Genomic DNA, 57671 nt, shown 5'->3' on the forward strand with positions numbered 1-57671 from the left:
TCGCAGTCAGGCATGGAAGCACAGCGCCCTGGATCTATCGATTATTTAACACTACAGGGTGGCGCAGGCCCCGGCGGGAGTGTCACTGTCAATCTTCACAACGGAAACGTATATGTGGGAGGGTCCGTTTCAGCGTCCCGAGAGAAAGGCGCTGGAGTCATTTTGGGTATTATTCCAAGCAATATCGGGCAAACTAACTCTGAGCAAGCAGATAACACAGATAGTCTTCTTAAGGGGCAATCGTTGGGCGGGAATGTTTGCGCGTATGGCGTGTGCGGAGGGTTAAACCATTCTATCGGTGGGCCTACTGCTCTCGAGGTGGGGGTGGGTATTGGCGGTGTGACGAGGGAGCCTAACCCGGGAGGTAATGCAAGCTGGGGTTATAGCGCTCCGGTTTTCTCTATTCCTGGGGTAGGTCATGCGAATTGATAAGAAACCGAACTGGAAATCCGTTCTAATCGGAATTTGGGTGTTGGCTTGTATCGCAGTGCTATTGGTTTTTGGGGAAGGAAACCCGTCAAAAAAGGAATCAAATGAGCATTTGAATGTTATGGTCGAAGATATGCGTACGATGCTTGCGAATGGGGGGCAGGTCTACTCAAGACTCGCTAATGCAAAGTACGGCGGTGCCTTGTTGTACGTAAATTTGGCAACGATCGGATGGAGTTCTGATTTGATCGATAAGTATCGAATCACGCTGTTGAATCGTGGCTGGAAGCAGCAATCGACTGAGAAAGAAAGACTTTTTCTGTGCAAGGATGGCATGCTTGCCAGAATTGACCTCGTCCCGGAAATCGATAGTTCTCGTGGTCAGTCCGTGGAGGTTTATGGGATTTCGATGAAATATGGCGGTGATACCATTAAATTGTGTGAGGGAAAATCATAAAAGATCAGGTTGGATATATCACTGATCAAATCAGAACCATGTTCGGAAAGTAATGCGATATCACTTCCTGGCAGTCGAACCTTACCCAGCTCGAGCAGACCGGCAAGTCAAATCAGGCGTTGGTCAAGGCAACCGTGAGCATCGGAGGCGGTTCGAGCCATAGCGAATCGCAAAGCAGCTCGGTGGCGAACGACGGCAGCACGCTGAAGGCGGGCGGCACGGTGTCGCTGGTGGCGACCGGCAGCGGCGCCACAGACGCGAACGGCGTGGCGACCGATGGCGACATCAACGCGGTGGGTACGCGGATCAGCGGAACCAATGTCGTGCTGAACGCCGCGCGCGACATCAATCTGCAGAGTGCGAAGGACACGACGCAGCAGACGAGCAGCAACAGCAGCAGCAACGCGAGCATCGGCGTGGGCTTTGCGGCCGGCGGGCAACAGAACGGCTTCACGATCGAGTTGGCGGCAAGCGGCGCGAAGGGCAACGCGAACGGCAACAGCGTGACGAATCGCGACACGACGATCGCGGCGAGCAATACGCTGTCGATCACGAGCGGACGCGACACGAACCTGCGCGGCGCGGAGGTGTCGGGCGGCACGGTGGATGCGAACGTCGGGCGCGACTTGAACATCCAGAGCCCGCAGGACACGAACACCTACAACAGCAAGCAATCGAGCGCGGGGTTCCAGGCGAGCCTCTGCATCCCGCCGATCTGCTACGGCACGACGGTGAGCGGCAGCGCGAGCGTGAGCCAGCAGTCGATCAAGGACAACTACCAGTCGGTCAATCAGCAAAGCGGCATTTATGCGGGCAACGGCGGATTCAACATCAACGTCGGCAACCATACGCAGCTCGATGGAGGCGTGATCGCGAGCACGGCGAGCGCGGACAAGAACTCGCTGTCGACGCAGACGTTCGGCTTTACGAACTTGCAAAACACGGCGAGCTACTCGGGTTCGACGCTCGGCTTCAGCGTGAGTGGAGCGGCTGGGCAGAGCACGCCGAGCGGCGTGAGCTGGACGCCGGCTCAGCAGGCGGGTGCCAGCGGACCTGGGCCGACGAACTCGCAGGGGCTGGGGCCGAGCGGGTTTGGCGCGGCGGGGATGAGCAACAGCGCGTCGGGGACGACGTATGCGGCGGTGAGCGCGGGCACGATCACGGTGCGGGGTGACGCGGGCACGGGGCATGACAGTACCGCGGGGTTGAGCCGCGATACCGCGAACGCGAATGGCTCGGTGCAGAACACGTTCAACGCGCAGAACGTGCAGGACGGCATGGCGATTCAGCAGACGACGGGTCAGGTCGGGATGCAGGTGGCGGGGGATGTGGCGACGTATTTGCAGAATCATGCCGATCAAGCAGCTGAAAAGGCCGACAAGGCGCTTGATGCGGCGAAAAAGACCGGGAATGCTGACGAGATTGCGCAAGCAAACGCGGATGATGTCGCGGCACACGAGGAGGCGGATCTGTGGAGCAACAGCGGCGCTGGGCGCATTGGCTTGCACACGGTAGTGGCTGGGCTGGGCGCGGCGATGGGCGGGGGCAGTGTCGCGGGCGCGGTGGGCGGCACCATCGCGGGTGATGTCGCGGGCAGTTATACCGACAAGGCGCTCGGCAATACACTCGGCGGGACGTTGCTTTCGAACATTGTCTCGGGCGCGGCGGGAGCTTTGGCAGGCGGCGCGCTCGGCGGCTCGGCCGGTGCGCTGAGTGGGGCGAATGGGGCGTTGAGTGCGGATCTCTACAATCGGCAGTTGCATCAAGCGGAAATCGATGCGATTCGCGCGAAGGCGAAGCAACTTGCAGATGCCGGGGTAACGAGTTACGACGATGCGCTGGAACGGTTGTCGTCGCAGGCGCTACGGGATGTGGATTCGCAGTACGCGGGGGCGCATCCGGGCGTGGATCTGCAGGCGCAGGCGTGGCTAGATCAGGTGCAAGCGGCGAACCCGGCCGGCTATGACCACATGCCGCTGTTCCAAGCGACGACCTCGGACCGCAGCAACCCGAACATCGAAGCCGGCACGAAGCTGACGAACCCGGATATCTATGCAGCGGCGAACCGGCCGCCGATTCCTGGCACGATTAGCCCGAGGAGTCCGGATCTAACCGCGCTAGGTTCGGGCAACTTGAAGTCGCTCGAAAATGCGGGGATCAGTGCGTACAACAAGGCAGTCGGTCTTGCGTTGGGATCGGCGGGAGATAGTTTGACGTTGCCGCTGATTCCGATGACGCCGGAAGAAACAGCGGCTGCTCAGGCAACGGGTATTGTAACGTTGCCATTCGGACTGCTTGGAAAAGGGAGCGCTGCCGCTGATGCCGCTACAGTGCAGTCTGCTGCGAGAGCTGCTGAGATCGCAGACGACCTTTTACCAGATGCAGACTTTGCCGGTCGCGGCAACGTTCGCCCAGACTTAACCGATCATCTGACAAATGCGGGTCTTTCTGGAAAGCAAATTTCGGGAGGGCATGACATGAACAACTTTGTGTCGGCGCTCAACGATGCTGGTGGGACAATTTTGTCTCAAACTGAGAATGCACCGGGAATTTATGAGGTTCAGTACCAGCTGCCAAATGCGACCAAGCCGGCAACGAAAACTATTTTCGATCCTTCGGTCTACCCCAACATGGCAGACATGGCTAGTACGGCTGCCGGAAAAGCATTAATGCAGTATCAAATGACGGGAAGTACGGTCCAGACTGTTGTTGTGGACGGTGTGCAATTTTCGGTGCCAATTAAAATGCAGAATGGAGTCCCGTATGTGCCGACTGCCTTTCCAATAGGAGTTTCGAAATGAAGTGGGGTTGTATTCAAGATGTTGCTAGCGGCGATAAGCTGCTTTACTGGGTTTTGATATTCGTGCTCCAACCGTACTTCGATAGTGCCATCGATCATTGGTTGAAGGACATTTGCAAAGACGGAGGGGGGATGAGTGGCGATCCAGGCTGGAGCATTGATCATATTTCGGTTACCGGCAGCCAAGCCTGCTTTCGTGTTTGGGCGGATCCTGAAATGAGTGGAATAGAGCCATCAGAGGCGACATATAGTGATGAAGACATGCGCCGAGCCATACGAGACACATTGAATGCGCTTGCCGTTGAGTATCCCAAAAAATCTAGGGAAGTTGAGTTAATGGTTGAACGCTACTGCGCATGAAATAAGGACACGCTGCTACATTTCCTACACGGCACTGAAATTCGGTTGTTTGAAAAGTAACCAGCACCGAAATGAAGCAATCACGAATTGACAGACTCTTGCAGAGCAAGAGCTGGAAAGGAGCTTGTGCTCGAGTAACTCTGGTAGTCCTCGTCTATCTCGGACTTGTGCACCTTCCGGATGCTATCGCTTGGGGCTCGAAACATTGGGGCTTAACGCCCATGTCTGCACGCCAAGAAGCAAACCACGGCACGATCGTGTCGATTTACAGGGTTGCATTCATCATTGCGCCGTCAATCGAAGCCGTCGGATGGGGCGTGGTGGCCCTGAGGACGTATCGCCAAGGACGAAATCAAACTAAGAGGCACGTGTAGATTGATGGATCTGATAGCTTAGTGAAAAAGTGGCAAGAGCGACCCAGGTTGGGTGCCGGATAGTCGAATCAACTGGAAGTGAGTTGCAGTGAACATTGATCATCAAAGACGTTACGAATCTCCGGACGACTTCTTTGTCTTGGGCGGAAGCGTCGTGATGAAGGTTTCTGCCGATCCGGCGATCGCCATTTGCGTTGCTGCGGCCGAGCACGGGTTGGTTGTTGCTCGGATTGAAGGGGGTATCTGGCACAACTCCGGCTTCGAGGCCAGGCTCGATTGCATTTGGGACGGGGTTGATCCTCCAGTGGATCGAAGAACGACAGAACAAAACAACTGCGCTGCTGCCGATTTTGTGCGCTCGGAGCGAAAGTTGCACGACGCATTTGTGATTACAGCGCCGCCCATGGCGGGTTGGTGCTCTAGCTACAAGCCCAGAAAGCAATGATGGTCCGAGGGTGGAGTCGAACCAAGGCTGGACTCCTTGCTTGCGGTTGGTTCAAGCGTGCGTGGTGACAAGCCTGCCGCGTTCGACCTCAATCCTGACGCACTGCTGAGGCATGGAAGCATGAGAGTTTGAGCCATCGGATGGGGAGCTTCATCCTCGGATAGAACGGCGAGACCTGCGCCTTTGTGGCGAATATAGGGGGTGGCGGCTTGGTCACCGAATGGTCCGCGTTTGGCCGGGGCGATGGCGTTGTGATTTGATGTTGGTGTTTATTTTAAAAAACGATTTTCCATATGACATTAATTAAGATGCCTTACCTTCGTGCACTTGTAGGAACGAGTTTGCTCACCATACTTGCAGCCTGTCAGTTGCCGCCAACCGTTGCATCTAACGAGGCATCACCTGAGCAGCGCCAGGCGGTGATTGATGCGCTTGTGAAATTTGGTCTCGAAGGCGACGTGAGTGATGCTACGGCAACAGCCAAATTTTTTAACGCGGCATTTTATTTAAGCGATAAGTATTGGGGCGTGTTGAGTCAGGAGAGGACAGAATGGTACAGAGTTCATCAAAATGGGCCGTCTGTCTTTACGGGAAAATCTCAATACACGTGGCGCTGGGTTCACGGTGTTCAATTCCAGAGCGCTGACCTGACGCTTTACCCTGACCGAGCGTTTTGCCTGTCACCGTCTGAGATAAGCGCTGCAATTCCTGAGCGCTACCGAGGTGGTGAGAAATTGAAAAAGCTAGTCGGAATTTATCCACCGGCGGGCGAATCCTTAAAGAATTCCTCGATGTTCATCTTCACGGACGACAACGCGTGCCTTAAGAGCGTTTCTTTTTTTAGCAAGGCACCGGACAGCGTTGCCAAGCCGCACTCCCCGAGCTGAGAGCCTTCCCGGTTACGGTTAGCACCGTGCCTGTCCGTGGCCGCGTGAAGCTCGCGCGGCGTCTCAACAATCGCACGCTGAAACTCACCTGAGAAGTTTGGCCGCTTCGGGGCCGCTTTCGCGACGCCGTCGGCAATGAGACCGCACCAGACCGCGTTAGCGTGTATCAAGTTCCGATAAGCGAGATCTACTGCGGCATCACCCGCGCATAGTGCCCCGCCCCCACCGGCGACGCCCGATCAAAAGCATCAATCGCACGCACCGTCGCCGCCCTCCGCCCGACCACATCGGCTTTCGCGACAGCCTCCGGAAACGCCACCACCTCATCCGCCTTCCGAGCGAAATACTCAACGAGGTGATCAATGAAAGTCCGCACCTTCACCGGCAAATGCCGCCGGCTCGGATACGCGACATTGATCTCCACCTGCGGCAACCGATACTCCGCGAGCAGCCTCACCAACCGCCCCTGCGCCACATCCCGGCTGATCAAATAGCTCGGCAGAATCGCCACCCCCATGCCAAGCAGCGCGAACTGCCGCAGCATTTCCGTATTGTTCGCGGCGATCACATTCGCCGGCCGCACGCGCACTTCGTCATACGCGCCGCTGAATACATGCTCGTCGCCCCAGTATTCCGACGGCGGGCTCAGGCAAGCATGATCCATCAGCTGCTCGGGCCGTGTCGGCGTGCCGTGTTCGGCGAGATAGTCGGGCGTTGCGCAAACCATCATGCAATCGGTCGTCAGCCGCCGCGTGACGATGCTTCCGGCCCGCATCTGCCGCGCGATCAGAATGCCGACGTCATACCCTTCTTCCACCAGATCGACGTTGCGATCGACGAGCGTCACGTCCGGCACGACCTTCGGATAACTTTGCGAATAGCTCTGCAGCACGGGCGCGAGCATATGCAGCCCGAACACGACAGGCGCCACGATGCGCAGCGTACCGACGGGTTCGTGATTGCGCGCGGTCACCATCTGCTCGACGTCTTCGAGGTCGTCGAGAATTTGCCGTGCGCGTTCGAGGTAGACCTGGCCGGATTCGGTCAGCGAGAGGCTGCGTGTCGTGCGATGGAGGAGCCGGGTGCCGAGCCGGCCTTCGAGGTCGGCGACGTGGCGCGTCACGACGGCGTTGGAGACATCGAGCGCGTTCGCCGCGCCGACAAAACTGCCGATATCCGCCACCTTGACGAATATCCGCACCGACTGCAAATGATCCATGGCGATACTCCCTTCGGCCCTCTCATGCGGCGTCAACCATTACGATCGATTGTAAAGAGCGGACCATGTCCCAATCCTGACCCGAAGATGACAATGTTGTCAGGTTGCCGAACCCCGAGTGCTATTCCATCGGGTCCCAGGGAGGCTCGTCGCCCCACTCCACGTCCATCCGGTCTTCCCAAAAGTCAAAATGGCGCCGAAACCCCGGTCTGTTTGCCCGATCGAACGGCATCGCCCGCCGCTAACCTTCCACCATCGCCAAGACCGCGCGCGTTGCGCCGGCCAACTCGCCCCCCTGGGCGCGAACGCCGCCAAGCGCCGCCTGCTCCCACGGAAGGACCGCTTCAATGCCCACTGTCAGCATTCTGATCCCCGCCTACAAGGCCGATTACCTCGGCCGGGCGATCCTCAGCGCGCAGCGCCAGACTTTCGAGGACATCGAAATCCTCGTCGGCGACGACACGCCCGATGCCGCGCTCCAGGAAGTCGTCAGTAGGTTCGAGGATCCCCGCATCCGCTACTTCCACCACGGTTTTCAAAACGGCACGCGCAATTCGCAAGCATTGTGGGAGCACGCGCGCGGCCAGTACGTGAAGTTCCTGTCCGGCGACGACATGCTGATGCCGGCCTCGGTTCAGACGCTCGTCGACGAGCTGCGCGCCAACCCTGAGGTGGTCCTCGCGTTCCACGAGCGCGTGATCGTCGACGAGACGGACAACGTCGTCGCCACGCCGGGCCCGCTGCTCGCGCCGGGCAATACCGCGTTCATCGATCGTCCGTTCCTGATCGAGCACATGGTCGCCGGGCTGAACAACTTCATCGGCGAACCGAGCAACATCATGCTCGTGCGTGACCGCGTCGACATTTCGGCCGTCTGGGACTACCGCTCGTGGGTGCTCGACTTCACCGGCGACGTGGCGGCCTATCTGAACTGTGCCGAAAAGGCGCCGCTGCTCGCGGTGGGCGGCTATCTGAGCGCGTCCCGCCGTCATTCGGCCCAGGCGCCGGAAACCGGCAGCGCGAACTTCAGTGCGGGGCTCTACGAGTGGGAACTGATGGTGCGCGGCGAAGCGGCGGCCGGCAATCTCACGGGAGACGCCCTCCGGAATGCGCAGCGCACGCTGCGCCGGCTCTACGCCAACTGGTCCGCGACGCTGCCCGAAATCGCCCCCCTGCTTGCCAACCTCGACGAATTCAAGCGCCGGCCCGCACATGAGCTCTACGCGTCCGAGCGTTTCCAAGCAGATCTCACGAATGCCCGCGCGGCCGTTGCCGCGCGCGTCGGTGTGAGCAGTAAAGGGCCGCAGGCGCCGCAGCAAAAGTTCTGCGTCGTCTGCGAGCAGCCAGTACCCGGCTGGCTGCCGCACCCTGAGAACGGCAACTCCGGCAAGACCTTCATGCGGCAAATCGAAACGGTGGGTTCGACGCTCCAGAACCACTCGTGCCCGAAGTGCGGCTGCAACGACCGCGAGCGCCATCTGTGGCTCTATCTTGCCTTTTCGCGGATTCTCGAAGACGCGGGCGCGAAGCGCATTCTCCACGTCGCGCCGGAAGCCGGGCTCGAGCCGCGCATCCGCAGGCTCCAGCCGCGCGAATACGTCGTTGGCGATCTCTCGCCGCGCCTCGCGCATCACCGCGAAATCAACGTCGAAAAGCTCGACTTCCCCGACGGCTACTTCGACGTGATCATCTGCAACCACGTGCTGGAGCACGTGGACAACCCGGCTGCGGCGCTCGCCGAGTTCAACCGGTGCCTTGCGCCCGGCGGCCACTTGGTCGCGCAGACGCCCTACTCGCCGGTGCTGCGCAATACGTTCGAATTGACCAAGCCCGTCGACGAAGCCTTCGCGACGAACTACTTCGGGCAAAACGACCATGTCCGCATGTTCGGCGCCGACCTGGTCGACCACTTCCGCAACGCAGGGTTCAAGGGCGACCTGTATCCGCATACGACGGTTCTCGGCGAGGTCGATCCGGACACCTACGGCTGCAACGGACGAGAGCCTTTCTTCTTTTTCGCGAAAGGGGACGCGCCGGTGTTCCCGGCTCATGCGTCTTCGCAGCCAATCCAGTGACCATCGGCTCGAGACAACCATGAACGCTGCCGCCCCCGTTCGCGTGATATCTCCGGAACCAGACGATCGCATCTTCGTCACGCAGCCGCATATGGCGCCGCTGGACGAATTTATCCCCTATTTGGAAAAGATATGGGAGAGCAAGGTACTGACGAACCGCGGCCCGTTCCATCGGCAGCTCGAAGACGCGCTGTGCGAATATCTCGGCGTTGAACACTTGGCGCTCTTTGCCAACGGGACACTGGCGCTTGTCACCGCGCTGCAAGCGCTGCGCATCACCGGCGAGGTCATCACCACGCCGTATTCGTTCGTCGCCACCGCGCATTCGTTGTTGTGGAACGGCATCAAACCCGTATTCGTCGACATCGATCCCGATACGCTCAATCTCGATCCGCACAAAATCGAGGCAGCCATTACGCCGCAAACGACTGCCATCATGCCCGTTCACTGCTATGGGCATCCGTGCGACGTCGAGGCGATTCGCCGGATCGCCGACAATTACAACCTGAAGGTCATTTACGACGCCGCACACGCGTTCGGTGTACAAACCGACAGCGGCAGCGTCCTGCAGCACGGCGATCTATCGGCGCTGAGCTTTCATGCGACAAAGGTCTTCAACACATTCGAAGGCGGCGCGATCATCTGTCCGGATGCGAAGACCAAGCAGCGCATCGACCACCTCAAGAACTTCGGCTACGTCGATGAAGTCACCGTGGTGGCGCCCGGCATCAATGCGAAGATGAGCGAGATCAACGCGGCGTTCGGCCTGCTGCAGTTGAAGCACGTCGACGAGGCGATCGCCAAGCGCAAGCGAATCGATGCGATGTACCGCGGGCAATTGCGCGACGTGAAGGGTATTCGCTGTCTGGAAGATGCGGGCGAGACGGTGGCGAACTGCGCCTACTTCCCGATTCTCGTCGAGAGCGACTACCCGATGAGCCGCGATGCGCTGTTCGAGTTGCTGCGCTCGCACGACATCGTCGCGCGACGCTACTTCTATCCGCTCATTTCCGATTTCCCGATGTACCGCGGGCTGCCTTCGGCAAGCCGCGACAATCTGCCCGTGGCGACCGACGCCGCTCTGAAGGTGCTCTGCCTGCCGATTTACCCGGCACTGTCCGACGAGCAAGTTGAACGGATCGCGGGCATCGTCGCGCGAGGCCGCTCGTGACGTTCGCGCCGGCGGCAGGGGATGCGGTCGAACGTCTATCGACGCGACGCGATGCGATCGGCGGCTACTTCGAACTGGAGTTGCCGCCCGCTCACGGCGAGCTCTATCCCAATGCGCTGCGCTTTCAATCCGCACGCGCGGCGTTCCTCGCGCTGCTCACGGCTGGCCGGCCAAAGCGCGTCTGGATGCCCTGGTACATCTGCGAATCGATGCTCGAAGCGCACGCGATGACGGGGGTGCAAGTCCAGCGCTACCAGATCGACGAGCACTTCGAGATCGCGAGCGACATCGCACTGGGCGAAAACGACTGGCTGCTGTACGTCAACTATTTCGGGGTTTGTGACGCGCGGGTGGAGCGGCTCTTCGCCCGCTTTCCGCGTCAACAGATCGTGATCGACAATTCGCAAGCGCTGTTCTCTCCGCCTGTGGATTGCCTCGCAACCATTTATTCTCCGCGTAAATTCTTCGGCATTCCGGACGGCGGTTATCTGGTCACGGAACGTGACATGCCGCTGCCCGATGAGCAGGACGCGGGTTCGATCGAGCGTTTCGAGCCGCTTCTCATGCGCCTCGATCACGGGGCGGAAGCCGGATACCAGAGCATGGTCGCGGCGCGCACGACGTTGCGCGGTCAGTCGCCGAAGCGCATGTCGGAACTGACTCGGCGTTTGCTCGCGCACATCGACTATCCGGCGGCGATCGCGCGCCGCAATCGCAATTACGCGCGCTATCAGCGCCTGCTCGGCGCCGACAATGCGCTGCCGTTGCCGGAAGCCCCGCAGTACGCGCCGCTTTGCTATCCCTTCTGGAATCATCGCGCGGACCTTCACGCGCGGCTTGCCGCCCAACGTGTCTACGTCGCCAAGTATTGGCCGCACGTACGAGGCGAGACCGGGACTCCGGCCGACCTCGAATACCGCCTCGCCACTGAGTGCCTCGCGCTTCCGTGTGATCAACGCTATGGCGACGAAGAAATCGACTTCGTCGTGGCCATGTTGCGCGAAGCGATCAAGAGCCGTTAAGCGAAGGCGTCAGTCAGGCGACGCACCTCGTATGGCTGCGCAACGCTTGCGCTACGGTCTCCGGCGCGTTCCAAAGCAGCACGTCGATGATCGATAGATGCGGTTCGTAACGGTAGGGCGCTGGATCGTAGCTGAACTCGTCGAACTCCGCGAACTTGAGTGTGACGCCGGCGCGCGTGAACGTCGCTGGGTCGAACAGCGCCCGCCCGCCCGCAGGATTGACGTACTCCGTGGCGCCGAGTTGCTGGCAGACAAGCGGCGCCCAGTCGCCAGCACCCATCTGCGACGGAAAATCGAGGCTCAATTCCGAGCAGACGCGGTACGAAAAGGGCACGCCCAGGTACTCGCAAACGGCCTTTAGCGTATTGACGTTCAGTTCGCACAGCGAGTCGCTCGACGTGCGATCGAATGCAGCGCACACGAGATCGTCCACCTGCGCGAAGAACGGTGCCTGGCGGCGGAACGCGGACAGTTTGCCGCGCAGGCTCGTCTTCGTATCGGCGACGTTCAGCACGCGCGCTTCGCGGGTCTTGATCGTGATCGACGAATTCGACAGTGGGACTGTCACGTACTGCCAGCCTTCCTTGGGATGCAAAATGCGGTTGCGATTCATCCAGGTTTTCGGCGTGTATTGTGTGACGTCGAAAACGATCCATTCGTCGACGGCGGCGATTAACGCGAAGTGCCCGAGATAGGGAAAGAAGTAAGGCTGCATGATACCGAGCCTCATGCCGCGGTTTCCTCCTGATGGGCCCGCGCGATGATCTCGCACACGGTTTCTACCATCGCTTCGCGGACATGTGCGCCGACGGGCAACTCGAGCCAGGACGAGCAGAGGCGTGCGGTCACGGGCAGCGCAGCGGTTTGCCGCGCAACGACGCTCGCACGCGAGACGGCGCGCGCTTCCACGTTATCGAAGGCAAGCCGTTCGACCAGCGCGTCGCGCGACCTGCCGAAGACGCGCTCGTCCAACTCGACTAGAAGCGCCTGATGATTCGAAGCGTCCACGCCGCCGGGTTCGACGACGCGCAGTCCGGCAATGGACGAAAGGCGCGCCCGGTACAGGTCGGTCAAAGACTGGTTGTGCGCTTGGTTGGCCGCGTAGTCGTCGAGACTCAGGAGACCGATCGCAGCCTGCGCTTCGGACATTCGCCCATTCGACGTTTTCACTACGGGCACAGGGCGACCTGCGCCATAGCTACTGCGAATGTTGCGCAGCCGCGCCGCGAGTTCGTCGTCATCCGTGGCGACGCATGCCCCGCCCGCAGCGTTCAGGACATTGGATTCGCTGAACGAGAAGACTTCGAGCGCGCCGAAGCGGCCTGCGCGACCGCCTCGCACCGTGCAGCCGAATGCATGCGTCGAATCGAACAACACCGGCAGGCCGCGATCCCGCGCGAGGCTGGCAAGCGCCTCGGCGTCGCATGCGCCCCCCCACAGATTCGCGCCGATGATCGCATTGACGGCCGCGTCAACGGAGGCCCCGTCGATTGTCGTGACCGCGCTGTCAAGGCAGATCTGGCCGGTGGCGGGGTCGACGTCGCAAGCCACCGCTTCGACGCCGCACCATGCGAGTGCGTGCTCGACGGCGCGATCGCAAACCCCCGGCACCAGCGCCTGTCCGGAGATGGCGAGCGCTTCGCTCGCCATCATCAAGCCGATGGTCGCGTTGGTGACGCAGACAGCATGTTTGACGCCGAGGAAGTCCTGCAAGCGTTGTTCGAGCTCCCGTGCGAGCGGGCCTTGGTTCGTGTAGTAACGCCGCTCGAAGATGCCGCGCATCGCGGCCTCATAGCGCTCCCATCCGGGCGCATTGCGTTGGCCGACGGCGAGCAACTGGGCGAAAGCGGGGGAGCCGCGATCGCGCATGGCCGATGGGGCGTCGATGGGCATAGTGATTGTCACCGGGCGACCTCGCGGGTTTCGGCGCGCGCGTGGATTTCGCCGGCATGCGCCTCCACGAACGAAAGCAGCATGATCACTTCGTCAATGTCATCCATCGTCACGAACTCGCCGCACGGCAGCAGCGCGAAGCGCTGCGCGAGGCGATCGGTCTGCGGCAATTCGGCAGGAACGTGCGGATAGGCCATCGGTTTGGCGTGCAGCGGCGGAGAGTAGTAAGCGCGAGCGAGCACGTTTTCGGCATTCAGAATCTCGATCGTCAGTGATCGGGGCAGCGGCCAATCGTCGAGCAATTCGACCACGATGTTCTTGTAGCTCGTGCGGTGCGATTCATCGAACTCGATGAGGCGCACGCCCGGTACGCTCGGTAACGTCGTGCGATATCGCTCGTAACGTTCACGATTGCGCAGGGCTTGCACATCGAGTTCGTCGAGGTTCGCAAGCGCCATCGCCGCATGAACGTCGGCAAGCCGTGCGTCGAGGGAGCCAGGTTGCACTGTACTGCCGTCGCGCAACGTCGCAAGTTCGGCGGCGAGCGCTGCGTCGTTCGTCGTGACGTAGCCGCCCTCGAAGCCGTTAAGGAGTTTGCTCGCGTGCAGCGAAAAGCATTCGGCGTTTCCGAAGCGGCCCACACGGCCGGCTGCACATTCCTCGTAGACGGATTCGACGGAATCGAACATCAACGGGATGCGGTGCCGCGTGGCGAGCTCGACTAGCCCTTCTACGTCGCAACAATTGACGATCGGGTGAACGCCAAGCAAAAGTGCCGTGTCGTCACCGATACATGCGCTCGCGGTAGCCGCGCTAATCGCGAGCGTTTTCGGGTCGACTTCGCAAAAGCGCGGCAACAGACCCGTCCAGGCGACCACGTCGGCCATGCGTCGATAGGTGAGCGACGGCATGACGACTTCACGCCTGCCTGGCCGGGCGAGCGCGGTCATGGTTGTCGCCAGTGCCCAGAAGCCACTGCAAAAGCTCACACAATGTGCCGTTTGGTGAAACTTTGCGAGGCGCGCTTCAAGCTGCATCGTCACCGCACCCGGCGCCGTGCCCGCTTGACCATAAGCGTCGCGCGAATACTCGAGGAAGCGATCGAAATCCGGCCGTACGAGGTTCGAGGTCGACTTCGGGACAGAAAACAGGGGCTTGGCGCCGAACAACGCCAGGTCGGCGGCGCTCGACTTCTGAATCATTGCACGGGTCCTGGGTTGGCTTGCTCGCGCGATGCGTTGGGCGCCGACCGGCGGTGAAGCACGACGTCGTAACGGTAATACCCGGAGAAGTAACCCTCCGGCATGGTTCCGAATTCGGTATCCCAGCCGGCGCCGGCAGCCAGCGCAGCAAATTCGGCTCGCGTGCGCCAGATGCCGATCCGCGCGCGAGGGTCGGTGAGCTCACCCGGCTCAGGGATGCGTGGTGCGTAAAATGCCGCGGCGCGTTCGCCGTCGGGCACATTACCGATGAAGACGCGGTCGACGTTGACGAATCGGCTGTGCAGCGTTTGCAATGTCGTTTGCGCCTCTTGCTCGGAAAGGTACGAGAAGCTCGCGTAACACATGACTTTAGTGAAGCGCTCGGGCATGGTTTCGGCGCAAACATACTCGGCAGCACCGCTGGCCGCGAAGGTGAATTGCGGCGGCGCGGCGAAATGCTGATTCGCGATGTCGATCATGTACGACGAGATGTCCACGCCGACGAGCGACGAGCAGGCACGGAAGAGTCGCGCCGACAGCGCCCCGTTACCGCACGCGAGGTCGAGCACGATATCTTTGGGCTCGATCGCGAGATGCCGGCGGATCGCTTGCATGATCATGTCGACGTGTTCCTCGGACACGACCTTGCCGCCCACGGTGCGTTTGACTTGTGCCCAAAAGTCGCCGGGGGCGCAAGTTCTCGCATGCTCGTCGTAATCGACGGTCGGATAGTTGCGCGTCGCACTCGGATTGGGATGGTTCATGGTTTTGCGAAGTCAGTCGAGCGGCTATTGGGCGGACGGTTGTACGGACGCGAGTCGGGCGCGTGCAGCCGCTTCCTTTCGCTGAGCGACACGTTGAGCCACGTTGGCGCGTGCATAGGCGAAGTCGGCCTGGAAGCGTTCCGACGAGAGAAGCTCCGCCGGTGGCCTTGCCGTCAGTTCTTCAAGATTGGCGGCAAGGCGCGCGATCTCCGGCAGCACGCCCGCGAAGTTGGCGTACAGGGCTTGCAAACGGTGCTTCGCACTTTCGAGCACCGCCCCATGAAGGTTGCCGGCGGCGGCCTCGCTGCGCACCAGCAGCTCCCATTCATAGAGACCCGCGCTGAAATTCCAGCTCATAACGGCCGACAACTGGCCCGCATGTCGCCGAAAGGCGCTCAGGTAGCCGCCTACTGCGACGAGCGGCGCCTGCTCGGCTATGTTGAGGAACATGGCGACGTCGCTGCCGAGAAAGTCGAGTTTCAAGCCTCGATAGTCGACGATGCGTTCGACGTCGATCCGCTCGCGATCAACCATCACGTTACTCGGCTCGCCGATGAAGTTATTGAGTCCGGCGACCATTTGTTGTACGAGATAGGCGCGGTCGACGAGTGCCGTTTGTCCCACCTGCAGCAGCGGCTGCGGGGTGCCGAGCACCTTGCCGTCACCGTCGATCACCACCCGGTCGTGAAATGCAAGGGCCGAATTGGGGTTTGCGGTGAGCGCCGCCGACAGCACCTCGATCGAAGCCGGCATCAAAACGTCGTCGTCGCACAGCCATTTGACGTACTTGCCGCTCGCTCGCTTCCAGAGGGCCTGGAAGTTGAGCGTGCCTCTCTGGAAACCATGATGGAAGTAGCGGATTCGCGGATCGTCGAAGCTTTTGACGAGGGCTTCCAGATGAGCCTCCGGCGTGTCATCGCCGATGAGGATCTCGAAGTCCTGCAGTGTCTGGCGCAGGGCACTGACGATTGCCTCGCGCAGGTGCCCGGCCTTATAGGCGGGAATCAAAATGCTGACCAAAGCCATGTGAGAACCCTTTTTTCATCGTTCGACCCGCACTTTAGCTTCGCTAGTGACGATTCAATGGCGCAAAAAGAGCCCCAATTCCGCGGCAATTCCGAAGCTTCGCGGCCGCTCAGGCTTGCGGCGCCGCCGCGTTGCGCGCTCTTCGCGCGGTCTGAATGAGCGTCTCGCGAATTTGCAGGAATATCTGCAAGTAGCTGGCTCGGCCCGTTTCGATCGCTGCAGTCTTCAATGCGTCGAGCACCGACAGATCGACAGGGTAGGGACTGACCATCGACCCCGACATCGGCAACTGAATCGGGTCGTATTGCTTCACGCGCCAATGGGGCTCGGCCGCGAGGAGCAGCGACACGACGCGCTCGATGATGAACACCTTCGACGGAGCGAAGTCGCGTCCATAGACGGCCGGCGCGTTCAATTGGCCGCTGAGCGCGCTGTTGCCGGTTTCCGCGATCGCAAAGAGCGTTTCGCACATTTCGAGCCAACGGCGCCAAAACGCCGGTGTGGCCACAAAGTAATTGCAAAAGATGCTGTGGCGCGAATCCATTGGCACCGCATGCGCATCGATGCCCGGCGCGATGAGCGCGACGCTCTGCTCGAAGACTGGCCAAATGCCGGGCTGATTTGTCGCTGCCTGCTCGAAAGTGTTCAGATAGATGGCGCTCTGATCGAAGAACGGCGAGAACGAGATGACGTCGGCGTCGCTTTGCACGCTTGCGATGAATGCGTTGACGGCGCTCGAGCGGAGCGTGGTCTTTTGGCCGAACTTCGGTGAAAAGAAGCCGTAGAGCGTGTTTTCGTCGAGCGCATGCCCGAGCAGAAACTTGCGGATGGGCCAGTATTCGCGCCAGTCGGGCCGCTCCCCGCAATTGTCGAGCGGGATGAAGCCCGGATCGAGTTGAAGGCGCGTTTCGTCGGAGTAGTAGATCTGGCGAATTTCGACCGACCGTCCGCCGGACGATGGCTTCGAAAGTTCAAGCAAAGGATTGCCTCCGGTGATTGCGCGATTCTCATGCGCGGCAAGCGCCGCGCGTGAGAAGCCGCAGGATGGCGAGAGTGTGATGGTTGGGCTTCAGGTTGTATCGATCGAACAAGGCGTGGTTTCAGGCTCAATTCCCGATGTTCGAATAGGCGAAAGCCGGCCTCTCGCCAGCCAGGGTGCCGGTGGCGCGGCGCAGTTCTGAAAATGAACGGGAAACGACGTGCTTTTCCTGCGATTGAAGAACGTACGGCAAGGCTATGCTGCGGTCTATTGTCAGATGCGGCGTGAACGCGCTGTATCAGCCCGAATTGATTTCCGATCCCCACCGATGAAGCCGATCCGACTCGTATGTGGCACCCGGCATTCCGACGCGACCTTCGCCGCGCAATCCGCGCTCGGCCGCTCGCTGAAGCTGTACGATCACCAGCCGCCGCAGCAGCTGGTGCTGTTCGACAACAACAGCAAAGGCCTGTCGACGATCTACAACCGCGCGATCGAGCACGCCCGGGAGAACCCTGCGATTCTCGTCTTCATCCATGACGACATCTCGATCTGCGACTTCTTCTGGGCCGATCGGATTGTCGAAGCCGTCAAGCACTTCGACGTCGTGGGCCTCGCCGGCAACACGCGCCGCATGCCGCGCCAGCCGTCCTGGGCGTTCACGCCCGAGATGCAATGGGACCGCCGCGAGTTCCTGAGCGGCGTCGTCGGGCACGGCAAGGGCTTTCCGTGCGACGTCGTTTCGCGCTTCGGCCCATCGGGCCAAGCGTGCAAGCTGCTCGACGGCCTCATGCTCGTGGCCGACAGCGAGCGGCTCATCGAAAGCGGCCTGCGCTTCGACGAGCAGTTCGACTTCCATTTCTACGACCTGGACTTCTGTCGCCAGGTCGAGCTGAAGGGCCTGACGATGGGCACTTGGCCGATCAGCGTCGTCCACGAAAGCGGCGGTGCGTTCGGCTCGCCGTCGTGGCGCGCGGCCTACGAGCGTTATCTGCGCAAATATGGCGAGTGAACCGATGCCGGCGGCGGGCCGGCTTCCCCAGCCGATCGAAGTCGGCCTCGCGCATCAGCAAGCCGGGCGCCTCGCCGAAGCGGCGGCCGTCTACAAGCACATTCTCGCCGTCCAGCCGAATCATCCCGACGCGCTGCATCTGCTCGGGCTCGTCGCCTATCTCGAAGGCAACTACGGGGCGTCGGCCGATCTCATCATGAGCGCGCTGAGCCACCGCGAGAGCGAGATCTATTACGGCAACCTCGGCAATGCGTTTGCCGCGCTCAGCAAGCACGCGGCGGCCGCCGAGTGCTTTCGTTGCGCCATCGCGCTCAAGCCCGACTACATACACGCCCACAACAACCTCGGCAACATGCTGCGCGAGTGCGGCCAGTACGACGCGGCCGTGCAGAGCTTCAAGACCGTCATCGCGCTGAAGCCCGATCATGCCGAGGCGTACAACAACCTGGCCAATGTGCTGGTCGATCTCGGCGACCTCGACGCCGCGATCGACGCCTACCGAAAGGCGATCGCGCTGCGGCCGGACCTGCTCACGACGCGCAGCAATCTGCTGTTCATCCTCAGCTACCGCGAGCGTCTCGCGCCGTCCGACTACCTGTCGCAGGCGCTCGACTTCGGCCGCGCGGCGACGGCCCAGGCGCGACCGTGGTCGGAGTGGCATGTGCCGCTGGCAAGCCGGCGTGACGGGCCGTTGCGCGTAGGCCTCGTTTCCGGCGATTTCAAGGTCCATCCGACCGGGATTTTTATCGAGAGCATCCTCGCGCATATCGACGCGAGACGGATCGAGCTCGTCGCGTATCCGACGCAGCGGATCGAAGACGAGCTGACCGCGCGCATCAAGCCGCGCTTCTCGGCGTGGACGAATCTCGCATCGCTCACCGACGAGGCGGCCGCCCGCCGGATTCGCGACGACCGGATCGACATTCTCGTCGACGTGTCCGGCCACATGAACCACAACCGCCTGCCGCTGTTCGCATGGCGGCCGGCGCCGGTGCAGGCGAGCTGGCTCGGCTACTTCGCGAGCACCGGGCTGCCCGCAATGGACTACGTGATCGGCGACGCACACGTGCTGCCGGCCGCCAGCGAGAGCCAGTTTTCCGAGCGGCTCTGGCGCCTGCCCGACAGCTATCTCTGCTTCACGCCGCCTGAAGAGAACGTGGCGGTCGGGACGCCGCCGCTTGCCGCGCGGGGGCACATGACGTTCGGCTGCTTCAACCACCTGATGAAGATGAACGACACGGTGGTCGCCGTGTGGGCGCGCATCCTCCACGCGGTGCCCGGCTCGCGTCTTTTCCTGAAGGCCAAGCAGCTCGACGACGCCGCCACGCGCAACGAGACGCTCAGGCGCTTCGCCGCCGTGGGCATCGGCGCCGAACGGCTGATTCTCGAGGGCCGCTCGCCGCGCCATGAATACTTCGAAGCGTACAACCGCGTCGACATCGCGCTGAGCCCGTTCCCTTATCCGGGCGGGACGACGAGCGTCGAAGGACTCTGGATGGGCGTGCCCGTTCTGTGCCGCCGCGGCGACCGGTTTCTCGCGAACATCTGCACGAGCCTGCTGCACTCGGCCGGACTCGAGGCGTGGATCGCGGCCGACAACGACGACTACGTTGCGAAAGCCATCGCGTTTGCACGCGACCCCGAGCGGCTCGCCGCGCTGCGCGGCTCCTTGCGCGCGACGCTGCTCGCCTCGCCGCTGTGCGACGCCGCACGCTATGCGCGCAATCTCGAAGCGGCGTTCGAAGGGATCTGGCGCGAGCGCGTGGCGCAACTGGGTGCGCCGCCGCAAGATTCTGCGCCCTGAGCGCGGCGGCGCGATCGTCTAGGCATGCCTCGCTCCGCTGCCGTTTCCTCATCCACGGACTATCCATGCAAGACCTTCGAGAGACGTTGAACGCCGCGCTGGCGCATCATCAGGCGGGCCGTCTCGCGGATGCGCGGACCCTCTATCAACAGATCCTGCAGGCACAGCCGCGGCATTCGGACGCGCTGCATTTTCTCGGGCTGCTCGCCTGCCAGATCGCGCAGCATGATGCGGGCATTGCGCTGATGCGCGAATCGATCGCCGTCAATGCGAGCCCGATCTACTACAACAACCTCGGCAATGCGTTGCGCGATCACGGCCTGCTGGCCGAAGCCATCGCTGAATATCGCCGCGCGATCGCGCTCAAGAGCGACTACGCCGAAGCCCACAACAATCTCGGCAATGCGCTGCGCGAGGCCGGCGACGCGGCCGCGTCGCTGCAAAGCTGCGCTCGGGCCGTCGAATTGCTTCCCGGCTACGCCGAGGGCTACAACAATCTCGGCAATGCGCTGAAGGATCTCGGCCAAATCGACGCGGCCTTGCTCGCGTACAACAAGGCGATTGCCGCAAGAAGCGGCTTCGCGCTTGCCCACATCAATCTCGGCAATGTGCTCAAGGAGCAAGGGCATGCCGATGCGGCGGTCGAATCCTATCGGACCGGCATCGCGCTCGCGCCTGACCTCGCCGCGGCGCACGATGCGCTTGCCGGCGCGCTGATGGATCGCGGCGACGTCGATGCGGCCATCGAGCGCTACCGGCGCGCGGCCGAGCTGCAGCCTGAACAGGCCGCGGCGCACAATGCCCTCGGCAACGCGCTGAACGGCGCCGGCCGAGCCGGCGAATCGATAGCCTCCTATGAGCGCGCGCTTGCCTTGCAGCCCGATCTCGCCGATGCGCATCACAATCTCGCCAACGCGCTGAAACGCCTGGGGCGCGCAGAGCAGGCGCTCGGCTTCGCGCAGCGCGCCGTGGAACTACGCAATGATGTGCCGTCGTTCCACAACAACCTCGGCATGATCCTCGCCGACCTGAACCAGTTCGACGCCGCGCTCCAGCGCTACCGCAAGGCGCTCGCGCTCGATCCCGATCTCGCGGAATCGCATACCGCCGTGCTGTTCGGCCAGGCCTACGCCGCGGGATGGTCGGCCGGCGCTCACCTCGCCGATGCGCGCTACTTCGGCCAGCGCATGGCCGCGCTGGCGTCGCCCTACAGGCAATGGCCGGCGCTGGCGGATGCGTCGCGCGCGACGCGTGCGCTCAGGGTCGGCTTCGTGACGGCCGACTTTCGCGCGCATCCCACCGGCTATTTCCTGGAAAGCGCGCTCGCCCATCTCGACCTCGCGAAGATCGAGGCGATCGCGTATTCGAACGGCTTGCAGCATGACGATGTCACGGCGCGCCTGAAGCCGCGCTTCGCCGGATGGCGCCACATCGCCGGCATGAGCGACGAAGCGGCGGCGCGCATGATCCACGAGGATCGCATCGACATCCTCGTCGACCTGTCGGGCCATACCGCGCGCAACCGGCTGCCGCTGTTCGCCTGGCGGCCGGCTCCGCTGCAGGTGAGCTGGCTCGGCTACTTTGCGACGACGGGGCTCGACGCGATCGACTACGTGCTCGGCGACCCGCACGTGCTGCCCGCGGAAGACGAGGGGCAATATGTCGAACGCGCGTGGCGCCTGCCGGACAGCTACCTGTGCTTCACGCTGCCGGCGCGGCAGGTGCCGGTCGGCCCGTTGCCCGCGCTGCAAGCCGGCCATGTGACCTTCGGGTGCTTCAACAATCACAAGAAGCTCAACGATGCGGTCGTCGCGGTCTGGTCGCGCGTGCTGCATGCGGTGCCGAATTCGCGTCTGATGTTGAAGAACGTCCAGCTTGGCGAGCCGATCATGCGGCGCGATACGCTGGCGCGCTTCGCCGCGCACGGCATCGGCAGCGAGCGGCTCGTGCTCGAGGGACCGTCGCCGCGCGACGAGTATTTCGCGGCCTACCAGCGCGTCGATCTCGCGCTGGACCCGTTCCCCTATCCGGGCGGCACGACGAGCGTCGAAGGGCTCTGGATGGGCGTGCCGGTCTTGAGCCGCCGCGGCAACCGGTTCCTGTCCCGCCTCGGCGAGATGGTGCTGCAGACGGCCGGCTTGCCCGAGTGGATCGCCGGCGACGATGACGACTACGTCGCGCGCGCTGCAGCGTACGCCGCCGACCTGCGAGGCCTCGCGGCGCTGCGCGCCGGCTTGCGCGAGCGCGTGATTGCCTCGCCGCTTTGCGATGCGCCGCGCTTCGCCCGAAATCTCGAAGCCGCCTTCGCGCAAATGTGGCAGCGCAGGCTCGCGGCTATCAAGGTAGACAACCCATGAACGCAATCGCACCGGAAACGATCTCGCGGCAGGCCGTGGACGCCGGCCTCGGCCATCATCAGGCGGGCCGATTCGAGCAAGCGCAGGTGCTCTACGAGCACGCGTTGCAGCTCGTGCCGCGCAATGCGGACGCACTGCATCTGCTCGGTGTGATCGCCATGCAGCAGGGCCGATATGCCGATGCGCTCGACCTGATCGCGCGCGCCATCGAGATCAGCCCGCAATCGATCTACTACGACAATCTCGGCTCGGCGATGCGCGGCTGGGGCAAGCTGGCCGCGGCTGCGGAGAGCTACGGCCAAGCGATCGCGCTCGATGCGGGCAATGTCAACGCGCACAACAACCTTGGCTACGTGTTGCAGCAGATGCGCCTCCACGCGGCCGCCGCGACGAGCTTTCGAACGGCCACGGTGCTCAAGCCCGATTTCGCCGATGCCCACTGCAATCTCGGCAACGCGCTGCGCGAGCTCGGCGATCTCGACGGCGCTGTCGAGCATTGCCGCCGAGCTCTGGAGATCAACCCCGCGCTGGGCGAGGCGCACAACAATCTCGGAAACGCGTTCAAGAACCAGGGCAAGCTGACCGAAGCGGCCCAGTGCTACGAGCGCGCGCTGGCCCTGTCGCCGCACGAGCCGCAGATCCCGCTCAATCTCGGCATCGTGCGGCGCGAAGAAGGGCGTCACGATGCGGCGATCGCGTGTTTCAGGCAGGCCATCGCACTGCGGCCGTCGTGGGCGCACGCATGGAGCAACCTGCTGTTCAGCCTGAGCTTCGCGCCCGGCGTCACGCCGGCTGACTACCTCGCCGAGGCCGCCGAGTTCGGGCGGCGCGTCGGCGCCGAGGTTCGCCCTTACACGGACTGGCGCATCGACACGGCGGCAGGCGCGCCGTTGCGGATCGGCTTCGTGTCGGGCGATCTCAGGGCTCATCCCGTCGGGTTCTTTCTGGAAAGTGTTCTCGCGCAGTTCGACCCCGCGCGCATTCGCCTCTTCGCGTACACCACCCGGCCTCAGGAAGACGAGCTCACCGCCCGCATCAAGCCGCGCTTTGCCGCCTGGCGCAGCATCGTCGACATGAACGACGAGGCCGCCGCGCGCGCGATTCGCGACGACGGCATCCATATCCTCTTCGACATGGCTGGGCACACCGACGGCAACCGGCTGCCCGTATTCGCCTGGAAGCCGGCGCCGGTGCAGGTGAGCTGGATCGGCTATTTCGCGTCGACGGGGCTGGCGGCCATCGATTACGTGCTCGGCGACGATTGCGTGCTGCCGGCGGGCGAAGCGCATCACTTCGTCGAGCGGCCGTGGCGTATGCCGCAAAGCTACCTGTGCTTCACGCCCCCCGAGCCGCCCGTGCCGATCGAGACCGAGCCGCTGTCGGCCGACCGGCCGCTCACGTTCGGCTGCTTTAGCGATCTGGTGAAGATGAACGACCGCGTGGCGGCGGTGTGGTCGCGCATCCTCCATGCCGTGCCGGGTTCGCGTCTTTTCTTGAAGGCGAAGCAACTGGCCGATGCAAAGGTGCGCGACGCGACGCTCGCCCGCTTTGCGGCGCACGGTATCGGCGCCGAACGGCTCGTGATGGAAGGCCCTTCGCAGCACGCGGAGTACCTCGCCGCGCACAACCGCGTGGACATCACGCTGAGTCCGTTTCCGTATCCTGGCGGCACGACGACGGCCGAAAGCCTGTGGATGGGTGTGCCGGTGCTGTGTCGCCGCGGCGACCGCTTCCTCGCGCACTTGTGCGAGAGCGTGCTGCGCGGCGCGGGCCTCGCCGACTGGATTGCATCGGATGACGACGACTACGTCGCGCGAGCCGTCGCATTCGCCCGCGACCGCGAGCGGCTTTCGGCGCTGCGCGGCGGGCTGCGCGAACGAGTGCTGGCGTCCTCGCTGTGCGACGCGCCGCGCTTTGCGCGCATGCTCGAAGGGGAGTTCGCGAGGATGCGGCGCGAGCTGTCGATCCGGAGTTAGCGCTTTAGCGTGTCGACGGGAGTTAGCGCTTCAGCGCTTACTTCCGTCCCATGCAGAGCCTTACTCCGGTCCCATGCAAAGCTCGGCATAAAAAAAGCCGCATTGCTGCGGCTTCGAGAGTGAATCCAATGCCGCATTGACGGCATGCGGTTGTTATTCGTTATCCGTATTCCGGCCTCGAGGCCGTCGTCAGAGCTTCCCCGTCGTGTTGTAGAGGCTCGTGGCCGCGATCCGCTTCATCGCTTCGCTTTGCCGGCTCATCATCGCCTCGCGCTCGTCGTGCGTCTTGCGCGTGATCGTCGCGTCGATCTCCTGGATCGCGCGAATCGTGGCGAGCGCTTCGGGCGTTTGCGTCGGGCCGAGCGTCATGAGAAGAGGGGAGCGCTCGTCGGCCAGATCGGACGCGAACAGCCAGTCGCCTGCCTCGACGGCGGAGGCGATCGTCTTTGTCAGTTCGTATGCGCGGGACAGCGATTCTTGCGTCATCGTTCTCGATCCTTGGTCAGCGGAAGCTCAAGCGTCAGGACGTCTTGTTCAGCGTGCCCGAGCTGCCGTTGCCGCCGAACAGCTGGTTCAGGTACGTTGTGTTGTTCTGCATCTGCGTCATCAGGTTGTTCAGCGCGGTGAACTCCGCGTTGTACTGGCTCGTCAGCGTGGCCGCATAGGCAGTGAGGGTGCTCTGTTGCTGCGTCAGGCTCTGGAGGTCCGAGTTGAGCGCCTGGGTGCGCTGGGCGAATTGGCCGCCGGACTCCGTGTATGTCTGGGTGTACGCATTGAGCTGCTCGCCGATTCCGTTCGTGCTGTTGAAGATGGCCGACACAGCGCTTGAGTTCGTGGTAAGCGCCGTTTGCAGCGCCGTGCTGTCGACACTGATCGTGCCGTCCGGCTGCAGGTTCAGGCCAATCGACGACAAGCTGTACGTCTTGCCGCCCACCGTGATGCCGCTACTGACCATCGAGGCCATGTCGTTCGTGGCCGTGTTGAGCATGGCGTCGCCCAGGAGCGGTCCGGCCGTCGCACTCGTCGAGCCGCTCGCGGCCGTGTACGACGACAGCCCGCTCGCGGTCGTGACCCACGAGTTGTACGCAGTGACGAAACTGTTGATTGCGGTGGTCGCCGAGGTCGTGTTCCCGGCGACGGTGAGCGTTTGCGTGGTGCCGACCGCGGCGCTCGTGAGGTTGAGCGTCACGCCGGTGAGCGCGCCGGTCACGGTGTTGCTTGCGCTCGTGACCGTGCTGCCGGCGATCGAGAGCTTTGCATCCTGGCCGGCCGTGACCTGCGTGAAGCTGGCCGTGTTCAGGCCGGAGTCCACGCCGGTGCCGGCGGAGATCGACACCGTGTTCGCCGCGCCGGTCGAGGTCGAGGTGAGCACGAGGTGCTGGCCGTCGGACGCCGTGATGACGGTAGCCGACACGCCGGGGTTGTTCGACGCGCCGTTGATGGCCGCCGCGACGCCGGCGAGCGTGTTGTTCGATGAGTTCAGGGCGATCGTCATCGAGCTGCTGCCGACGCCGACCGTCAGGTTGCCGGTGCCGAGCGTGGCACTGCTTGAATACGCACCAGAGGAAATCACGTTCGACTGGGCGATCTGCGTCACGTTAACCGAATAGGTACCCGCAACGGCGCCCGAGCCGGTCGCGACCGTCGCCGTGATGCCGCTGCCGCTCGCCGTGGCGCTCAACTGCTGGAGCGCGCTGCCGTCCGTGAGTCCCGACAGTGAGGTCTGCAGCGACGACATTGCCGATTGCAGCGAGCCGATCGCCGACAGTATGGTGTTGTCGGACGTCTGCTGGTTGGTGATCGTGGCCTGCTGGCCGGCGGTTTTCGCATTGACGAGGGCCGTGACGAGCGAGTTGACGTCGAGGCTCGACTTGGTCGATCCACTGATGATGGACTGGGCTGCTTGCGCCAGCGCGCTGCTTGCGCTGGTGGAGGTGGACGTTGCCGTGGTCGACATGGGTAGCTCCGTTCGTTTCGCTCGTTGTTGCGAGGTTCGGTCCAGTGCAGGCTGGTAGAGGTGTTTGGCCCGATGGGCAAGTGCCGCAAATGACTGCAGGGAGGACTCCCTCCCTGTGGTGTTGCTCGAGTTGCGCTGCTTTACCGGGGCCGCCGCGTGTCGCCCTATCCGGCGTCGTTGGCGGCCCCGCGCGGCACAGCGTGTCTCGCGACTCGCTGTGCGCCGGTCACGCTTACTGCAGGAGCTTCAGCACTTGCTGCGGCAGCGAGTTCGCTTGCGCGAGCACCGAGATACCGGCTTGCTGCAGCACTTGCGCCTTGCTCAGGTTCGCCGTTTCCGACGCGAAGTTCGCGTCGGTGATTTGCGACATGGCCGAGCTCGTGTTGGTCGATTCCGTCTCGGTGTTGGTGATGGCCGACGCGAACGTGTTCTGCGCAGCACCGAGCTGGGCTTGGAAGTTGTTCACTTGCGTGAGCGCGGCATCGATCGCCGTGATCGCGTTTTGTGCACCCGAGGTCGAGGCAACGGTGAGACCCGTCAGGTTCATGCCGGCCGAGTTCCAGTTCGTCGTGCCGAAGTTGGCCGTCAGGTTCTGGTTGGCCGAAGCGCCGATCTGGAAGGTCACGCTGCCGCTCGTGCCGAGCGCGCCGCCAAGAACGGTTTGGCCGTTGAACGTCGTTTGCGTGGCAACGCGGTCGATTTCAGCCAGACGCGTCGTCACTTCCGACTGCAGGTTGGCTTGTGCTGCCGTGCCCAGCGAGCCGTCGCCCGACTCGACCGCCAGCTGGCGGATACGCTGCAGGTTGGCAACCGTCGACGAGATCGCGCCGCCAGCGGTTTGCAGCATCGAGATGCCGTCGTTCGCGTTCGACACGCCTTGGTTCAGCGCGTTGATCGAGGCCGTCATCGTCGTGGAGATCGCGAGGCCTGCTGCGTCGTCGGCTGCCGAGTTGATGCGCTTGCCCGACGACAGGCGGTTGATTGCTTGCGACAGCGCGTTCTGCGAGCCCGACAGATTCGTCTGGGCTTCGAGCGACATGATGTTGGTATTGATGTTCAGCATTTTTTTCCTCGTTTGGAAAACGCCTGATAGGCTATTTCAAGGTTCGGCGACGCGCTTATCGCGAGTGGCGCTGACCGCCTTTCCTGGTTGTCGGCGGGGGGTGGAGAAAACTTTAGGGAAGGAAGACGAAATTGGTGCCAGCGCATTGGCAGCCCCGGGGCGAGGGCGTCCGGCTGCTCGACAACGCAAGTGCTTGAAGGCAAATGTCAAAATTGTGGTCGGCGCGACGTTTACCTGTTATGATCCCCGGTTCGCGGTGAACTCTGCACCAATTTCCCCGGCCCCCGGGGCCAATTGCCTCTCGTTTTGCTGCTTGCGGCAAGCGTCGGGAGGGCCGGCGCGAGGCAGACTGCCGTGAGTGGGCAGCTGCCACGCATTTTGACCGTATCAAGCGACTTAGGAATTACATGACGACGATTCTTCTGAAGGAAAACGAGCCGTTCGAAGTGGCGATCCGCCGCTTCCGCCGCGCAATCGAAAAAAATGGCCTGATCGCCGAGCTGCGTGAGCGCCAGTCTTACGAAAAGCCGACGACGGCTCGTAAGCGCAAGAAGGCAGCCGCTGTGAAGCGCCTGCACAAGCGCCTGCGCAGCCAAATGCTGCCGAAGAAGCTCCACTAAGCTTCCCCGGCGCGCGGCCGCAAGCCGCACGAAAAGCAGTCAAGACGGCGGTGTGTGCTTCGAAAGAAGCCACGCCGCCGTTGCGTTTGGGAGACGCGACGTCGAGTTTCAGGCGGCGTGCTTCTTGAGGTGCTCTGCCGAGAGACCGAACTGACGCGCGATCGACGTCAGCCGCTCCTGCCACTCCCAGATGCCGAACGCATCGTGGACGTTTTGCAGGCAGCTGAGGAGTTCCACCGTCGTCGGGTCGAAGATATTGACGCGCGCCCTGAGCAGCGCCTTCTTGAGCGCGGCGACGCCGGCATCCATGTAGGCCGGCACTTCGTCGGGGCGCTTGCCGATGTAGCGGACCGGCACGCCTTCCATCGCCGTCACGTAGTCGCGCGGCTTGATGAGGCTGCCGACCGGGCAGCCGCCGCAATAGCCCCGATAAGCGCCCCCGCCTCGCGGGAGCAGCGCGGCGCGACCTTGGCCGAAAAGGTGGTCCACGGCGTGGTCGAACAACGCTTGGTGCGTCAGAAAATTCAGGTTCTTCATGGTTCTGGCGGCTTGCGCGAAAGTGCGGCGGCCGTTTGTTGTCTTATACGTGCGGGTATAACGCTTCGATCGGTAAAAACGAAGACATTTTCTAGACGAGTTCGCACTTTTGACCGCATGCGGCGGTGTGGCTAGCGGGCATCGAATGCGCGTTGAGCCTTACCCGGCAAGGCTCGTCAGCGCGCGCCGCTTGGTCCGGCGGCCGCGTTTCAGGATTTTCCCTAGCGGCGGCGCGCGCTGTGGCGGGTGTTGCGAAAACGCTAACCGGCTGGGAACGAGTCCGATGGGCCGTAAGCGGTGCGAGGACTTCGCCGCGGCGCAGCTTCGCGGGCGCCCCAGTCGCGCTCGCTAGGCTTAGGCGCTCACGCGCTTGCGGCCCTTTTTGCCAAGCGCCGCGCACCGGTCGTGACAGATGCAATCGACTTCGTGGTCGTTCACCATTCCCACCGCCTGCATGAACGCGTAGCAGATCGTCGATCCCACGAACTTGCAGCCGTATTTCTTGAGCGCCTTGCTGAGCGCGTCGGAGATTTCGGTCGAAGCGGGCGCGTCTTTATATGACGCGTGACGGTTCTGAATCGGCACGCCGTCGACGAACGACCAGACGAAGTTCGCAAGCGAGCCGTGCTCGACGCGAATCTGCTGGACCGCACGCGCATTGAGGATGGCGGCTTCGATCTTTGCCCGGTTGCGCACGATGCTCGTGTCCTGCATGAGCGCTTCGACCTTCTTCGGCGTGAAGCGCGCGACGGCATCGGCATCGAAGTCCACGAAAGCGCGCCGGTACCCTTCCCGCTTGTTGAGAATCGTCGACCATGACAGCCCGGCTTGCGCGCCTTCGAGCACGAGCATCTCGAACAGGTGCCGGTCGTCGCGCGAAGGCACGCCCCATTCGGTGTCGTGATAGTGCTGGTCCGCTTCGCTTTTCACCCAATGGCAACGGTGCGTCTGCTCGGTCATTTGCGTGCCTCGATTCGATTTCTGCTTTGGTTTGCGCCGAAAGTCTCGCGCCAAGAATAGCGTATCGGTATCTGGAAACAACTAGGCCGTTCGGCCGATTGGCGCGCGGCGGCGAAGCGGATAACCTCGCACTCAACGTTTTTTCACGAGCGAATGGATGATGGACAGGCATGATTTTCTGATCGGCGTCGACGGCGGCGGTACGGGCACGCGTGTCGTGCTGGCCGACGCGCACGGCGTCGAAATGGCCCAGGGCACGGGCGGCTCGTCGGGGCTGGGCCTCGGGGTGGAGCGCGCTTGGCAATCGATCGAAGCCGCGGTTACGCAGGCGTTCGAGCGAGCGGGCGCAGTGCTCGATTGGTCGCGATGCGCGCTCGCCTGCGGGCTTGCCGGCGTCAACAACCGCGACTGGCTGGCGGCCTTCGTCGCGCAAGCGCCCAAGCTTGCAGCACTGGTGATCGAGAGCGATGCCTACACGACGTTGGTCGGCGCGCATGACGGCGCGCCCGGTGTGATCGTCGCGCTAGGCACCGGCAGCGTCGCGGCGGCGCTGGATGAAAAGGGCGTTTGCCGCATCGCCGGCGGCTATGGTTTTCCTTCGGGCGACGAGGCGAGCGGTGCCTGGCTCGGCGTGCGCGCGGTCGTCCACGCTCAGCGCTCGCTCGATGGCCGCACTCGGCCGGATGCGTTCTCGCAGGCTTTGCTCGCGCGCACCGGCGCGCAGGATCGCGACAGCCTCGTCGTCTGGCTCTGCGCGGCGAATCAAACGGCCTACGCGAGCCTGGCGCCGCTCGTGCTCGAGCACGGGACGCATCCATTTGCCGCTGGTTTGCTTGCGCAGGCCGGCGCCGACATCGCCAATCTAATCGACGCGCTCGATCCGGCCGCGCAATTGCCGGTCGCGCTGTGCGGCGGGCTCGCCGAACCCTTGACGCCGTTCGTGCCGTCATCTCATCGCGCGCGGCTGCGTGCGCCGCTCTCGGATTCGGCGCACGGGGCGCTGCGCCTGGCGCAGCGTGAAGCGGCGCGCGCGGCGCAGGCCGCCAAGCCATGAGTCAACGCGGGGGGCAGCGTGGCTCGATCGGCGGGTGTCATCCGGCCGTCGCGCCAAGCGGCGATAAAATAGGACTTTTGCCGCAACCGCCCTCGCCTAGCCATGTACAAAGTCATCGCCACCGATCTCGACGGAACCCTGCTCAATAGCGATCACCAGCTCGACCCGTTCACGGTGGCGACGGTTCGCAAGCTCGCGGACGACGGCGTGCATTTCGTCATAGCGACGGGGCGCCACTATTGCGACGTGGCCGGCATCCGCGACATCCTGGGCATTCGGCCGCATTTGATTACTTCGAACGGCGCCCGCGTGCACGCGCCCGACGACACGATGATCCACGCGCAGGATCTGTCTCCCGCCGCAGTGCGCCGGCTCGTGCAGCCGGAGATCGCCGGCGCGCACGGCCGCGTCATCGTCAACCTGTTTGCCGACCAAGCCTGGCTGATCGACCGCGACGCGCCCGAGCTGCTTGCGTTCCATCAAGACTCGGGGTTCCGTTACGAGGTCATCGATACGCTGGCGCACGACGGCGCCGATATCGCCAAGGTGCTCTACATCGGCGAACCGGACGATCTCGCGCAAGTGGCGGCGAAGCTCGAACGCGAATTCGGCGACGCGCTCTACGTCACCTACTCGCTGCCCGATTGCCTCGAAGTGATGACGTCGAACGTTTCAAAGGGGCGCGCGCTGCAATTCGTGCTCGAACGTCTCGGCGCAGACGCGTCAAAGTGCGTCGCGTTCGGCGACAACATGAACGACATCGATCTGCTCGAAACGGCCGGTCATCCGTTCATGATGAATAACGCCAATCCGGACCTGGTCGCGCGTTTGCCGCGAGTGCCGCGCATCGGCAATAACTTCGAAGCCGGCGTCGCGCATCAATTGCGCAAGCTGTTTTCGATGCAGGACGAGATCGCGTCGTAGCGGCGCCAATTCCCCGCATCCATTCAATGTGACGCCGCGGACTTTGGCGCGGGGCTCGACACCGTATCGGAAGCAGCAGGCAACGCCGCGCACGGACATTCCTTCGAACGTCCGTCGAGCCCTTGCAGCTCGTGTTTGAAGCTTGCGCGCGGCGTGCCGCTTTGCCAGTCGAGCTTCACGATATAAATGCTGTCGAAATCGCCGCTTTGCCAATGCGGGACGTCGTTCGCGTTGCCGCCGTGGGCCGTCAGCATGTCGCGCACGAGTGTTTCGATCAGCTTGTGCTCCCAGGCGATCACTACGAGCTTGCCGCGATAGTCGGGCGCGACCAGCGTGCGTTCGAGCTTGTCGATCTGGGACAAGCCATACGGCGTCTGAATGGGCATGCCGAATTGAATTGCCGTCGGCTCGATGGTCGCGAGCGGACGAACGTAGTAATACAGGTGGCCGCCGTCTTTCTTCTGCTCGCCTGGGTCCGGCGCGTAAATCGCGTCCGGTTTGCCGAATTTTGCGGCGATCACGGCGGGTAGTGCGAGTGCGCGGTTCAAACCCTGGCAATCGAGCTGCCCATAGCCTTGCGCCGGTTTTTCTCCATGCCGCACGAAGACGAGCGTTTCGATGTTGCCGCCGGCAGCCTCTGCGGCTCCCGCGTCCGGTGCGAGCAAGCCGGCGCAGAAGGCGATGCCGGCACATAGAAAACCCGTGATGTATTCACGCGAAAGTTTCATTTCCAACCACCTTGGCGAGCCATTCGAAGTCGGACGATTCTAGCAGCGCGTGAAGCCCGGCTGGAAACGGCTACCGGTCAATGCAAGCGATACGGTATCCTAATGAGTCGGCAGGCCGCGCAAGTACGATTAATGCCATTCGCTAATCCGCATTGACGAGCTGTTATCGGCAATTTGTCTGCGCGGTAGTCAACAATTGTCAAATAACAATGGGCTCGATCTGGTAATTTCCTAATTAGGAGCTTTCTGCGGTAATGTAACGATCCTTAAGAATTATCAGATGATTTGCGGTAAGACTGGGTGAATTGCGCATTGCTAATTGCGTTCTTTACGACTAATCTCGGGGCAAATGACGTGTACATAACAGGGAGGCCAACATGTCTCAATACGCGGATCTGAAGGCGCAAATCGCCAAGTTGCAGGCCCAGGCTGATGATGCCCGGCGCACTGAAGTCGGAAACGTGATCGCTGAAATCCGTCAGAAGATCGCCGAATATGGTCTTTCGGCGCACGATCTGGGCTTTGCGGAAGCCGCGCGCCGCGGCCGTCCGCCGAAGAAGGCGCCGCTGCCGCCGAAATACCAGGACCCGAAGTCAGGGAATACCTGGAGTGGCCGGGGCAAGCCGCCTAAATGGATCGTCGGAAAGAATCGGGATCGCTTCCTGATTCAACAATGACGGTAACGGCCGAATCGAAAGCGAGTTGAAGGTAGACGGGGCGTCGCGGTAAAAACCTAAATTGGCAGGCGCATCGGGGTTATGCGCGCCGACAAGAAAATAGGCATTTTCCGGCAATATTTTGTCGGCCCGAGTTAGTGCTTCAGCACTTACTCGGGCCCCATGCTGTGGTTGCCTGGAGTTAGCGCTTTAGCGCTTACTTCAGGCCCACAGTGAGTCGGCCCGAGTTAGTGCTTCAGCACTTACCCCGCTCCCATGCAAAGCAGCCGGCGAATGAATAGACGATTTCCCTACTCGCTCGGCGGGACTTTCCTACGGCTTTATCGGGGCAGCGAGTCAGGCAGCTGCGGCACGCCTGAAATGCGGCGGGCGGCGCTTCAGTACTGAAGCGCCGCCCGCCATTTCCATTCTTCAGCAGATCGTTCAGCCCGCAGCCACGCGACGCAGGACCGGGCGGCGTGCGCGCTGCACGAGCGCCGCATACCCGTCGACATAATTCTGCGCCATCGTCTTCGCGCTAAAGCGTTTCTCGAACTGCGTGCGGATCTCGCTGCGCGACAGTTCGTCGAGCCGCTGCAGCGCGGCGACGGCGCCCTGCACGTCTTCGACGATATAGCCCGTCACGCCGTGGTCGATCACCTCGGGCACCGAGCCGCGGTTGAACGCGATGACGGGCGTGCCGCACGCCATCGATTCGATCATCACGAGGCCGAATGGCTCGGACCAATCGATCGGGAAGAGCAGCGCCTTCGCGCCGGAAAGGAATTCCGGCTTTTGCGCTTCGTTGATTTCACCGACGAATTCGACGTGGGCCTGCGACAGCAACGGCTCGATCTCGGTCTTGAAGTAGTCCTGGTCGACCTTGTCCACCTTGGCGGCGATCTTCAGCGGCAGACCGCTCAGCGCGGCGATCTTGATGGCTGTATCGACGCGTTTTTCCGGACAGATGCGTCCCAGGAACGCGAGGTATTCGGGCTTCTTCTGCGGTTGCGGGGTCAAGAGCCCGTCCGGCAGGCCGTGGTAAATCGTGTTGAGCCAGTTGGCCTGCTGCAGAGGAAGCCGCTGCGAATCGGAAATCGACACGACCGGCGCATCGGTGAAGGTGTCGAACATCGGTTGCAGCTCAGGCAGGTCGAGACGGCCGTGCAGCGTCGTGACGAACGGCGTATCGAGCCCGGAAAAGAGCGGGAACGGCAGGTAATCGAGGTGAAAGTGCAGCACGTCGAACTCGTGTGCGACACGGCGCACCTTTTCGAGCAGCAGCATGTGCGGTGCGAGGGCGTCGCGGATCGACGGATCGAGCCGCAGCGCACGCGGCCAAGCCGCTTCGAGGTTGGCCGAGGTCACGGAGTCGCCGCTTGCGAAGAGCGTGACGTCGTGGCCGAGGTCGACGAGTGCTTCTGTGAGGTAAGACACGACGCGCTCAGTGCCGCCGTAGAGCTTCGGGGGTACGGCCTCGTAAAGCGGCGCAATTTGGGCGATTCGCATGCGTAACTCTCCTTATTCAAGAACTTCTCGGGCCGGGCGGCCGCCGCCTGACGTGTGGCGAGGGGCCGGCCCGGCGCCCGGAAACACGCGGGTTGCGCGGTCCGGCAAAGGATGGCCGACAGTGGCGCAGGTTGGGTTGGCCGTCCCAAGGAGACCATTATCGGGATCGAGCGCACGGATTCGAGCCATTTTTCAAACACTTGCCGCTTGTTACAGGCCGAAACACCGGCCCGTTCCTTGCGGTCGGCCCGAATGCCGGTCATGACCGGGAAAAAGCGCAAGCCGGATCTCCGCGCCCGCTTCCCTAAGCAGAAATCGGGCCGCATGAGTTTCGCAAGTTCGGCGACTGAGCCGAATTCAAGGGAGAAAGGAAAGGGAAGGTGTTAGATAAGGGCATTTGTTGCGGCGTCGTGAAATCTCACTATAATTTCGGCAAACGCCTCACGTCCTTTTTTTCCCGCCATTACCAGGCCGTTCAATACGACAGCATCAATCGCCGATGCGTCGTTCTTGTCAGAAAAATTCCTACACGTTTTATAGACTTTTCCGTCGAGTAGACGGGGTGTCCGTCCGATTTCCGCTCCTTGCACCTTCCGAGACAATGCAGCCAGGACCATAAGCGGGCTCTTCGCGCGTCTTATTTGCGCGCGGACGAGCAAACGTTTCCGTAAGCCTGACCAGCTAGAAAGACTCGGGGGAATCATGAGCGCCACAATCGAAATGCTCAGCGAGATCAAAGAAGTAAACTTGTCCTATCTATTGCTCGCGCAGCGTCTTTTGCGCGAAGACAAGGCGATGGGCATGTTCCGTATGGGAATCAGCGAGCAATTAGCCGATGTGCTCGCCAATCTCTCGCTGGCGCAAACCGTCAAACTCGCCGCATCGAATCAAGTGCTCTGCCGCTTCCGATTCGATGATCACGCCATCCTGTCCTCGCTTGCCGACAAGGGCAAAGCCAACGCCGTCGCGCAGGCGCATTCCGCCATCCTGATGGCGAGCCAGCCGGCCGAAGCCCTCGGCTGACAGCGCACTCACGCCATTGCCGTAACAGCGAGCATGCCGCCCGGCGGCCATGCCGCTGACGGGTAGTGCCGTATCGGGGCAAAACAAGCAGTCAAGAACGCAGGACACAACGCGGATGGCCACAAAAAGCGTGGTGCTCGAAGTCAAGGAAATCACCTTGGCAATCGAGTTGATCGAGCTTGGCGCACGTTTGCAATTGCTCGAAGCAGAAACGAGCCTGTCGCGCGACCGGCTCATCAAGCTGTACAAGGAATTGAAAGGCGTTTCGCCGCCGAAGGGCATGCTGCCGTTCTCGACGGACTGGTTCATGACCTGGCAGCCGAACATTCATTCGTCCCTGTTTTACAACACCTATCGGTTCATGGTGGAGCACGGCGGCTGCGAGACGATCCAGTCGATCGTGAAGAGCTATCGGCTGTATCTGGAGCACGTGCAACTGCACGCCGAGGAGCCGCTTCTCAGTCTCACGCGAGCCTGGACGCTGGTGCGCTTCTTCGATTCGGGGATGCTGCAAATGACGGCCTGCACGCGTTGCGGCGGACATTTTGTCGCGCATGCGCACGACCCGCAGCACGGGTTCGTCTGCGGCTTGTGCCAGCCGCCGTCGCGCGCGGGCAAGACGAAGAAGGCCGGCGCGTCGAAGGCCGACCTGGTCGAGATGGCCGCTTGATGGTGGCTCGACGGCATTGAGAAGGCCGCCGGAAGGCCGATTCGATCGCTGATCCCCGGCGCGCTCGCGCTTCGTAAGGCGCCGTAAGGCGTACCCTCGCCGGCGGCGCACGCCGTCCGCGCCGAGGCAATCGGGCGCAGCCGCCAAGCGGCGCGCCTTCCCGGGCGCGGTGACGCGCCCCGGCCCGATTCGGTGGCTCGTGGTTTACACGCCCCGCCCCGCCCGCTTTTCCCCTCAAAGTTTTTGTCCTGCGTGCCGTAAACCAATTAACGACGGTCTCCCCGTCGCTTTTTGTGAGGGCCCGGCAGTGCTGATTTTCATTGGAGTGTTCGTGACGCTGTTGTCCGTCTTCGGCGGTTATGCGCTGGCAGGCGGGCATCTGGGTGCGCTGATTCAGCCGACCGAAATTCTGATGATCGGCGGCGCCGGCGTGGGTGCGTTCGTCCTCGGCAACGGGATCAAGAACATCAAGGCGACGGTGCGGGTGCTGCCGACGCTGTTCAAGGGCTCGAAGTACAACAAGGACGTCTACATGGAGCTGATGGCGCTCCTTTACGTTCTGCTTGCGAAGGCGCGCAAGGAAGGCACGCTGACGCTCGAAGCCGACATCGACGATCCCGAGAAGAGCCCGATCTTCACGCAGTATCCGAAGATCCTCGCCGATAAGCACATCGTCGAATTCCTCACCGACTATTTGCGCTTGATGGTCGGCGGCAACATGAACGCGTTCGAAATCGAAAGCCTCATGGACGAGGAGATCGAGACGCATCACGCCGAAGGCGAAGGTCCGGCGCACGCGTTGAGCCGCGTCGGCGACGCGATGCCGGCCTTCGGTATCGTCGCGGCGGTGATGGGCGTCGTGCACACGATGGCCTCGGCCGACAAGCCGCCTGCCGTGCTTGGCGCGATGATCGCGGAAGCGCTCGTCGGCACCTTCCTCGGCATTCTGCTTTCCTACGGTCTGATCGGACCGCTCTCGAGCCTCGCCGAGCAGCGCGTGGCCGAGTCGACCAAGATGTTCCAGTGCATCAAGGTCACGATCCTCGCGAGCCTGAACGGCTACGCGCCGGCGATCGCGGTCGAGTTCGGCCGCAAGGTGCTGTTTTCGACCGAGCGTCCGTCGTTCGCCGAGCTCGAAGAGCACGTGCGCCGCGTGAAGGCCAAGTAAGCGCGGAGACCCGGCCATGAGCAAAGGAAAAGAGCGCGCCATCGTTGTCAAGCGCGTGACTGCAGCGAAGAAGTCGCACCACGGCGGCGCGTGGAAGCTCGCGTACGCGGACTTCATGACCGCGATGATGGCGTTCTTCCTGCTGATGTGGCTCTTGAGCTCGGTCACGCCCGTGCAGTTGAAGGGCATCGCCGAATACTTCCAGCAGCCGCTCAAGGCCGCGCTCTTCGGCGGCGACCGCAGCGCCGAGGATTCGAGCATCGTCAAAGGCGGCGGCCGCGACATCTCGACCGACAAGGACGGCGTCACGCGCCGCAGCGACGGCGACACGACGAATGCGACGCGCACCGCCTCGAAGAGCGACGACGAAGCCATCAACCAGCAGCAAGGCTCGCTCGAGCGCCGCGAGCAGGTGCGCCTGCACGATCTGCAGATCAAGCTGATGGCCGCGATCGAAGCGAACCCCATCCTGCGCCAGTTCAAGCAGCAGATCCGCGTCGACTCGACGCTGACCGGCCTGCGCATCGAAATCGTCGACACCCAAAAGCGGCCGATGTTCGCGACCGCGAGCGACGACGTCGAACCGTACATGCGCGACATCCTGCGCGCGATCGGCCAGACGCTGAACGACGTGCCGAACCGCATCGTCGTCCAGGGCCACACCGACGCCGTGCCGTATGCCGGCGGCGAGAAGGGCTACAGCAATTGGGAGCTGTCGGCGGATCGCGCGAACGCCTCGCGCCGCGAGCTGATCGCCGGCGGCATGGACGAAGACAAAGTGCTGCGCGTGATCGGCCTCGCCTCCGCGCAGAACCTGAACAAAGCCGATCCGCTCGATCCGGAGAACCGGCGCATCAGCATCATCGTGCTGAACAAGAAATCGGAAGATGCGCTGACGCGCGACGACACCTCCACGACGACGCTGTCGAACGACGCCGCGGGCGCAAAGGCCCTCGGCAGCGCGTTTGGCGCCGCGCCCGCCGTGGCTCCTCAACCCGTGACCGTGCCGGCCAAGCCATGAGCGGCGTGCCCTTCGCGCAGCGCTTGGTTGCGCCGGTCCACTGCGCCCGCCAGGCGCCGTGAGGAATAGATGATCAGGAACATTCTGGCGATCGACGATTCGGCCGCGATGCGTGAAATTCTTTCCGCGACGCTGACCGAGGCGGGCTACAGCGTGACGGTTGCCGCCGACGGCGAGGAAGGGCTCGAAAACGCGCTCGCGCAGGCGTTCGATCTCGTGCTGACGGACCAGTACATGCCCAAGCGCAGCGGGCTCGACGTGATCGCCGCGCTGCGCTCGAATCCGGCCTATGTCGAGACGCCGATTCTCGTGCTCACGACCGAGGACGGCGAGGCATTCAAGGACGCGGCGCGCGCGGCGGGCGCGACGGGCTGGATCGAAAAACCGCTCGACCCGGAGACGCTGACCGAGCTGGTCGCGACGCTCGGTGCGTAGCGGCGGCGCGACAGGCAGGACGAAACGTAAGACGCGCAAATAGACGCGCGAAATTTGACCAAGCAGATTTGCAAAGCGCAGCAGCAGCCAAGGACAAGACCCCTCGCGGTGACCCAGCATGACTCTCGACATCACTCAGTTCTACCAGACGTTTTTCGATGAAGCGGATGAACTGCTCGCGCAAATGGAGCAGTTGCTGCTCAACCTCGATATCGGCGCGCCGGACCCCGAGGACCTCGCCGCGATCTTTCGCGCGGCGCACTCGATCAAGGGCGGCGCGGCGACTTTCGGCTTTACCGCACTGACGGAAACGACGCACATCCTCGAATCGCTGCTCGACCGCGCGCGCAACAACGAGATCACCCTGCGCAAGGACATGGTCGACACGTTCCTCGAGACCAAGGACGTGCTCGCCGATCAGCTCGCCGCCTACCGCGCGAGCGCCGAACCCGACGCGGCCGCGGCCGCGGAGGTGTGCGCCAAGCTCGAACGCTTCAATGCCGAGAGCAGCGGCGCGGCGGCGCCCGCAGCGCCGGAGCCCGCGCCTGCTGCGCCGATGGACATCGCGTTCGACCCGCCGCCTGCCGTGGCGGGCACGGGAGCGAATCCGCCGGAGCACGTCGTCGCGCAGGCCGAGCAGGAGCTCGGGCACGCGCCGGGCGCCGCATCGGCACCGGCCGCAGGCGGAAATGATGCAGGACCTCACCTGAAAATTACGCTACGGGGGGTGGGGGAGAAGGACCAGGAACTCCTGACCGAAGAGTTGGGGAACCTGGGGCAGATCGTCGGAACGGTGAAGAGCGGCGGCGACTTGACGCTGTATCTCGAGACCGATGTGTCCTCCGACGACATCACGGCCGTGTGCTGCTTCGTGATCGACGAAAGTCAGATCCTGATCGGCCGCGGCACCGCACCCGCCGGGGAGGAGGCGCCGGCCGAACCGCCGGCGCCTCCGAGCGCGGCGGCCGCGCCCGCTGCGCCGCCGGCAGCACCGGCTCAAGCCGCTGCGCCCGCGCCTGCCGCGCCGCAACCGGCCAGCGCACCGGCACCGGCCGCGCCCGCTCCGGTGCAGGCGGCCGCGCCGAAAGCGCCCGAGCCGCCGCCCGCCGCGCCGAAGCCCGCTGCCGCTTCCGAAGACAAGAAGGCCCGCCCAGCCGCAGCAGCGGCGACAGCCGAAGGCAGCTCGATTCGCGTCGGCGTCGAAAAGGTCGACCAGCTGATCAACCTCGTCGGCGAACTCGTCATCACGCAGGCGATGCTCGCCGAGACCACGAGCACGTTCGACCCGGCGGTGCACGACCGCCTTTACAACGGCATGGCCCAGTTCGAGCGCAACGCGCGCGACCTGCAGGAAGCGGTGATGTCGATCCGCATGATGCCGATGGATTACGTGTTCAGCCGCTTCCCGCGCCTCGTGCGTGATCTCGCCGCGAAGCTCGGCAAGGAAGTCGAGCTCGTCACGTTCGGTCAAGCCACCGAACTCGACAAGAGCCTCATCGAACGCATCATCGATCCGCTCACCCACCTCGTGCGCAACAGCCTCGACCACGGCATCGAAACCGTCGAGAAGCGCCGCGCCGCGGGCAAGGATTCGACCGGCCAGCTCGTGCTTTCCGCCGCGCACCACGGCGGCAACATCGTGATCGAGGTCAGCGACGACGGCGCGGGCTTGAACCGCGAAAAGATTCTCGCGAAGGCGACGAAGCAGGGCATGCAGGTCAGCGAATCGATGACCGACGAGGAAGTCTGGAACCTGATCTTCCTGCCGGGCTTCTCGACCGCCGAGCAAGTGACCGACGTGTCGGGCCGCGGCGTCGGCATGGACGTCGTGAAGCGCAACATCCAGGCGATGGGCGGCCACGTCGAGATCCAATCGCAAGCGGGCAAGGGCAGCACCACGCGCATCGTCCTGCCGCTCACGCTCGCGATTCTCGACGGCATGTCGGTGAAGGTGGGCAGCGAGATCTTCATCCTGCCGCTGAACTTCGTGATGGAGTCGCTGCAGCCCAACGCCGAAGACATCTACACCGTCGCCAACGGCGAGCGTGTCGTGCGCGTGCGCGGCGAGTACCTGCCGCTCGTGGCGCTGCACGAAGTGTTCTCCGTCGACGACGCGCGCACCGAACCGACGCAGGGCATCGTCACGATCATGCAGACCGAGGGCCGGCGCTTCGCGATGCTGATCGACGAGCTGGTCGGGCAGCAGCAGGTCGTCGTGAAGAACCTCGAAACGAACTACCGCAAGGTGCATGGCATTTCGGCCGCGACCATTCTCGGCGACGGCAGCGTCGCGCTGATCGTGGACGTGGCGGCGCTGTTTCGCGAGTCGCGTGCCTCGCACGGCGCGATGAGCTTCCAGTAATCAACTTTTCGCAATTCCCAACCGTTTGGGGGCTAACGTGGCAGAAGTCCAATCCAACCAATCGACCGGCGTCGCCGGCCGCCGCGATGCGCTGCAAGGCGACGCAGCCGGGCAGGAGTTCCTCGTCTTCACGCTCGGCGCGGAAGAGTACGGCATCGACATCCTCAAGGTGCAGGAAATCCGCGGCTACGACAGCGTGACGCGCATCGCCAACGCGCCCGACTTCATCAAGGGCGTGATCAATCTGCGCGGGATCATCGTGCCGATCGTCGACATGCGCATCAAGTTCCACTTGGGCCGCGTCGAGTACGACCATCAGACCGTCGTGATCATCCTGAACATCGCGCACCGCGTGGTCGGGATGGTGGTGGACGGCGTGTCCGACGTGCTCACGCTCACCGTCGACCAGATCATGCCGGCGCCCGAATTCGGCGCGGCGCTCACGGCCGAGTACCTGACGGGCCTCGGCACCGTCGACGGCCGCATGCTGATCCTGATGGATATCGAAAAGCTGATGAGCAGCAAGGAGATGGCGCTGATCGAGAGCTTCGCGCACTGATCGCGCGTCGATCGCGCGTTGATCTCGCATTGATCTGATACGCACGGCGCAACGTTCCGGCACCCAGCCTTTTCCACGCACCCCCAGCCCACGGAGACACTCACAATGTTGCACAACTGGTCGATCCGCACGACGCTGACCGCGATAGGCGTGGTGCTTCTCGCGCTGACCGTCGCCGTCGGCGCGCTCGGTCTGTCGGCGCTCAACGGCGCGAGCCACTCGCTCGACACGCTCGCGCGCGGCGATCTGCCCGCGATCCATTCGCTCGACGACGCCGGCGCTTACCTGCTGCGCTCGCGCGTGGCGCTCGACCGCTTCCGCGCGCTGACCGAGGCAAACAACACCGACGAAGCGAAGAAGGTGCTCGACCGCGCGCAGGAACTGCTCACGCTGTCGAACACGGCGTGGCAGGCGTACCAGGACGCACCGAAGGTCGACATGGACGGTGCGCTGCTCGACGACCTGAGCGCGAAGCACGCGAGCGTTCTTCACGACGGCGTCGAGCCGGAATTCGCGGCGGCGCGCGCGGGCGATATGGCCGGCTACCACGCGATCGCCGACACCAAGATCAGCCCGATGTTCGTCGCCTTCGACCAGGCCGCGGCGCTCGTCATCAAGGCGCGCCAGCAGCACGCCGAAGCGCTGCACGCGCGCTCGCAATCGCACATCTCGCTGATGAGCATGCTGATCGTCGCGGTGACGGCGATCGCGCTCGTGCTCGTCGTGCTGATCCGCTTCGCGATGCGCGGGCTCATCGTGCAGCCGCTGCAGGATGCGATCTCGCACTTCGACCGCGTCGCCGCGGGCGACCTCACGCATCCGGTGAACGTGTTCAGCAAGAATGAGATCGGCCACCTGTTCGGCGGCATCAAGCGCATGCAGGACAGCGTCACCGACATGGTGAAGGCCGTGCACGCCGGGACGGAATCGATCGACGTCGGCGCGCGCGAGATCGCGGTCGGCAACACGGATCTGTCGCAGCGCACCGAGCAGCAGGCGGCGTCGCTGCAGGAAACCGCGGCGAGCATGGAGCAGCTGACGGGCACCGTGCGCCAGAACGCCGAAAACGCGCGGCAGGCGAGCCAGCTGGCCGTCAACGCCTCCGATATCGCGACGCGCGGCGGCGAAGTCGTGAGCCAGGTCGTCGAGACGATGCAGGACATCGCGACGAGCTCGAACAAGGTCGTCGACATCATCGGCGTGATCGAAGGGATCGCGTTCCAGACCAACATCCTCGCGCTGAACGCGGCCGTCGAAGCGGCGCGCGCGGGCGAGCAGGGCCGCGGCTTCGCGGTGGTCGCAGGCGAAGTGCGCAGCCTCGCGCAGCGCAGTGCGTCGGCGGCGAAGGAAATCAAGTCGCTGATCGGCGACTCGGCCGACAAGGTGCAAAACGGCACGGAACTCGTGGGCCGCGCGGGCACGACGATGGAAGAGATCGTGCAGGCCGTGCGCCGCGTGACCGACATCATGGGCGAGATCAGCGCGGCGTCCGAAGAGCAGTCGACGGGGATCGAGCAGGTCAATCGCGCCGTGACGCAGATGGACGACGTGACCCAGCAGAACGCGGCGCTCGTCGAAGAGGCGGCGGCTGCTGCCGCGTCGCTCGAAGAGCAGACGCGCAAGCTCAAGATGGTGGTGGGCGCGTGGCGCGTCTCGGGCGATGCGGTTCATGCGGTGCAGCCGGTGACGCGAGCCGCTCGTCCGGCGCCGCGCGCGCTGGGCAGCACGGCGGCCGGCACGGCGACGAAGCGCGCGCTGCCTGCGCCGAAGAAGGCGCTGGCGCAGTCCACACCGTCGGCCCCGCGCGAGCCGCAACTGTTGCCGCCGGCGCAACCGGCGTCTCCGGCAGCTTCGGCTCCGGCCGCACCGGCGAGCGCCAAGCCGTCCGGCGCCGCGAGGTCCGCGCGCACCGAGGCATCGGGCACGCCGCGCTCGGCCGCGCCTGCCGCACCGCGCGCTTCGGCACCGGCATCCGCGCCGCGGCCCGCCGCGGCTGCGCCGACGGCTGCGAGCAAGGCTTCCGACGACGACTGGGAAACCTTCTAAGCAAGCATCATGACGACAGCGCGCGCACAACGAATCGACCGCCCTGAGCCCGTGAGAACGGGCGAGATGGAGCGCGATTTCGACTTCACGTCGGCGGATTTCGCGCGCATTCGCGATTTGATTCATCGTCGCGCGGGCATTTCACTTTCCGACCACAAGCGCGACATGGCGTACAGCCGGCTGGCCCGGCGCCTGCGCGCGCGCGGGCTCGACAGCTTTCGCCATTACCTCGACCTGCTCGAGTCGGAAAACGATCCGGCCGAGTGGGAAGCGTTCACGAACGCGCTGACCACCAACCTGACCGCGTTCTTCCGCGAGTCGCACCACTTCCCGATCCTCGCGGAGTTCGTGAAGCGCCGGCAGCAGGCGGTGTCGGTGTGGTGCTCGGCGGCGTCGACGGGCGAGGAACCGTATTCGATCGCGATGACGCTGATCGAAGCGCTCGGCGATTCGGCCGCTCGCCAGGCCACCGTGCTCGCCACCGATCTCGACACGCAGGTGCTCGCCAAGGGCGAAGCGGGCGTGTACTCGCTCGACCAGGTCAAGCAATTGAGCCCCGAGCGTCTCAAGCGTTTCTTCCTGAAGGGCACGGGATCGCACGCGGGCTACGTGAAGGTGCGCCCGGAAGTGCGCGCGATGATCCGCTTCGAGCAGTTGAACCTGACCGATGCGGACTATCGACTGAGCACGCCGTTCGACGCGATCTTCTGCCGCAACGTGATGATCTACTTCGACAAGCCGACGCAGTCGCAGGTGTTGTCGCGCTTCGAGCCGCTCGTGAAGCCGGGCGGGCTGCTGTTTGCCGGGCACTCGGAGAACTTCACGTATGTGACGCAGGCGTTCAAGCTGCGCGGGCAGACGGTGTACGAACTCACGCGCGACGCGGGCGCGAACTCGCGCGGCCGTAGCCACGATCACGCTAAGAGCGCCGCCTCGATGCCGCGAAGGGAGGCAGCGTGAACGGCCTCCCGATCGCCACCAACCTCTACTACGACAACCACTTCCGCCGTCAGGGCGTGAAGCTGCTGCCGAACGAGTTCTACACGACCGGCGACGACATGGTGCTCGTGACCGTGCTCGGCTCGTGCGTGGCCGCGTGCATCCACGACCGCACGGCGGGCATCGGCGGCATGAACCACTTCATGCTGCCCGACGACGGCACCGAGCCCGCGCAGGCCGCCTCCGATTCGATGCGCTACGGCGCGTATGCGATGGAAGTGCTGATCAACGAGCTGATCAAGATGGGCGGCCGGCGCGAGCGTTTCGAGGCCAAGGTGTTCGGCGGCGCGGCGGTGCTCGCGGGCATGACGACCATCAATATCGGCGATCGAAACTCCGAGTTCGTGCGCCGCTACCTCGGCCTCGAAAAAATCCGTATCGTCGCCGAGGACTTGCAGGGCCAGCATCCGCGCAAGGTCGCGTTCATGCCCTACACGGGTCAGGCGGCGGTGAAGAAATTGCGTCTGCAGCAGGAGCCGAGCGTCGCGGAACGCGAGCAGGCGCTTGCCAAGCAGACCGCGGAATTGCGCGCGGCGCGTCACGCACGTGCGCGTGAGCACGTCGAGCTTTTTGCGGCGTCGGCGAACAAGCCGCGCGTCGAGTTATTCGGCGGTGGCCCCGGAGGAGGCGCGGCGGCGAGTGTGGCCACACAGGCGGCCACCCAGTCGGCCAATAAGCCGCCCGCGACGGGTAAACCGCGTATCGAGCTGTTCGGCGCCAGTGCGGGTTCGAGCACGCGCCCGATTGGTCAGAACAGCCCCAGGACTGTTGAGGAGGCGTAGTAGCCGTGCAGAAGATCAAAGTTTTGTGTGTCGACGATTCAGCGCTGATCCGCAGCCTGATGACCGAAATCATCAACAGCCAGCCGGACATGACGGTGGTCGCGACTGCGCCCGATCCGCTCGTCGCGCGCGAGCTGATCAAGCAGCACAACCCGGATGTCTTGACGCTCGACGTCGAAATGCCGCGCATGGACGGCCTCGACTTCCTCGAAAAATTGATGCGCTTGCGGCCGATGCCGGTCGTCATGGTATCGTCGCTGACCGAGCGCGGCTCGGAAATCACGCTGCGTGCGCTCGAGCTGGGCGCGGTCGATTTCGTGACCAAGCCGAAGGTCGGCATTCGCGACGGCATGCTCGATTACGCGGAAAAACTGGCCGACAAGGTGCGTGCCGCGGCGCGCGCCCGCGTGCGGCAGGCCGCGCCCGCGCAGCACGCGGCGGCGGGTGCCGCTGCCGGCGCGGCCGCGCATGCGCCGATGCTCAACAATCCGCTCGTCAGTACCGAGAAGCTGATCATCATCGGCGCGTCGACGGGGGGCACCGAAGCAATCCGCGAAGTGCTCGTGCCGCTGCCGCCCGACGCGCCCGCTGTATTGATCGCCCAACACATGCCGCCCGGGTTTACGAAATCTTTTGCGCAGCGCTTGAACGGCCTGTGCCGGATCGGCGTGAAGGAAGCGGAGCACGGCGAGCGGGTGCTGCCGGGCCATGCGTACATCGCGCCGGGCCACGCGCACCTGCTGCTGGCGCGTAGCGGCGCGAACTACATCGCGCACCTGTCGGACGATCCGCCGGTGAACCGGCACCGTCCGTCGGTCGACGTGCTGTTCCGCTCGGCTGCCCAACATGCGGGTAAGAACGCCGTCGGCGTGATTCTGACCGGCATGGGTAAGGATGGCGCTGCGGGATTGTTAGACATGAGAAATTCTGGCGCATACACTCTCGCGCAGGATGAAGCGAGCTGCGTGGTGTTCGGCATGCCGCGCGAGGCAATCGCGATGGGCGGCGCCGACGAAGTTGCGCCTTTATCGGAAATGAGCCGGCGGGTGATGACACGCCTCGCGGCGATGGGTGACCGTGTGCAGCGCGTGTAACTCCAAAGAACAGGAAAGCGGTCCTCGCCGCAAAAATTGAGATAAAGGAATCAAGATGATGGACAAGGGAATGAAGATTCTGGTCGTGGATGACTTTCCGACGATGCGCCGGATCGTCCGCAACTTGCTGAAGGAACTCGGCTACTCGAACGTCGAAGAGGCGGAAGACGGGGCGATGGGCTTGGCGCGCCTGCGCGGCGGCGGCTTCGAATTCGTGATCTCCGACTGGAACATGCCGAACCTCGACGGCCTCGCGATGCTCAAGGAAATTCGCGCCGACGCATCGCTCCAGCATCTGCCGGTGCTGATGGTGACGGCCGAATCGAAGAAGGAAAACATCATTGCGGCGGCGCAGGCCGGCGCGAGCGGCTACGTGGTGAAACCGTTCACCGCTGCGACGCTCGACGAAAAGCTCAACAAGATCCTCGAGAAGATGGCGAAAGCCGGGTGATAACGTGGACCAGCCGATTGATATGCCCGAAGAGGGCACCGAGGACGCCGATCTGACGGCCGACCGCATTCTCGCCCGCATCGCATCGCTCACGCGCGCGCTGCACGACACGATGCACGAGCTCGGTCTCGACAAGCAGATCGAAGAGGCCGTGAAGGCCGCGCCGGACGCGCGCGACCGCTTGCGATACGTCTCGACGCTGTCCGAGCAGGCGGCCGAGCGCGTGCTGACGGCCATCGACGTGTCGAAGCCGATGCAGGACCGCATCCACGACGCGGCGAGCCAACTCGACGCGCGCTGGGCGCAGTGGTACGAAGCGCCGCTCGAGCGTCAGGAGGTCGGCTCGCTGCTCACCGACACGCGCGCGTTTTTCGCGAACGTGTCGGAAGTGACGACGGCGACCAACGCGCAGCTGCTCGAGATCATGATGGCGCAGGACTTCCAGGATCTGACCGGCCAGGTCATCAAGAAGATCATCGAGGTGATTCACGTCATCGAGCGGCAACTGCTCTCGGTGCTCGTCGATAACATCGCGCCGGAGCGGCGCGAGCAGTTCGCGGCGTCAGCGCCGACGCTCTCCGCTCACGATCCGGACAGTCTCTTGAACGGTCCGCAGATCAATCCGACAGGCAACGCGGAAGTCGTGCAGGGCCAAGAGCAGGTCGACGATCTGTTGGCGAGCCTCGGGTTCTGATGGACTGAGTGTTCGTCCGCGCCGCTTGTCGCGGCGCGGACGGCGAGACTTCTCGCCACGCGGGCCGCGCGCGATTCAGCCGCCGCCTGCCCCTCCTTTTCTACGCAGCCCTTTCAGCTGCGCCGTTGCGACGCCATGTTCGCTTGAGCGCATCACGATTGCGCCCCTAAGTGCGCGGCGCCGCGAACAACAGGCATACTACGAGGCATGCGCGCCGGCGCCCGTATCCCGCATTCCGCCGGAAGCGCTTGAACCCCAAGCGCTGGCGGCGCATGCGCCGACCAAGCGCGGGAAACCGATCGCAAGGGAGGCTTCGTGATGCCGAGTCGCTTGAGACGCGCTGTCTTGCAGGCGTCGATCGCTGTGCCCAGTTCGTTGTTCTTCATGATTCCCGCCCACGCCGTGCTCGGCGGCAACCCCATGCAGACACCCGAGGGCGCCACTTCCTCGACTGTTTCGCCCGCCGTTGCGCGCGCTGCCGTGCAAGGCTCGTCCACCTCGTCCACTGGGCAGACCACTTCTTCCACTTCCGCTTCCTATTCGGTGATTCAGACCACGTTGTCTTCGGGGACGGTGGTCCGCGAATACGTGACCCAATCGGGCACGGTGTTCGGCATCGCGTGGAGCGGTCCGTTGATGCCGAACCTCACCGATCTGCTAGGCGACTACTTCCCGCAGTTCGCCTCGGGCGTTCAGGCGGCGCGCGCCGCCGGCGTGAGAGGACCGGGGGTGGTCGAGCAGAGCGGCCTGGTCGTCCATGCGGGCGGCCACATGGGCGCGTTCACGGGCCAGGCGTATCTGCCGCAGGCGTTGCCGAGCGGCGTTGCCGGCTCCGACATTCAGTGACCCACCGACGAACGGGAGAAGAACCTTGCGATTCACGACAAGACTCATCCAGGGGCTCGGCGTGCTCGGTTTCGCCGCAGCGATTTCACTCTTCGCGGGTTGCGGAGGCGGCGGTGGGGGCGGCGGCAGTAGTAGCAGCAGCGGTTCGTCGTCGTCGGGCTCGAATTCGGCGGCCGTGACGGTGAATAACGGCGTCAGCGGCTTTCCGAACATCCCGACGGTCAGCGTGACTGTCTGCGCTCCGGGCAGCACGACGAACTGCCAGACCATCAACAACGTCCAGGTCGATACGGAGTCGTTCGGGTTGCGGGTCGTCAGCGGCGCGGTCTCCCAGGTGCTGGGCAGCCTGCCGCAGACGACGATCAACGGCTCGGGCCTCGTCGAGTGCACGGTCTTCGCTGACAACACCCACACGTTGGGTTCGGTCCGCACGGCCAACGTCCAGATTGCGGGCGAGACGGCGAGCAACCTGCCGATCCAGATCATCGGCGATCAGAGTTCGTCGCTTTCGCCCCTCGGCTGCGGCGGGACTGGGGAAAACACCGCGCAGGATCTTGGGGCGAACGGGATTCTCGGCATCGGCGTCGCGTCGATCGACTGCCCGGCCTGTGTGAATGCCGCAGTCTCGCCCGCCTATTACACGTGTAGCGGTTCGACCTGCACGCCCACGGCGGTTCCGGCCGCGCAGCAGGTCACCAATCCGGTGACGCAGTTCGCGACCGATAACAACGGCGTGATACTCACGCTGCCGGCGGTGTCGTCGGGAGGCAATTCGTCGGCGAGCGGCACGCTGGTGTTCGGCATCGGTACCCAGTCCAATAACGCGAACACCGCGTCGAACAAGTTCACGACCAGCGCGTTCGGCGACGTGAACGGGACGTTGAACGGATCCACGGTATCGCAGGCGTTTTTCGATTCGGGCTCGAATGCGTACTTCATCGACAGCAGTCTGGCGCCATCGCCGTTGAACAGTTCGACCTCGCTATGCACAGGCAGTGCGAAAGGTTTCTACTGCCCGCCGAGCACAGTGTCCGTTCCGATCACCGTGCAGAGCATCAGCGGCACGGGCAGCGTCAGCTCGCTTTCGTTGAGCGTCGCAAACGCAAACTCTTTGTTCTCCTCGAATAATTTCGCGTACAACAACCTCGGCGGCCCGTTGTCCGGCAAGCTAGATATCGGCCTGCCGTTCTTCTACGGGCGCAGCGTCTTTTACGGCTACGCCTCGGGTAGCCAGTCGCCTTACGTCGCGCTTTAAGTCTTAAGCCTCGAGCAGGCGAGCGCCGGATGCCCCTTCATCTGGCGCTCGCCCCGAGCCCTTCCCCCGATGTCCACCGAAAGTCTTAGCATGCCTGGCGCCGGCTCCATCCGCCTCGCCCACGCGACGAAGGAAGCCTATATCTACCTCGGCGCAGGCGCGGCCGTCGTTCTGCAGTTGGCGCATCCCGGCGTCGGACAGGGCGTCGTCGACCATAGCGATACGCTGCGGCGTCCCGTCGACCGGCTGCGCACGACGATGACTTTCATCTACGCCGTGACGCTCGGCACGGCCGAAGAGCGGCAGTACGTCTCCCGCTACGTCAACCAAGCCCACCGGCCGGTGCGGTCGGACTCGTACAGCGCGTTCGATCCGGACTTGCAGCGCTGGGTCGCGGCGACGCTGTTCAAAGGCGGGCTCACGTTGCGCGAGATGTTCGTGGGGCCGCTCACGCCGGCCGATAGGGACGCGCTGTGCCGCGACGCCGCGGTCTACGGCACGACGCTGCAAATGCCGCCCGAAATGTGGCCGGGCGATATGGCCGCCTTCGAAGCGTACTGGGCGCAGTCTCTCGCCGGTTTCACCGTGAACGAAGACGTGCGGCGTTACGTGCACGCGCTCTTGGGCGCCAAAGGCGCGCCGTGGTGGATTCGCGCGCTGATGCCGCTGCAGCGCTTCGCCACGCGCGGACTGCTGCCCGACGAGATCCGCCGCGCCTTCGATCTCCCGTGGACGCCGCGCGACGCGCGCCGGTGGGCGTGGTTCGTCCGCTACGCGCCGAAGCTCTACTGGTGCGTGCCGGGCGTGGTGAGGCGCCTGCCCGCAGCCTGGGTCATGCGCGGTTTCCGCAGGCGGATAGCGCACACGGCGCCGATTTGAGGCCGGATATTGCTTGTCAATGATGTCGCCGGTACGCGACGGCTGACTTTTTGCGGCGCTTCAATCGTTGGTCGGTTTGTCCAGCCTGTTTTCTTTTTTAGTCATTTCGATCTGCTTTTTCGGAGTTATCCGATAGATCGCGATTTTCGCTGCCGATAGGGTCGACGGTTTCCATTCGAATAGGAGGAGACCGTGCCGAGTTCGATCGCCAATATCGCACGTGGGCAAGCTAGCAACGTTTGCCGCTCGCTTCAGCAATATCGCAGCACGTTGCCGCACAATTTGACGCCGTATTACGGCAACGAGGTTTGCCGCGGCGATGGCTGGACCATCGGGAATGAACGGCTGAGCGGCGACTTCGATATCGACCCGGTGCTCGCGCAGCAGTTGGTTGGCGGCGTGCTGGCTTCTCCCGAGTTTGCGGTCACTAAGCTCGACCCGGGCGCGTCGTGGCTGCACGACTATCTTTACGGCGGCCCGAGCGGTGCGCCGGGGACGTCGAACAGGTTGTATGAGGAAGCCCAGAGTGCGGCGATCGGCCCGGGCGGTGTGTTGGGCAACGTCAATACGATGATGTCCGCAGCGCACGCCGCACACGCAAGCAGCCTCGAAAAGAGCATCCAAGCGGGTGCGCAGAAAGTCATGTCTGGCGCGGGCAAGAGCGTGCCAATCAATCCCTACGTCACGCTGTATAACGGCAACACGAGCGGCAAGGGACGGCCGAGACCGCGCATCCGGATCACGAACCTGCCGCTGCAAACGGTGCAGCCGACGCTTGGCGAGCACTTCAGATATAGCGCCCGCTCGCAGACCGTGACCGAAGCGCTCAAAGAGCTGAAGTTGAAGGATCTGGCGCCGAAGATCTCGCCGCTGGGGCGCGTATATTTCCGCGGTGGATTGAGTACGGGCGTGCTGACCTTCGGGCCGAGTGCTGCATTGGATTTGATCGACAGTATCAACCGAGACGCGCAAGGAAAGCTGCAATTCAATGCTCGGCATTTCTCTATCGCTTCTGCGCGGAGTCAAAGTGGGAATTTAGCAGGGCTCGTTGGCGGTGCAGCAGCCAGTACGGTCGCTGGGGTGGCTTTCTCGACCGTTGGATTAACTATAGGCGCAGCGCCGCTTATTTTGATCGGTTTGGGTGGCGCGGTTCTTTTCCAAATAATTTGGAACGCTTTAGCGGGTGGCGATTGGGCCGGAGAAAAAGTCAGGGAATCTTTCGAGTAAAGGGGAAGAGAATATGCTTATATCTGCAAAAGAAGCCGGAGAAATTCTGCCCAAGCTTCCCTTCGTAATGGGATTTCTTTCCGGGATGGATGCGGTAATGTTGCTCGTTCTGCCGCTTCGCCAAACGATGGATTCATCGATTCTTATCTTTGCAACGCTGACCTTTAGTGTTTCTGGTCTTTTGGTTGGAGTTTTCATTAAATACAAGTCGAATCTAAATGCAGGTTCAGCGATATATCCTATGGCATATTTGTTAACTCTGCTTACGTTGTTCACGAGCAGTGCTTGTGCATTGCCAGGACTGGTGCGAGGGGAAGTGTATTTAGCTTATTCAGGAGCACTCGCAGGCATTGGTGTGTCGTCTATTTTTCTTTTAATGGGATGGGTGCAAGAAAAAAAATTTACCAATCATCCGCTCAACGAGGTGCGCCCGGGGGGGCAAGATAAATATATTGACTGCGAGAAAATGGAAGTCAATCCAAAAATAAGAATCCCGGCGAAATTTATCAATTTGGAAAATAACAATTCAAAAACTCGCAGTGTTGCAAGCCTTGGAATGATCGGTGGTGCGCTAGCAGCCAATGTCATGCTGGTGGCGAGAGTCTTTGGAATTGACTACAACACAATGGCATGGCTTGCAGCCGTCAGTATGATTTTGATTGCGGCATATATTCAGCTCAAATTTTTTGGGCCAAGCGCGTTCCGGCTATATCAGTTGCATATGCTGCAAAAGAATTTTTCACAGCCATTAAAAAATTCCGACTACGAAAAAATCCAGGACCTGCGCCGCACCTTCTTCCTTTCCCGCTGGCTGATGAAGGACTACCGCCCGACAACCGGTAATCGCCAAGCGAGCTAGCCATACCTTCCGGCGTTTGCCCGCGTGGCAAACGCCGTCCGCCAGACGTCCCCGCGCACAGGGCCGCCCCCCACCCGCCCATCACTCGAAATACACCCCTTTCCCCGTCCTTATCCGTCGATCGTGGCTTGACGTCTGACGGAATAATCGCTGCCAGTGGGAAAGCGGCATGTCGCCGTGCCCGTTTGGAGAGCCCGAGAGCCTCATGGCAGAGGATAGCGACCTCGAAAAGACCGAATCAGCCACCCCCAGGCGCCTGGAAAAGGCGCGGGAGGAAGGCCAGGTCGCGCGGTCGCGGGAGCTCACGTCGTTTGCGCTGCTGTCGGCGGGCTTCTTCGGCGTCTGGGGTCTGTCCGGCACGATCGGCGGCCACCTGGTGGCGATGATGCGCGGCGCGTTCACGTTCGATCACGCGGGCGTGCTCGATACCCACAAGATGCTGATCGGCGCGGGCAGCGCCGGCATGGAAGGCTTCTACGCGCTCCTGCCGATCCTCGCGCTGACGGGCCTCGCCGCCCTTCTCTCACCATTGGCGCTTGGCGGCTGGCTGATCTCGTCGAAGTCGTTGCAGCCGAAGTTCGACCGCTTGAATCCGATCACCGGCCTCGGGCGGATGTTTTCGATCAACGGGCCGATCCAGCTCGGGTTGTCACTCGTGAAGACGATTGTCGTCGGCGGCATCGGCGGGGTGGCCATCTGGAATCACAAGGACGACATCGTCGCGCTCGCGACGCTGCCGCTGCACGAGGCGATCGGCAACGCCTTCCATCTGATCGCCGTGTGCTGCGGGATGACCGTGGCGGGGATGTTCGTGGTCGCCGCGCTCGACGTGCCGTATCAGCTCTGGCAGTTCCACAAGAAGCTGCGCATGACGAAGGAAGAAGTGAAGCGCGAGAACCGCGAGAACGAAGGCGATCCGCACGTGAAGAACCGCATCCGCCAGCAGCAGCGCGCGATGGCGCGGCGCCGGATGATGTCGGCGGTGCCGAAGGCGGACGTGGTCGTCACCAACCCGACGCACTTCGCGGTCGCGCTGCAGTACAGCGACGGCGAGATGCGCGCGCCGAAGGTCGTCGCGAAGGGCGTGAACCTCGTCGCGGCGCGCATCCGCGAGATCGCGGCCGAACACAACGTGCCGCTGCTCGAAGCGCCGCCGCTCGCTCGCGCGCTTTATCACAACGTCGAGTTGAATCGCGAGATACCTGCCACGCTCTACAACGCGGTCGCGCAGGTGCTCGCATGGGTCTATCAGCTGCGCCGCTTCAGAGCGGAAGGCGGCGACATTCCGGCGACGCCGACCGAACTCGAAGTGCCCGCCGATCTGGACCAGGGCCCGGTGTCGGACGAAGACGCCGATGAAGAAGCCGAGGAAGCATTGAACACGGGTAGCACGAAGAAAACCGCGAAAGGCGCGGATAAAGGAACGTCGGCATGAACGCACGCGTAGGCGCCTTGTTCGGCAAGCGGCCGCAGATGCTCGCAGGCAACAACCTGCGCGCGCTGGCGGGGCCGATCCTGATCTGCATGATCCTCGGCATGATGATCCTGCCGCTGCCGCCGTTTCTGCTGGATCTGCTGTTCACGTTCAACATCGCGCTTTCCGTGATGGTGCTGCTCGTCAGCATGTACACGATGAAGCCGCTCGATTTCGCGGCGTTCCCGAGCGTGCTGCTGTTCTCGACGCTGTTGCGGCTGTCGCTGAACGTCGCGTCGACGCGGATCGTGCTGCTCGAAGGCCACACCGGCCCCGACGCGGCCGGACAGGTGATCGAATCGTTCGGCCACTTCCTCGTGGGCGGCAACTTCGCGGTCGGTATCGTCGTGTTCGTGATTCTGATGATCATCAACTTCATGGTGATCACGAAGGGCGCGGGGCGGATCGCGGAAGTGTCCGCGCGCTTCACGCTCGACGCGATGCCCGGCAAGCAGATGGCGATCGACGCCGACCTCAACGCCGGCCTCATCAACGAAGACCAGGCGCGCAAGCGCCGCCTGCAGGTCTCGCAGGAAGCCGAGTTCTACGGCTCGATGGACGGTGCGTCGAAGTTCGTGCGCGGCGACGCGATCGCGGGCTTGATCATCATGGTGATCAACATCATCGGCGGGCTGATCGTCGGCGTCGTGCAGCACGACATGAGCTTCGCCGCGGCCGGCAAGAACTACACGCTGCTGACGATCGGCGACGGCCTCGTCGCGCAGATCCCGTCGCTCGTGATCTCGACGGCGGCGGGCGTGATCGTGTCGCGCGTCGCCACCGACGAAGACATCGGCACCCAGCTCACCGGTCAGCTCTTCACGAACCCGCGCGTCTTGATGATCACGGGCTCGATCCTCGTGCTGATGGGGTTGATTCCAAACATGCCGCACTTCGCGTTCCTGCTGCTCGGCGGCGGCGCGATCCAGCTTTCGCGCATGATGAAGAAGCGCGAAGAGGCGAAGCAGGCGAGCTCGGCGCTCGTCGACGTCGCGCCGGCGGCGGCCGCGCCGGTCGAAAGCAACGAGGCGAGCTGGGACGACGTGACGCTGATCGATGCGCTCGGCCTCGAAGTCGGCTACCGGCTGATCCCGCTCGTCGACAAGAACGCCGACGGCGAACTGCTCAAGCGGATCAAGAGCATCCGCAAGAAGTTTGCGCAGGAAATCGGCTTTCTGCCGCCGGTCATTCATATACGCGACAACCTCGAACTGCGGCCGAACGCTTACCGGATTGCGTTGAAGGGCGTCGAAGTGGGCGTCGGCGAGGCGTTTCCGGGACAGTGGCTCGCGATCAATCCGGGGCAGGTCACGGCGGCGATTCCGGGTACGCCGACGCAAGATCCGGCGTTCGGCCTGCCGGCGGTGTGGATCGATACGAACCTGCGCGAGCAGGCGCAGGTTTACGGCTATACGGTCGTCGATTCGAGCACGGTGGTGGCGACGCACTTGAACCATCTCGTCGTGCAGCATGCGGCCGAGTTGCTCGGCCGCCAGGAAGTGCAGGCGCTGATTACGCGCACGGGCAAGGACGCGCCGTCGCTCGTCGAGGACCTCGTGCCGAAGACGCTGTCGCTCACGACGTTGCAGAAGGTGTTGCAGAACCTGCTCGAAGAAGGCGTGCCGATTCGCGATATGCGTACGATTCTCGAGTCGCTGTCGGAGCACGCGGTGAAGCTTACCGATGCGCACGATCTCACTGCGGCTGTGCGGTTGGCGCTGGGGCGCGCGATTACGCAGCAGTGGTATCCGGGTAATGGCGATATGCAGGTGATGGGGCTTGATTCGGGGCTCGAGCGGGTGTTGTCGCAGGCGCTTTCTACGAGCGCGAATCCTGGGCTCGAGCCTGGTCTTGCGCATACGCTGCTCACCGAGACGCAGAAGGCCATCATGCGGCAACAGAATGCCGGCTTGCCGCCGGTGCTCCTTGTGCAGCATGCGCTGCGGGCTATGCTCGCTCGGTTCCTGCGGCGTAGCTTGCCGCAGCTTAAGGTGCTTTCTTATGCCGAAGTGCCGGATACTCGGACGATTAAGGTTGCTAATTTGATTGGGGGTTAAGGGTTTTTTTTGCCTGCGGCGCGGTTTTGTTCGTTCGCTTGGGTTTGTCTGTCGTGCAACTTTGATTTCGCGTCGTTCCGTATAGTCCGTCCCTCCCCGGGACCGGGGTCACTAATGAGATGGTCAGCCTGACCGAAGCAGCCCGATCGGCTTACGCTGATCGGGCTGCTTCCTTTTCGGGAGATCGTCATGGACCCCATCTCGTTGATCGGAATCGATCTTGGCAAGCATTGCTTCCACCTGCACGCGCAGTCGGCCTCGGGCCGCATGGTGTGGCGCAAGAAGCTCACGCGCAGCCAGATGTTCACCCTGCTTGGCAATGTTCCGAGCTGTACGGTGGTCATGGAAGCGTGTGCGGGTGCGCACTGGGTGGCGCGGCAGGTCGAGGCACTGGGCCATCAGGCCAAGCTGATCTCCCCGCAGTTCGTCAAACCATTCCTGCAGAGCAACAAGAACGATTTCGCCGATGCGCAGGCGATCTGCGAGGCGGCCTCGCGCCCGAGCATGCGCTTCGTCAGTGCGCGCAACGAGGCGCAGCAAACCCTCTCGGCCTTGCACCGCGTGCGCGAGGGGCTGGTGCGCGATCGCACCGGCACGGTCAATCAGATTCATGCCTTTTTGCTGGAATTCGGCGTGAGTTTGCCCACAGGGATGGCCGTCATTCGCCGGCTGCCGGCCGTGCTGGGCGCGCATGATCTGCCGCCGCGGCTGATCGCGCTGCTCGAGCGTCTGCAGGCGCATTTCAAGTACCTCGATGCACAAATTGGCGAGATCGAGGGCGATCTGATGCGGCAACTGCGGGAGGATGAGCGCAGCCAGCGTTTGCTGGAGATTCCGGGCATCGGGCCGATCACGGCCAGCGTGCTGGCGAGCGAATTGGGCGACGCGCGGCAGTTCGCGTCGGCCCGGCAGTTCGCGGCGTCCGTCGGGCTGGTGCCGCGCCAATACAGCACGGGCGGCAAGCCGACGCTGCTGGGGATCAGCGAGCGCGGCGACAAGAATTTAAGGCGGCTGTTGGTGCAATGCGCGAAGGCCATCATGCAGCACATCGAGCGGCGCACCGATCGCTTGGGCGCCTGGGTGCGCGGCCTGCTGAGCCGACGGCATGCGAACGTGGTGGCGTGCGCGCTGGCGAACAAGTTGGCGAGGATCGCCTGGGCCATCCTCGCCAGAGGCACGCACTACCAAGGTGCTCAGGCTGTAGCCGCAGCCTGACACTCTGCGCCGCTTGCGTTAGCTTTTACCCTAGTCACTTCCTGGTTTTGCGACGCGAGATACGTGAAGACATAAACGGCTCAACGGCCGGGCAAGCAACCTGAAAGACAAAACAGCGTTCCCATGCTGAGTCACTTTTGAGGTTTGCCCGGTGCGGCTCTCATCATGGGGCGGAAACCTGTTTCCACAGCGACCCCGGATAGATTTGCGCACGTCCAATTTACGTCAACACCACCTCGCTTGCAAAAGTCAGGCTGACCATAGATTTTGTCCTTGCCAAAAGTAACCAAAAGCG

General features: G+C 63.1%; 52 protein-coding genes and 1 pseudogene (1 of these 53 only partly in view). 39 read left to right on the forward strand and 14 right to left on the reverse strand.

Going from position 1 to position 57671, the window contains the following annotated elements:
- The 7 genes and pseudogenes from FAZ95_RS00195 to FAZ95_RS00220 all read left to right on the forward strand — a co-directional run.
- Positions 1-429, forward strand: the 3' end of a protein-coding gene (locus tag FAZ95_RS00195; RefSeq protein WP_137330580.1) for a hemagglutinin repeat-containing protein. Its footprint begins 10884 nt before the window's first position; only the last 429 of its 11313 coding nucleotides appear in the window; its start codon lies off the left edge, out of view; its stop codon occupies positions 427-429.
- Positions 419-886 (forward strand): hypothetical protein, encoded by a 468-nt coding sequence (locus FAZ95_RS00200; RefSeq protein WP_137330581.1) that lies wholly within the window; start codon positions 419-421, stop codon positions 884-886. The genes FAZ95_RS00195 and FAZ95_RS00200 overlap by 11 nt, the downstream gene beginning before the upstream one ends.
- Positions 887-1068: 182 nt before the next feature.
- Positions 1069-1509 (forward strand): annotated as a pseudogene (locus FAZ95_RS39820) (hemagglutinin repeat-containing protein); the annotation flags it as partial.
- Positions 1510-1635: 126 nt separating this feature from the next.
- Positions 1636-3687: a CdiA family toxin C-terminal domain-containing protein gene (locus FAZ95_RS00205; RefSeq protein WP_254699954.1), complete on the forward strand. Its 2052-nt coding sequence runs from the start codon at positions 1636-1638 to the stop codon at positions 3685-3687.
- Positions 3684-4046, forward strand: a complete 363-nt coding sequence (locus FAZ95_RS00210; RefSeq protein WP_137330583.1) for a hypothetical protein — start codon at positions 3684-3686, stop codon at positions 4044-4046. Before FAZ95_RS00205 ends, FAZ95_RS00210 begins: the two co-directional genes overlap by 4 nt.
- A gap of 462 nt (positions 4047-4508) precedes the next feature.
- Positions 4509-4865: a colicin immunity protein gene (locus tag FAZ95_RS00215; RefSeq protein ID WP_137330584.1), complete on the forward strand. Its 357-nt coding sequence runs from the start codon at positions 4509-4511 to the stop codon at positions 4863-4865.
- 293 nt (positions 4866-5158) lie between these two features.
- Positions 5159-5752 carry a hypothetical protein gene (locus tag FAZ95_RS00220; protein WP_137330585.1) on the forward strand — a complete coding sequence of 198 codons (594 nt, stop codon included), beginning with the start codon at positions 5159-5161 and terminating at the stop codon, positions 5750-5752.
- A gap of 187 nt (positions 5753-5939) precedes the next feature.
- Here FAZ95_RS00220 and FAZ95_RS00225 read toward each other — a convergent pair whose 3' ends face one another.
- Positions 5940-6971 carry a LysR family transcriptional regulator gene (locus tag FAZ95_RS00225; RefSeq protein WP_137330586.1) on the reverse strand — a complete coding sequence of 344 codons (1032 nt, stop codon included), beginning with the start codon at positions 6969-6971 and terminating at the stop codon, positions 5940-5942.
- 347 nt (positions 6972-7318) lie between these two features.
- On the opposite strand from FAZ95_RS00225, the gene FAZ95_RS00230 reads away from it, so the two are divergent.
- Genes FAZ95_RS00230 through FAZ95_RS00240 form a run of 3 tightly spaced genes read left to right on the forward strand, consistent with a single transcriptional unit; the run spans position 7319 to position 11239 of the window.
- A complete protein-coding gene (locus tag FAZ95_RS00230) occupies positions 7319-9046 on the forward strand; it encodes a methyltransferase domain-containing protein (RefSeq protein WP_137330587.1) in 1728 nt (575 codons plus the stop codon).
- A 19-nt stretch (positions 9047-9065) separates the two neighbouring features.
- Complete coding sequence (locus FAZ95_RS00235; protein WP_137330588.1) at positions 9066-10217, forward strand: DegT/DnrJ/EryC1/StrS family aminotransferase; 1152 nt, start codon at positions 9066-9068, stop codon at positions 10215-10217.
- Positions 10214-11239, forward strand: coding sequence for an aspartate aminotransferase family protein (locus FAZ95_RS00240; protein WP_137330589.1), 1026 nt, complete (start codon positions 10214-10216; stop codon positions 11237-11239). Before FAZ95_RS00235 ends, FAZ95_RS00240 begins: the two co-directional genes overlap by 4 nt.
- Before the next feature lie 13 nt (positions 11240-11252).
- On the opposite strand, the gene FAZ95_RS00245 is transcribed toward FAZ95_RS00240, so the two are convergent.
- The 6 genes from FAZ95_RS00245 to FAZ95_RS00270 all read right to left on the reverse strand — a co-directional run bounded on the left by FAZ95_RS00245 (position 11253) and on the right by FAZ95_RS00270 (position 17103).
- The gene (locus FAZ95_RS00245) at positions 11253-11969 is read right to left on the reverse strand and encodes a WbqC family protein (RefSeq protein WP_217497415.1); all 717 of its coding nucleotides are present in this window, start codon (positions 11967-11969) and stop codon (positions 11253-11255) included.
- The gene (locus FAZ95_RS00250; protein WP_137330590.1) at positions 11966-13132 is read right to left on the reverse strand and encodes an aminotransferase class I/II-fold pyridoxal phosphate-dependent enzyme; all 1167 of its coding nucleotides are present in this window, start codon (positions 13130-13132) and stop codon (positions 11966-11968) included. Before FAZ95_RS00250 ends, FAZ95_RS00245 begins: the two co-directional genes overlap by 4 nt.
- 8 nt (positions 13133-13140) lie before the next feature.
- A complete protein-coding gene (locus FAZ95_RS00255; RefSeq protein WP_137330591.1) occupies positions 13141-14334 on the reverse strand; it encodes an aminotransferase class I/II-fold pyridoxal phosphate-dependent enzyme in 1194 nt (397 codons plus the stop codon).
- Positions 14331-15098: a class I SAM-dependent methyltransferase gene (locus FAZ95_RS00260; protein WP_137330592.1), complete on the reverse strand. Its 768-nt coding sequence runs from the start codon at positions 15096-15098 to the stop codon at positions 14331-14333. The genes FAZ95_RS00255 and FAZ95_RS00260 overlap by 4 nt, the downstream gene beginning before the upstream one ends.
- Positions 15099-15122: 24 nt before the next feature.
- On the reverse strand, positions 15123-16124 hold the full coding sequence (locus FAZ95_RS00265) for a glycosyltransferase family 2 protein (RefSeq protein ID WP_137330593.1): 1002 nt from the start codon (positions 16122-16124) through the stop codon (positions 15123-15125).
- A gap of 109 nt (positions 16125-16233) precedes the next feature.
- Positions 16234-17103, reverse strand: a complete 870-nt coding sequence (locus FAZ95_RS00270; protein ID WP_137330594.1) for a hypothetical protein — start codon at positions 17101-17103, stop codon at positions 16234-16236.
- Between the two features lie 328 nt (positions 17104-17431).
- Between FAZ95_RS00270 and FAZ95_RS00275 the strand changes: the two genes are divergently transcribed.
- The 4 genes from FAZ95_RS00275 to FAZ95_RS00290 all read left to right on the forward strand — a co-directional run bounded on the left by FAZ95_RS00275 (position 17432) and on the right by FAZ95_RS00290 (position 24252).
- Positions 17432-18115 (forward strand): glycosyltransferase family protein, encoded by a 684-nt coding sequence (locus tag FAZ95_RS00275; RefSeq protein WP_137330595.1) that lies wholly within the window; start codon positions 17432-17434, stop codon positions 18113-18115.
- Entirely contained in the window at positions 18105-19919 is a 1815-nt protein-coding gene (locus tag FAZ95_RS00280) for an O-linked N-acetylglucosamine transferase, SPINDLY family protein (protein WP_254699769.1), read from the forward strand. The genes FAZ95_RS00275 and FAZ95_RS00280 overlap by 11 nt, the downstream gene beginning before the upstream one ends.
- Before the next feature lie 65 nt (positions 19920-19984).
- Positions 19985-22276, forward strand: coding sequence for a tetratricopeptide repeat protein (locus FAZ95_RS00285; RefSeq protein ID WP_137330596.1), 2292 nt, complete (start codon positions 19985-19987; stop codon positions 22274-22276).
- Complete coding sequence (locus tag FAZ95_RS00290) at positions 22273-24252, forward strand: tetratricopeptide repeat protein (RefSeq protein WP_137330597.1); 1980 nt, start codon at positions 22273-22275, stop codon at positions 24250-24252. The genes FAZ95_RS00285 and FAZ95_RS00290 overlap by 4 nt, the downstream gene beginning before the upstream one ends.
- Positions 24253-24441: 189 nt before the next feature.
- On the opposite strand, the gene fliT is transcribed toward FAZ95_RS00290, so the two are convergent.
- The 3 genes from fliT to FAZ95_RS00305 form a co-directional block, all read right to left on the reverse strand.
- A complete protein-coding gene (fliT, locus tag FAZ95_RS00295; RefSeq protein WP_137330598.1) occupies positions 24442-24738 on the reverse strand; it encodes a flagellar protein FliT in 297 nt (98 codons plus the stop codon).
- Positions 24739-24772: 34 nt separating this feature from the next.
- Entirely contained in the window at positions 24773-26209 is a 1437-nt protein-coding gene (gene fliD / locus FAZ95_RS00300; RefSeq protein WP_137330599.1) for a flagellar filament capping protein FliD, read from the reverse strand.
- A gap of 232 nt (positions 26210-26441) precedes the next feature.
- A complete protein-coding gene (locus tag FAZ95_RS00305) occupies positions 26442-27272 on the reverse strand; it encodes a flagellin domain-containing protein (protein ID WP_137330600.1) in 831 nt (276 codons plus the stop codon).
- A 407-nt stretch (positions 27273-27679) separates the two neighbouring features.
- Here FAZ95_RS00305 and rpsU point away from each other — a divergent pair, with 407 nt between their 5' ends.
- The gene (rpsU, locus tag FAZ95_RS00310; protein ID WP_006050883.1) at positions 27680-27892 is read left to right on the forward strand and encodes a 30S ribosomal protein S21; all 213 of its coding nucleotides are present in this window, start codon (positions 27680-27682) and stop codon (positions 27890-27892) included.
- Positions 27893-28000: 108 nt separating this feature from the next.
- Here rpsU and FAZ95_RS00315 read toward each other — a convergent pair whose 3' ends face one another.
- Together FAZ95_RS00315 and FAZ95_RS00320 are read right to left on the reverse strand one after the other, a co-directional pair.
- A complete protein-coding gene (locus FAZ95_RS00315; protein WP_137330601.1) occupies positions 28001-28429 on the reverse strand; it encodes a hypothetical protein in 429 nt (142 codons plus the stop codon).
- A gap of 354 nt (positions 28430-28783) precedes the next feature.
- A complete protein-coding gene (locus tag FAZ95_RS00320) occupies positions 28784-29389 on the reverse strand; it encodes a DNA-3-methyladenine glycosylase I (RefSeq protein WP_137330602.1) in 606 nt (201 codons plus the stop codon).
- A gap of 160 nt (positions 29390-29549) precedes the next feature.
- On the opposite strand from FAZ95_RS00320, the gene FAZ95_RS00325 reads away from it, so the two are divergent.
- Together FAZ95_RS00325 and FAZ95_RS00330 are read left to right on the forward strand one after the other, a co-directional pair.
- Positions 29550-30443, forward strand: coding sequence for a glucosamine kinase nucleotide-binding domain-containing protein (locus tag FAZ95_RS00325; RefSeq protein WP_137334368.1), 894 nt, complete (start codon positions 29550-29552; stop codon positions 30441-30443).
- A gap of 102 nt (positions 30444-30545) precedes the next feature.
- A complete protein-coding gene (locus tag FAZ95_RS00330) occupies positions 30546-31367 on the forward strand; it encodes a Cof-type HAD-IIB family hydrolase (protein ID WP_137330603.1) in 822 nt (273 codons plus the stop codon).
- Between the two features lie 23 nt (positions 31368-31390).
- On the opposite strand, the gene FAZ95_RS00335 is transcribed toward FAZ95_RS00330, so the two are convergent.
- Positions 31391-32095 (reverse strand): histidine phosphatase family protein, encoded by a 705-nt coding sequence (locus tag FAZ95_RS00335; RefSeq protein WP_137330604.1) that lies wholly within the window; start codon positions 32093-32095, stop codon positions 31391-31393.
- Between the two features lie 377 nt (positions 32096-32472).
- On the opposite strand from FAZ95_RS00335, the gene FAZ95_RS00340 reads away from it, so the two are divergent.
- Positions 32473-32772 (forward strand): H-NS histone family protein, encoded by a 300-nt coding sequence (locus FAZ95_RS00340; protein WP_137330605.1) that lies wholly within the window; start codon positions 32473-32475, stop codon positions 32770-32772.
- Between the two features lie 423 nt (positions 32773-33195).
- On the opposite strand, the gene FAZ95_RS00345 is transcribed toward FAZ95_RS00340, so the two are convergent.
- Entirely contained in the window at positions 33196-34260 is a 1065-nt protein-coding gene (locus FAZ95_RS00345; RefSeq protein ID WP_137330606.1) for a glycosyltransferase family 4 protein, read from the reverse strand.
- A 702-nt stretch (positions 34261-34962) separates the two neighbouring features.
- On the opposite strand from FAZ95_RS00345, the gene flhD reads away from it, so the two are divergent.
- The 21 genes from flhD (at position 34963) to FAZ95_RS00450 (ending at position 57376) form a co-directional block, all read left to right on the forward strand.
- Positions 34963-35283: a flagellar transcriptional regulator FlhD gene (flhD, locus tag FAZ95_RS00350; RefSeq protein WP_254699770.1), complete on the forward strand. Its 321-nt coding sequence runs from the start codon at positions 34963-34965 to the stop codon at positions 35281-35283.
- Positions 35284-35398: 115 nt separating this feature from the next.
- Entirely contained in the window at positions 35399-35953 is a 555-nt protein-coding gene (flhC, locus tag FAZ95_RS00355; protein ID WP_137330608.1) for a flagellar transcriptional regulator FlhC, read from the forward strand.
- A gap of 307 nt (positions 35954-36260) precedes the next feature.
- Entirely contained in the window at positions 36261-37121 is an 861-nt protein-coding gene (gene motA, locus FAZ95_RS00360) for a flagellar motor stator protein MotA (RefSeq protein WP_137330609.1), read from the forward strand.
- A gap of 16 nt (positions 37122-37137) precedes the next feature.
- Positions 37138-38142, forward strand: a complete 1005-nt coding sequence (motB, locus tag FAZ95_RS00365; protein ID WP_137330610.1) for a flagellar motor protein MotB — start codon at positions 37138-37140, stop codon at positions 38140-38142.
- 69 nt (positions 38143-38211) lie between these two features.
- A complete protein-coding gene (locus FAZ95_RS00370) occupies positions 38212-38577 on the forward strand; it encodes a response regulator (protein WP_137330611.1) in 366 nt (121 codons plus the stop codon).
- A gap of 118 nt (positions 38578-38695) precedes the next feature.
- Entirely contained in the window at positions 38696-40939 is a 2244-nt protein-coding gene (gene cheA / locus FAZ95_RS00375; protein WP_137330612.1) for a chemotaxis protein CheA, read from the forward strand.
- Positions 40940-40976: 37 nt separating this feature from the next.
- On the forward strand, positions 40977-41498 hold the full coding sequence (gene cheW / locus FAZ95_RS00380) for a chemotaxis protein CheW (protein ID WP_137330613.1): 522 nt from the start codon (positions 40977-40979) through the stop codon (positions 41496-41498).
- Positions 41499-41603: 105 nt separating this feature from the next.
- Positions 41604-43544, forward strand: coding sequence for a methyl-accepting chemotaxis protein (locus FAZ95_RS00385; RefSeq protein ID WP_137330614.1), 1941 nt, complete (start codon positions 41604-41606; stop codon positions 43542-43544).
- Between the two features lie 9 nt (positions 43545-43553).
- Entirely contained in the window at positions 43554-44504 is a 951-nt protein-coding gene (locus FAZ95_RS00390; RefSeq protein WP_137330615.1) for a CheR family methyltransferase, read from the forward strand.
- Positions 44501-45325, forward strand: coding sequence for a chemoreceptor glutamine deamidase CheD (gene cheD / locus FAZ95_RS00395; protein ID WP_137330616.1), 825 nt, complete (start codon positions 44501-44503; stop codon positions 45323-45325). The genes FAZ95_RS00390 and cheD overlap by 4 nt, the downstream gene beginning before the upstream one ends.
- A 5-nt stretch (positions 45326-45330) precedes the next feature.
- Complete coding sequence (locus FAZ95_RS00400; RefSeq protein WP_137330617.1) at positions 45331-46419, forward strand: protein-glutamate methylesterase/protein-glutamine glutaminase; 1089 nt, start codon at positions 45331-45333, stop codon at positions 46417-46419.
- Between the two features lie 58 nt (positions 46420-46477).
- Positions 46478-46870 (forward strand): chemotaxis response regulator CheY, encoded by a 393-nt coding sequence (cheY, locus tag FAZ95_RS00405; protein ID WP_137334369.1) that lies wholly within the window; start codon positions 46478-46480, stop codon positions 46868-46870.
- A 22-nt stretch (positions 46871-46892) separates the two neighbouring features.
- Positions 46893-47564, forward strand: coding sequence for a protein phosphatase CheZ (cheZ, locus tag FAZ95_RS00410; protein ID WP_137334370.1), 672 nt, complete (start codon positions 46893-46895; stop codon positions 47562-47564).
- A 318-nt stretch (positions 47565-47882) separates the two neighbouring features.
- Complete coding sequence (locus tag FAZ95_RS00415) at positions 47883-48410, forward strand: DUF2844 domain-containing protein (protein WP_137330618.1); 528 nt, start codon at positions 47883-47885, stop codon at positions 48408-48410.
- Between the two features lie 25 nt (positions 48411-48435).
- Positions 48436-49665, forward strand: a complete 1230-nt coding sequence (locus tag FAZ95_RS00420) for a DUF3443 family protein (RefSeq protein ID WP_137330619.1) — start codon at positions 48436-48438, stop codon at positions 49663-49665.
- Positions 49666-49755: 90 nt separating this feature from the next.
- On the forward strand, positions 49756-50544 hold the full coding sequence (locus tag FAZ95_RS00425) for an oxygenase MpaB family protein (RefSeq protein ID WP_217497416.1): 789 nt from the start codon (positions 49756-49758) through the stop codon (positions 50542-50544).
- A gap of 192 nt (positions 50545-50736) precedes the next feature.
- Positions 50737-51771 (forward strand): hypothetical protein, encoded by a 1035-nt coding sequence (locus tag FAZ95_RS00430; RefSeq protein ID WP_137330621.1) that lies wholly within the window; start codon positions 50737-50739, stop codon positions 51769-51771.
- A gap of 13 nt (positions 51772-51784) precedes the next feature.
- Positions 51785-52630 carry a hypothetical protein gene (locus FAZ95_RS00435; protein WP_137330622.1) on the forward strand — a complete coding sequence of 282 codons (846 nt, stop codon included), beginning with the start codon at positions 51785-51787 and terminating at the stop codon, positions 52628-52630.
- A gap of 205 nt (positions 52631-52835) precedes the next feature.
- Positions 52836-54065: a flagellar biosynthesis protein FlhB gene (flhB, locus tag FAZ95_RS00440; protein ID WP_137330623.1), complete on the forward strand. Its 1230-nt coding sequence runs from the start codon at positions 52836-52838 to the stop codon at positions 54063-54065.
- Complete coding sequence (gene flhA / locus FAZ95_RS00445) at positions 54062-56161, forward strand: flagellar biosynthesis protein FlhA (RefSeq protein WP_137330624.1); 2100 nt, start codon at positions 54062-54064, stop codon at positions 56159-56161. The genes flhB and flhA overlap by 4 nt, the downstream gene beginning before the upstream one ends.
- Positions 56162-56350: 189 nt before the next feature.
- A complete protein-coding gene (locus FAZ95_RS00450) occupies positions 56351-57376 on the forward strand; it encodes an IS110 family RNA-guided transposase (protein ID WP_137330625.1) in 1026 nt (341 codons plus the stop codon).
- The last annotated feature ends 295 nt before the right edge of the window (positions 57377-57671 follow it).

Source organism: Trinickia violacea, from assembly GCF_005280735.1.
In the GTDB taxonomy this organism is placed as follows: Bacteria; Pseudomonadota; Gammaproteobacteria; order Burkholderiales; family Burkholderiaceae; genus Trinickia_A; species Trinickia_A violacea.

Coding starts and splice junctions, on each gene's coding strand:
- FAZ95_RS00200 (WP_137330581.1), top strand. CDS start 419: ATGCGAATTGATAAGAAACCGAACTGGAAATCCGTTCTAATCGGAATT.
- FAZ95_RS00210 (WP_137330583.1), top strand. CDS start 3,684: ATGAAGTGGGGTTGTATTCAAGATGTTGCTAGCGGCGATAAGCTGCTT.
- FAZ95_RS00220 (WP_137330585.1), top strand. CDS start 5,159: ATGACATTAATTAAGATGCCTTACCTTCGTGCACTTGTAGGAACGAGT.
- FAZ95_RS00225 (WP_137330586.1), bottom strand. CDS start 6,971: ATGGATCATTTGCAGTCGGTGCGGATATTCGTCAAGGTGGCGGATATC.
- FAZ95_RS00230 (WP_137330587.1), top strand. CDS start 7,319: ATGCCCACTGTCAGCATTCTGATCCCCGCCTACAAGGCCGATTACCTC.
- FAZ95_RS00235 (WP_137330588.1), top strand. CDS start 9,066: ATGAACGCTGCCGCCCCCGTTCGCGTGATATCTCCGGAACCAGACGAT.
- FAZ95_RS00245 (WP_217497415.1), bottom strand. CDS start 11,969: ATGAGGCTCGGTATCATGCAGCCTTACTTCTTTCCCTATCTCGGGCAC.
- FAZ95_RS00250 (WP_137330590.1), bottom strand. CDS start 13,132: ATGCCCATCGACGCCCCATCGGCCATGCGCGATCGCGGCTCCCCCGCT.
- FAZ95_RS00255 (WP_137330591.1), bottom strand. CDS start 14,334: ATGATTCAGAAGTCGAGCGCCGCCGACCTGGCGTTGTTCGGCGCCAAG.
- FAZ95_RS00260 (WP_137330592.1), bottom strand. CDS start 15,098: ATGAACCATCCCAATCCGAGTGCGACGCGCAACTATCCGACCGTCGAT.
- FAZ95_RS00265 (WP_137330593.1), bottom strand. CDS start 16,124: ATGGCTTTGGTCAGCATTTTGATTCCCGCCTATAAGGCCGGGCACCTG.
- FAZ95_RS00275 (WP_137330595.1), top strand. CDS start 17,432: ATGAAGCCGATCCGACTCGTATGTGGCACCCGGCATTCCGACGCGACC.
- FAZ95_RS00280 (WP_254699769.1), top strand. CDS start 18,105: ATGGCGAGTGAACCGATGCCGGCGGCGGGCCGGCTTCCCCAGCCGATC.
- FAZ95_RS00285 (WP_137330596.1), top strand. CDS start 19,985: ATGCAAGACCTTCGAGAGACGTTGAACGCCGCGCTGGCGCATCATCAG.
- FAZ95_RS00290 (WP_137330597.1), top strand. CDS start 22,273: ATGAACGCAATCGCACCGGAAACGATCTCGCGGCAGGCCGTGGACGCC.
- fliT (WP_137330598.1), bottom strand. CDS start 24,738: ATGACGCAAGAATCGCTGTCCCGCGCATACGAACTGACAAAGACGATC.
- fliD (WP_137330599.1), bottom strand. CDS start 26,209: ATGTCGACCACGGCAACGTCCACCTCCACCAGCGCAAGCAGCGCGCTG.
- FAZ95_RS00305 (WP_137330600.1), bottom strand. CDS start 27,272: ATGCTGAACATCAATACCAACATCATGTCGCTCGAAGCCCAGACGAAT.
- rpsU (WP_006050883.1), top strand. CDS start 27,680: ATGACGACGATTCTTCTGAAGGAAAACGAGCCGTTCGAAGTGGCGATC.
- FAZ95_RS00315 (WP_137330601.1), bottom strand. CDS start 28,429: ATGAAGAACCTGAATTTTCTGACGCACCAAGCGTTGTTCGACCACGCC.
- FAZ95_RS00320 (WP_137330602.1), bottom strand. CDS start 29,389: ATGACCGAGCAGACGCACCGTTGCCATTGGGTGAAAAGCGAAGCGGAC.
- FAZ95_RS00325 (WP_137334368.1), top strand. CDS start 29,550: ATGGACAGGCATGATTTTCTGATCGGCGTCGACGGCGGCGGTACGGGC.
- FAZ95_RS00330 (WP_137330603.1), top strand. CDS start 30,546: ATGTACAAAGTCATCGCCACCGATCTCGACGGAACCCTGCTCAATAGC.
- FAZ95_RS00335 (WP_137330604.1), bottom strand. CDS start 32,095: ATGAAACTTTCGCGTGAATACATCACGGGTTTTCTATGTGCCGGCATC.
- FAZ95_RS00340 (WP_137330605.1), top strand. CDS start 32,473: ATGTCTCAATACGCGGATCTGAAGGCGCAAATCGCCAAGTTGCAGGCC.
- FAZ95_RS00345 (WP_137330606.1), bottom strand. CDS start 34,260: ATGCGAATCGCCCAAATTGCGCCGCTTTACGAGGCCGTACCCCCGAAG.
- flhD (WP_254699770.1), top strand. CDS start 34,963: ATGAGCGCCACAATCGAAATGCTCAGCGAGATCAAAGAAGTAAACTTG.
- flhC (WP_137330608.1), top strand. CDS start 35,399: ATGGCCACAAAAAGCGTGGTGCTCGAAGTCAAGGAAATCACCTTGGCA.
- motB (WP_137330610.1), top strand. CDS start 37,138: ATGAGCAAAGGAAAAGAGCGCGCCATCGTTGTCAAGCGCGTGACTGCA.
- FAZ95_RS00370 (WP_137330611.1), top strand. CDS start 38,212: ATGATCAGGAACATTCTGGCGATCGACGATTCGGCCGCGATGCGTGAA.
- cheA (WP_137330612.1), top strand. CDS start 38,696: ATGACTCTCGACATCACTCAGTTCTACCAGACGTTTTTCGATGAAGCG.
- FAZ95_RS00385 (WP_137330614.1), top strand. CDS start 41,604: ATGTTGCACAACTGGTCGATCCGCACGACGCTGACCGCGATAGGCGTG.
- FAZ95_RS00390 (WP_137330615.1), top strand. CDS start 43,554: ATGACGACAGCGCGCGCACAACGAATCGACCGCCCTGAGCCCGTGAGA.
- cheY (WP_137334369.1), top strand. CDS start 46,478: ATGGACAAGGGAATGAAGATTCTGGTCGTGGATGACTTTCCGACGATG.
- cheZ (WP_137334370.1), top strand. CDS start 46,893: ATGCCCGAAGAGGGCACCGAGGACGCCGATCTGACGGCCGACCGCATT.
- FAZ95_RS00415 (WP_137330618.1), top strand. CDS start 47,883: ATGCCGAGTCGCTTGAGACGCGCTGTCTTGCAGGCGTCGATCGCTGTG.
- FAZ95_RS00425 (WP_217497416.1), top strand. CDS start 49,756: ATGCCTGGCGCCGGCTCCATCCGCCTCGCCCACGCGACGAAGGAAGCC.
- FAZ95_RS00435 (WP_137330622.1), top strand. CDS start 51,785: ATGCTTATATCTGCAAAAGAAGCCGGAGAAATTCTGCCCAAGCTTCCC.
- flhB (WP_137330623.1), top strand. CDS start 52,836: ATGGCAGAGGATAGCGACCTCGAAAAGACCGAATCAGCCACCCCCAGG.
- flhA (WP_137330624.1), top strand. CDS start 54,062: ATGAACGCACGCGTAGGCGCCTTGTTCGGCAAGCGGCCGCAGATGCTC.
- FAZ95_RS00450 (WP_137330625.1), top strand. CDS start 56,351: ATGGACCCCATCTCGTTGATCGGAATCGATCTTGGCAAGCATTGCTTC.